At 73.9% G+C, this 55,026-nt stretch carries 56 protein-coding genes and 1 pseudogene (2 of these 57 cut by a window edge); 28 read left to right on the top strand and 29 right to left on the bottom strand.

The window, feature by feature from the left end:
- The 7 genes from ACQP6G_RS12180 to ACQP6G_RS12150 form a co-directional block, all read left to right on the top strand.
- Positions 1–499: the 3' portion of a DUF2505 domain-containing protein gene (locus ACQP6G_RS12180; RefSeq protein WP_429764580.1), read on the top strand. It extends 23 nt beyond the left edge of the window; only the last 499 of its 522 coding nucleotides appear in the window; its start codon lies beyond the left edge, outside the window; the stop codon is at positions 497–499.
- 211 nt (positions 500–710) lie between these two features.
- Positions 711–2,042 (top strand): ABC transporter substrate-binding protein, encoded by a 1,332-nt coding sequence (locus ACQP6G_RS12175; protein ID WP_429764579.1) that lies wholly within the window; start codon positions 711–713, stop codon positions 2,040–2,042.
- 110 nt (positions 2,043–2,152) lie between these two features.
- Positions 2,153–3,295 (top strand): carbohydrate ABC transporter permease, encoded by a 1,143-nt coding sequence (locus ACQP6G_RS12170; protein ID WP_429764578.1) that lies wholly within the window; start codon positions 2,153–2,155, stop codon positions 3,293–3,295.
- Positions 3,292–4,215 carry a carbohydrate ABC transporter permease gene (locus tag ACQP6G_RS12165; RefSeq protein WP_429764577.1) on the top strand — a complete coding sequence of 308 codons (924 nt, stop codon included), beginning with the start codon at positions 3,292–3,294 and terminating at the stop codon, positions 4,213–4,215. Before ACQP6G_RS12170 ends, ACQP6G_RS12165 begins: the two co-directional genes overlap by 4 nt.
- 90 nt (positions 4,216–4,305) lie before the next feature.
- Positions 4,306–5,862, top strand: a complete 1,557-nt coding sequence (locus ACQP6G_RS12160; protein WP_429764576.1) for a glycoside hydrolase family 1 protein — start codon at positions 4,306–4,308, stop codon at positions 5,860–5,862.
- Between the two features lie 9 nt (positions 5,863–5,871).
- Positions 5,872–6,882 (top strand): LacI family DNA-binding transcriptional regulator, encoded by a 1,011-nt coding sequence (locus ACQP6G_RS12155; protein WP_429764575.1) that lies wholly within the window; start codon positions 5,872–5,874, stop codon positions 6,880–6,882.
- 61 nt (positions 6,883–6,943) lie between these two features.
- Complete coding sequence (locus ACQP6G_RS12150; RefSeq protein WP_429764574.1) at positions 6,944–7,405, top strand: YdeI/OmpD-associated family protein; 462 nt, start codon at positions 6,944–6,946, stop codon at positions 7,403–7,405.
- Between the two features lie 80 nt (positions 7,406–7,485).
- On the opposite strand, the gene ACQP6G_RS12145 is transcribed toward ACQP6G_RS12150, so the two are convergent.
- The 4 genes from ACQP6G_RS12145 to ACQP6G_RS12130 all read right to left on the bottom strand — a co-directional run bounded on the left by ACQP6G_RS12145 (position 7,486) and on the right by ACQP6G_RS12130 (position 14,785).
- Complete coding sequence (locus ACQP6G_RS12145) at positions 7,486–9,102, bottom strand: APC family permease (RefSeq protein WP_429764573.1); 1,617 nt, start codon at positions 9,100–9,102, stop codon at positions 7,486–7,488.
- 130 nt (positions 9,103–9,232) lie between these two features.
- Positions 9,233–10,294: a 1-acyl-sn-glycerol-3-phosphate acyltransferase gene (locus ACQP6G_RS12140; RefSeq protein WP_429764572.1), complete on the bottom strand. Its 1,062-nt coding sequence runs from the start codon at positions 10,292–10,294 to the stop codon at positions 9,233–9,235.
- Positions 10,291–11,145, bottom strand: coding sequence for a patatin-like phospholipase family protein (locus ACQP6G_RS12135; RefSeq protein ID WP_429764571.1), 855 nt, complete (start codon positions 11,143–11,145; stop codon positions 10,291–10,293). The genes ACQP6G_RS12140 and ACQP6G_RS12135 overlap by 4 nt, the downstream gene beginning before the upstream one ends.
- 109 nt (positions 11,146–11,254) lie before the next feature.
- Positions 11,255–14,785: a proline dehydrogenase family protein gene (locus ACQP6G_RS12130; RefSeq protein ID WP_429764570.1), complete on the bottom strand. Its 3,531-nt coding sequence runs from the start codon at positions 14,783–14,785 to the stop codon at positions 11,255–11,257.
- Between the two features lie 54 nt (positions 14,786–14,839).
- Here ACQP6G_RS12130 and ACQP6G_RS12125 point away from each other — a divergent pair, with 54 nt between their 5' ends.
- Positions 14,840–15,685, top strand: a complete 846-nt coding sequence (locus ACQP6G_RS12125) for a helix-turn-helix domain-containing protein (RefSeq protein WP_429764569.1) — start codon at positions 14,840–14,842, stop codon at positions 15,683–15,685.
- 3 nt (positions 15,686–15,688) lie between these two features.
- Here ACQP6G_RS12125 and ACQP6G_RS12120 read toward each other — a convergent pair whose 3' ends face one another.
- Positions 15,689–16,990 carry an Nramp family divalent metal transporter gene (locus ACQP6G_RS12120; RefSeq protein WP_429764568.1) on the bottom strand — a complete coding sequence of 434 codons (1,302 nt, stop codon included), beginning with the start codon at positions 16,988–16,990 and terminating at the stop codon, positions 15,689–15,691.
- A gap of 205 nt (positions 16,991–17,195) precedes the next feature.
- Here ACQP6G_RS12120 and ACQP6G_RS12115 point away from each other — a divergent pair, with 205 nt between their 5' ends.
- From ACQP6G_RS12115 to ACQP6G_RS12105, 3 genes are all read left to right on the top strand, one after another.
- Positions 17,196–17,789: a biotin transporter BioY gene (locus ACQP6G_RS12115; protein WP_429764567.1), complete on the top strand. Its 594-nt coding sequence runs from the start codon at positions 17,196–17,198 to the stop codon at positions 17,787–17,789.
- Between the two features lie 254 nt (positions 17,790–18,043).
- A complete protein-coding gene (locus ACQP6G_RS12110) occupies positions 18,044–19,342 on the top strand; it encodes a Glu/Leu/Phe/Val family dehydrogenase (RefSeq protein ID WP_429764566.1) in 1,299 nt (432 codons plus the stop codon).
- Positions 19,343–19,383: 41 nt separating this feature from the next.
- Positions 19,384–20,202, top strand: coding sequence for a putative protein N(5)-glutamine methyltransferase (locus ACQP6G_RS12105; RefSeq protein WP_429764651.1), 819 nt, complete (start codon positions 19,384–19,386; stop codon positions 20,200–20,202).
- 95 nt (positions 20,203–20,297) lie between these two features.
- Here ACQP6G_RS12105 and hemQ read toward each other — a convergent pair whose 3' ends face one another.
- The 4 genes from hemQ to ACQP6G_RS12085 all read right to left on the bottom strand — a co-directional run bounded on the left by hemQ (position 20,298) and on the right by ACQP6G_RS12085 (position 23,652).
- The gene (gene hemQ, locus ACQP6G_RS12100; RefSeq protein WP_429764565.1) at positions 20,298–21,062 is read right to left on the bottom strand and encodes a hydrogen peroxide-dependent heme synthase; all 765 of its coding nucleotides are present in this window, start codon (positions 21,060–21,062) and stop codon (positions 20,298–20,300) included.
- A 19-nt stretch (positions 21,063–21,081) separates the two neighbouring features.
- Positions 21,082–22,227 (bottom strand): ferrochelatase, encoded by a 1,146-nt coding sequence (locus ACQP6G_RS12095; protein ID WP_429764564.1) that lies wholly within the window; start codon positions 22,225–22,227, stop codon positions 21,082–21,084.
- 80 nt (positions 22,228–22,307) lie between these two features.
- Positions 22,308–22,832 (bottom strand): MarR family winged helix-turn-helix transcriptional regulator, encoded by a 525-nt coding sequence (locus ACQP6G_RS12090; protein WP_429764563.1) that lies wholly within the window; start codon positions 22,830–22,832, stop codon positions 22,308–22,310.
- A gap of 58 nt (positions 22,833–22,890) precedes the next feature.
- The gene (locus ACQP6G_RS12085) at positions 22,891–23,652 is read right to left on the bottom strand and encodes an isoprenyl transferase (RefSeq protein WP_429764562.1); all 762 of its coding nucleotides are present in this window, start codon (positions 23,650–23,652) and stop codon (positions 22,891–22,893) included.
- Between the two features lie 258 nt (positions 23,653–23,910).
- Here ACQP6G_RS12085 and trhA point away from each other — a divergent pair, with 258 nt between their 5' ends.
- On the top strand, positions 23,911–24,684 hold the full coding sequence (gene trhA, locus ACQP6G_RS12080; RefSeq protein ID WP_429764561.1) for a PAQR family membrane homeostasis protein TrhA: 774 nt from the start codon (positions 23,911–23,913) through the stop codon (positions 24,682–24,684).
- 25 nt (positions 24,685–24,709) lie between these two features.
- Here trhA and ACQP6G_RS12075 read toward each other — a convergent pair whose 3' ends face one another.
- From ACQP6G_RS12075 to mca, 3 genes are read right to left on the bottom strand one after another with little or no spacing between them, the layout of a single operon-like run.
- Positions 24,710–25,696: a carbon-nitrogen hydrolase family protein gene (locus ACQP6G_RS12075; protein WP_429764560.1), complete on the bottom strand. Its 987-nt coding sequence runs from the start codon at positions 25,694–25,696 to the stop codon at positions 24,710–24,712.
- Positions 25,693–26,046: a hypothetical protein gene (locus tag ACQP6G_RS12070; protein WP_429764559.1), complete on the bottom strand. Its 354-nt coding sequence runs from the start codon at positions 26,044–26,046 to the stop codon at positions 25,693–25,695. The genes ACQP6G_RS12075 and ACQP6G_RS12070 overlap by 4 nt, the downstream gene beginning before the upstream one ends.
- Entirely contained in the window at positions 26,043–26,918 is an 876-nt protein-coding gene (gene mca, locus ACQP6G_RS12065; protein ID WP_429764650.1) for a mycothiol conjugate amidase Mca, read from the bottom strand. The genes ACQP6G_RS12070 and mca overlap by 4 nt, the downstream gene beginning before the upstream one ends.
- A 107-nt stretch (positions 26,919–27,025) precedes the next feature.
- Between mca and ACQP6G_RS12060 the strand changes: the two genes are divergently transcribed.
- From ACQP6G_RS12060 to ACQP6G_RS12040, 5 genes are all read left to right on the top strand, one after another.
- Positions 27,026–27,457, top strand: a complete 432-nt coding sequence (locus ACQP6G_RS12060) for a DUF4307 domain-containing protein (RefSeq protein WP_429764558.1) — start codon at positions 27,026–27,028, stop codon at positions 27,455–27,457.
- A 193-nt stretch (positions 27,458–27,650) separates the two neighbouring features.
- Positions 27,651–28,133, top strand: a complete 483-nt coding sequence (gene greA / locus ACQP6G_RS12055) for a transcription elongation factor GreA (protein ID WP_429764557.1) — start codon at positions 27,651–27,653, stop codon at positions 28,131–28,133.
- 285 nt (positions 28,134–28,418) lie between these two features.
- Entirely contained in the window at positions 28,419–29,045 is a 627-nt protein-coding gene (ectA, locus tag ACQP6G_RS12050) for a diaminobutyrate acetyltransferase (RefSeq protein WP_429764556.1), read from the top strand.
- Between the two features lie 120 nt (positions 29,046–29,165).
- On the top strand, positions 29,166–30,476 hold the full coding sequence (ectB, locus tag ACQP6G_RS12045; protein WP_429764555.1) for a diaminobutyrate--2-oxoglutarate transaminase: 1,311 nt from the start codon (positions 29,166–29,168) through the stop codon (positions 30,474–30,476).
- Between the two features lie 44 nt (positions 30,477–30,520).
- Positions 30,521–30,925 (top strand): ectoine synthase, encoded by a 405-nt coding sequence (locus tag ACQP6G_RS12040; protein ID WP_429764554.1) that lies wholly within the window; start codon positions 30,521–30,523, stop codon positions 30,923–30,925.
- A gap of 123 nt (positions 30,926–31,048) precedes the next feature.
- On the opposite strand, the gene ACQP6G_RS12035 is transcribed toward ACQP6G_RS12040, so the two are convergent.
- The 5 genes from ACQP6G_RS12035 to melA all read right to left on the bottom strand — a co-directional run bounded on the left by ACQP6G_RS12035 (position 31,049) and on the right by melA (position 34,804).
- On the bottom strand, positions 31,049–32,362 hold the full coding sequence (locus tag ACQP6G_RS12035) for an RNA polymerase sigma factor (protein WP_429764553.1): 1,314 nt from the start codon (positions 32,360–32,362) through the stop codon (positions 31,049–31,051).
- Entirely contained in the window at positions 32,359–32,706 is a 348-nt protein-coding gene (locus ACQP6G_RS12030; RefSeq protein ID WP_429764552.1) for a YciI family protein, read from the bottom strand. The genes ACQP6G_RS12035 and ACQP6G_RS12030 overlap by 4 nt, the downstream gene beginning before the upstream one ends.
- Entirely contained in the window at positions 32,703–33,080 is a 378-nt protein-coding gene (locus ACQP6G_RS12025; protein WP_429764551.1) for a YciI family protein, read from the bottom strand. The genes ACQP6G_RS12030 and ACQP6G_RS12025 overlap by 4 nt, the downstream gene beginning before the upstream one ends.
- A 101-nt stretch (positions 33,081–33,181) precedes the next feature.
- Entirely contained in the window at positions 33,182–33,364 is a 183-nt protein-coding gene (locus ACQP6G_RS12020; protein ID WP_429764550.1) for a hypothetical protein, read from the bottom strand.
- A 9-nt stretch (positions 33,365–33,373) separates the two neighbouring features.
- Positions 33,374–34,804, bottom strand: a complete 1,431-nt coding sequence (gene melA / locus ACQP6G_RS12015) for an alpha-galactosidase (RefSeq protein ID WP_429764549.1) — start codon at positions 34,802–34,804, stop codon at positions 33,374–33,376.
- Positions 34,805–34,893: 89 nt separating this feature from the next.
- Here melA and ACQP6G_RS12010 point away from each other — a divergent pair, with 89 nt between their 5' ends.
- Positions 34,894–35,742 (top strand): helix-turn-helix domain-containing protein, encoded by an 849-nt coding sequence (locus ACQP6G_RS12010; protein ID WP_429764548.1) that lies wholly within the window; start codon positions 34,894–34,896, stop codon positions 35,740–35,742.
- 31 nt (positions 35,743–35,773) lie between these two features.
- Here ACQP6G_RS12010 and ilvA read toward each other — a convergent pair whose 3' ends face one another.
- The 3 genes from ilvA to ACQP6G_RS11995 form a co-directional block, all read right to left on the bottom strand.
- On the bottom strand, positions 35,774–36,997 hold the full coding sequence (ilvA, locus tag ACQP6G_RS12005; protein ID WP_429764547.1) for a threonine ammonia-lyase: 1,224 nt from the start codon (positions 36,995–36,997) through the stop codon (positions 35,774–35,776).
- Positions 36,998–38,245 carry an AI-2E family transporter gene (locus tag ACQP6G_RS12000; protein ID WP_429764546.1) on the bottom strand — a complete coding sequence of 416 codons (1,248 nt, stop codon included), beginning with the start codon at positions 38,243–38,245 and terminating at the stop codon, positions 36,998–37,000.
- A gap of 136 nt (positions 38,246–38,381) precedes the next feature.
- Positions 38,382–38,999, bottom strand: coding sequence for a YdeI/OmpD-associated family protein (locus tag ACQP6G_RS11995; protein WP_429764545.1), 618 nt, complete (start codon positions 38,997–38,999; stop codon positions 38,382–38,384).
- Between the two features lie 104 nt (positions 39,000–39,103).
- Between ACQP6G_RS11995 and msrA the strand changes: the two genes are divergently transcribed.
- Both msrA and ACQP6G_RS11985 read left to right on the top strand, forming a co-directional pair.
- On the top strand, positions 39,104–39,778 hold the full coding sequence (msrA, locus tag ACQP6G_RS11990) for a peptide-methionine (S)-S-oxide reductase MsrA (protein WP_429764544.1): 675 nt from the start codon (positions 39,104–39,106) through the stop codon (positions 39,776–39,778).
- Between the two features lie 111 nt (positions 39,779–39,889).
- Positions 39,890–40,747, top strand: a complete 858-nt coding sequence (locus ACQP6G_RS11985) for an aldo/keto reductase (protein ID WP_429764543.1) — start codon at positions 39,890–39,892, stop codon at positions 40,745–40,747.
- On the opposite strand, the gene ACQP6G_RS11980 is transcribed toward ACQP6G_RS11985, so the two are convergent.
- The gene (locus ACQP6G_RS11980; protein WP_429764542.1) at positions 40,732–41,544 is read right to left on the bottom strand and encodes a metallophosphoesterase family protein; all 813 of its coding nucleotides are present in this window, start codon (positions 41,542–41,544) and stop codon (positions 40,732–40,734) included. The genes ACQP6G_RS11985 and ACQP6G_RS11980 overlap by 16 nt on opposite strands.
- Before the next feature lie 112 nt (positions 41,545–41,656).
- On the opposite strand from ACQP6G_RS11980, the gene ACQP6G_RS11975 reads away from it, so the two are divergent.
- Positions 41,657–43,231, top strand: a complete 1,575-nt coding sequence (locus ACQP6G_RS11975) for an ATP-dependent DNA ligase (protein WP_429764541.1) — start codon at positions 41,657–41,659, stop codon at positions 43,229–43,231.
- 32 nt (positions 43,232–43,263) lie between these two features.
- Here ACQP6G_RS11975 and ACQP6G_RS11970 read toward each other — a convergent pair whose 3' ends face one another.
- Positions 43,264–43,596, bottom strand: coding sequence for a hypothetical protein (locus ACQP6G_RS11970; RefSeq protein ID WP_429764540.1), 333 nt, complete (start codon positions 43,594–43,596; stop codon positions 43,264–43,266).
- Between the two features lie 323 nt (positions 43,597–43,919).
- Between ACQP6G_RS11970 and ACQP6G_RS11965 the strand changes: the two are divergent.
- A pseudogene (locus ACQP6G_RS11965) lies at positions 43,920–44,207 on the top strand (ATP dependent DNA ligase); the annotation flags it as partial.
- A 45-nt stretch (positions 44,208–44,252) separates the two neighbouring features.
- On the opposite strand, the gene ACQP6G_RS11960 reads toward ACQP6G_RS11965, so the two are convergent.
- Positions 44,253–45,188 carry a LysR substrate-binding domain-containing protein gene (locus ACQP6G_RS11960; protein WP_429764539.1) on the bottom strand — a complete coding sequence of 312 codons (936 nt, stop codon included), beginning with the start codon at positions 45,186–45,188 and terminating at the stop codon, positions 44,253–44,255.
- A 54-nt stretch (positions 45,189–45,242) separates the two neighbouring features.
- On the opposite strand from ACQP6G_RS11960, the gene ACQP6G_RS11955 reads away from it, so the two are divergent.
- Positions 45,243–45,650, top strand: coding sequence for a DUF5997 family protein (locus ACQP6G_RS11955; protein ID WP_429764538.1), 408 nt, complete (start codon positions 45,243–45,245; stop codon positions 45,648–45,650).
- Positions 45,651–45,738: 88 nt separating this feature from the next.
- On the opposite strand, the gene ACQP6G_RS11950 is transcribed toward ACQP6G_RS11955, so the two are convergent.
- Positions 45,739–46,077: an Rdx family protein gene (locus ACQP6G_RS11950; RefSeq protein WP_429764537.1), complete on the bottom strand. Its 339-nt coding sequence runs from the start codon at positions 46,075–46,077 to the stop codon at positions 45,739–45,741.
- A 130-nt stretch (positions 46,078–46,207) separates the two neighbouring features.
- Here ACQP6G_RS11950 and ACQP6G_RS11945 point away from each other — a divergent pair, with 130 nt between their 5' ends.
- On the top strand, positions 46,208–47,425 hold the full coding sequence (locus ACQP6G_RS11945; protein ID WP_429764649.1) for a class I SAM-dependent methyltransferase: 1,218 nt from the start codon (positions 46,208–46,210) through the stop codon (positions 47,423–47,425).
- A 115-nt stretch (positions 47,426–47,540) separates the two neighbouring features.
- Here the strand turns inward: ACQP6G_RS11945 and ACQP6G_RS11940 are convergent, their stop codons facing one another.
- Together ACQP6G_RS11940 and ACQP6G_RS11935 are read right to left on the bottom strand one after the other, a co-directional pair.
- On the bottom strand, positions 47,541–47,942 hold the full coding sequence (locus ACQP6G_RS11940; protein WP_429733276.1) for an FKBP-type peptidyl-prolyl cis-trans isomerase: 402 nt from the start codon (positions 47,940–47,942) through the stop codon (positions 47,541–47,543).
- A gap of 79 nt (positions 47,943–48,021) precedes the next feature.
- Complete coding sequence (locus tag ACQP6G_RS11935) at positions 48,022–48,927, bottom strand: LysR family transcriptional regulator (protein WP_429764536.1); 906 nt, start codon at positions 48,925–48,927, stop codon at positions 48,022–48,024.
- A gap of 83 nt (positions 48,928–49,010) precedes the next feature.
- On the opposite strand from ACQP6G_RS11935, the gene ACQP6G_RS11930 reads away from it, so the two are divergent.
- Positions 49,011–49,982 (top strand): DMT family transporter, encoded by a 972-nt coding sequence (locus tag ACQP6G_RS11930; RefSeq protein ID WP_429764535.1) that lies wholly within the window; start codon positions 49,011–49,013, stop codon positions 49,980–49,982.
- 84 nt (positions 49,983–50,066) lie between these two features.
- On the opposite strand, the gene ACQP6G_RS11925 is transcribed toward ACQP6G_RS11930, so the two are convergent.
- Together ACQP6G_RS11925 and ACQP6G_RS11920 are read right to left on the bottom strand one after the other, a co-directional pair.
- Positions 50,067–51,380, bottom strand: a complete 1,314-nt coding sequence (locus tag ACQP6G_RS11925) for an RNA polymerase sigma factor (RefSeq protein WP_429764534.1) — start codon at positions 51,378–51,380, stop codon at positions 50,067–50,069.
- On the bottom strand, positions 51,377–51,805 hold the full coding sequence (locus ACQP6G_RS11920; protein WP_429764533.1) for a YciI family protein: 429 nt from the start codon (positions 51,803–51,805) through the stop codon (positions 51,377–51,379). The genes ACQP6G_RS11925 and ACQP6G_RS11920 overlap by 4 nt, the downstream gene beginning before the upstream one ends.
- Before the next feature lie 142 nt (positions 51,806–51,947).
- Here ACQP6G_RS11920 and ACQP6G_RS11915 point away from each other — a divergent pair, with 142 nt between their 5' ends.
- Genes ACQP6G_RS11915 through ACQP6G_RS11905 form a run of 3 tightly spaced genes read left to right on the top strand, consistent with a single transcriptional unit; the run spans position 51,948 to position 54,218 of the window.
- On the top strand, positions 51,948–52,841 hold the full coding sequence (locus ACQP6G_RS11915; RefSeq protein ID WP_429764532.1) for an alpha/beta fold hydrolase: 894 nt from the start codon (positions 51,948–51,950) through the stop codon (positions 52,839–52,841).
- A complete protein-coding gene (locus ACQP6G_RS11910; protein ID WP_429764531.1) occupies positions 52,828–53,451 on the top strand; it encodes a TetR/AcrR family transcriptional regulator in 624 nt (207 codons plus the stop codon). The genes ACQP6G_RS11915 and ACQP6G_RS11910 overlap by 14 nt, the downstream gene beginning before the upstream one ends.
- Positions 53,448–54,218, top strand: coding sequence for a hypothetical protein (locus ACQP6G_RS11905; RefSeq protein ID WP_429764530.1), 771 nt, complete (start codon positions 53,448–53,450; stop codon positions 54,216–54,218). The genes ACQP6G_RS11910 and ACQP6G_RS11905 overlap by 4 nt, the downstream gene beginning before the upstream one ends.
- A 51-nt stretch (positions 54,219–54,269) precedes the next feature.
- Here ACQP6G_RS11905 and ACQP6G_RS11900 read toward each other — a convergent pair whose 3' ends face one another.
- A protein-coding gene (locus ACQP6G_RS11900) for a Bax inhibitor-1/YccA family protein (protein WP_429764529.1) crosses the window boundary here: on the bottom strand, positions 54,270–55,026 show its 3' portion. It continues 131 nt past the right edge of the window; the window shows 757 of its 888 coding nt (coding positions 132–888); its start codon lies beyond the right edge, outside the window — the gene reads right to left on this strand; it ends in the stop codon at positions 54,270–54,272.

The raw sequence follows: 55,026 nt of genomic DNA, 5'->3' as shown, positions 1-55,026 counted from the left end.
CTACGCGGCGGACGCGGACGCCGTCGTCGCGATGCTCGCCGACGAGGCGTTCATCCGCTGGCGGGCCCTGCGCGGCCCGGGCGGCCGCGTCGAGCAGACGGACGTGACCGGCAGCCCGGCCGAAGGCTTCACCATCGCGGTGCGACGCACCCTGCCCACGGACCTCATCCCCGCGCAGGTGCGACCGTTCGTCGGCGACCACCTGGAGGTGCGCCAGGCGGAGGTGTGGGAGGCGCCCTCCGGGGGGCTGCGCACCGGGACCATCGCCGTCGAGATCGCCGGGGCACCCGTGCGGGTGACCGGCACGGTCCGCCTCGAGCCGACGACGGACGGCGGCACGCGCCAGGTGTACGACGGCGAGGTCCGCGCGACGGTGCCCCTGTTCGGCGCCGCGGTGGCCGAGGCCGCCGCCCGGGCGGTCCGCTCGACCCTCGAGGCCGAGGGCGCGGCCGGCCAGGAGTGGCTCGCAGCGCAGGCCGCACCGGGTGAAGACCGGTAACGATCCGGACACGCGCTCGCGGCGCAGGCTTCTGACCTGCGCTGACGCGGCCGCTTCCGTCACAGAACGGCATCGACGCCCTCGACGGGCTTGACTTTCGTCACCACCGACGGCGAGCATCATGACCTGGCTGTGGGAGCGCTACCACCATGGAGGTGGGAGCGCTACCAACCCTCCAACTCGTAGGCCCGACCCAGACAAGGGAGTCACCGTGCTCAACAGCACCCGACCCACCCGCCGGACCCGCCGCGTCGTCGCGGCGTCCGCCGGCGTCGCGACCCTCGCCCTCGCCCTCACCGCGTGCGGTGGCGGCTCCGACCCCTCAGACGAGGGCTCCGCCGACAGCAACGAGAAGATCACGCTGACGGTCGCCACCTTCAACGACTTCGGCTACAGCGACGAGCTCCTCGCCAGCTACACCGAGGCGCACCCGAACGTCACGGTCAAGCAGGTCAAGGCCGCGAAGTCCGAGGACGCACGCAACAACCTCACCACGAAGCTCGCTGCCGGCGGCGAGGGCCTGGCCGACATCGAGGCCATCGAGGTCGACTGGCTGCCCGAGCTCATGCAGTACCCCGACCTCTTCGAGGACCTGGCCGACCCGGCGCTCGACGGCCGCTGGCTGGACTGGAAGGTGCAGCAGGCCACCACGACCGACGGCAAGGTCATCGGCTACGGCACCGACATCGGCCCGGAGGCCATCTGCTACCGCGCCGACCTCTTCGAGAAGGCCGGCCTGCCGACCGACCGCGAGAAGGTCGCCGAGCTGCTCGGCGGCGCCGACGCGACGTGGGACAAGTACTTCGAGGTCGGCAAGCAGTTCGTCGCCAAGTCGGACGCCGCCTGGTTCGACGGGGCCGTCCCCACCTACCAGGGCATGGTCAACCAGCTCGAGGACGCCTACGAGGACCCCTCCACGGGCGAGCCGAAGGACCTCAAGACCAACACCGCGGTCAAGGACCTGTACGACCAGGTGCTCACCGCCTCGATCGACGACAAGCTCTCGGCCGGCCTGGAGCAGTGGCAGCCCGACTGGGACGCAGGCTTCCAGAAGGACGCCTTCGCCACCATGCTCTGCCCGGCCTGGATGACCGGTCCGATCGAGGAGCGCTCCGGCGGCGTCGAGGGCTGGGACGTCGCCGACGTCTTCCCCGGCGGCGGCGGCAACTGGGGCGGCTCGTTCCTCACCGTCCCGGCGTCCGGCGACAACGCCGCGGCGGCCAAGGAGCTCGCGGCGTGGCTGACCGACCCGGCGCAGCAGACGACCGCGTTCGAGAACGCGGGAACGTTCCCCTCGCAGGTGGACGCACAGTCCTCCGAGCAGGTGCAGTCGTTCACGAACCCGTTCTTCAACGACGCCCCGGTCGGTCAGGTCTTCTCGGCCCGCGCCGAGGCGATCACGAGCGCGCCGTTCAAGGGCAAGAACTACTTCGGGATCCACCAGTCGGTGCAGAACGCTCTGAACCGTGTGGACCTCAACGGTGACGACCCGGAGAAGAGCTGGGAGGGGGCGCTCGAGGAGGCCGCCTCCGTCATCCAGTGACCCTCTGACCAGTCACTGACCCCCGCGCTGGTCGGGCCTGTCGGGACACCCGTCCCGACAGGCCCGACCAGCGACCGGCAGGCCCGCCCGGCGAGCACAGGAAGCAGCAGATGGCCGTCCTCTCCCCCACCCAGCCCGCGCACCGACGCACCGGGCCTCCGTCCCGACCCCCGCGACGCGTCGGGTTCTCTCAGCGGCTCGGCCGCTGGGACGTGAAGCTCTCGCCCTACCTGTACATCTCGCCGTTCTTCCTGCTCTTCGCGATCACGGGGCTCTTCCCGCTCGCGTACACAGCGTTCGTCTCCATGCACGAGTGGAACCTGCTGGGCGGCCAGGGGGACTTCGTCGGGCTGCAGAACTACACGGAGGTGCTCGCTCAGCCCGTCTTCTGGAAGTCGCTCGTCAACACGTTCTCGATCTTCGTGTTCTCGAGCATCCCGCAGGTGATCCTCGCGATCGTCATCGCGGCGCTGCTCGACCAGAACCTGCGCGCCGCCACCTTCTGGCGGATGGGTGTGCTGATCCCCTACGTCGTCGCGCCGGTCGCGGTCTCCATGATCTTCGGCCGACTGTTCGCCGACGACTACGGCCTCATCAACGAGCTCCTGGGCCTCGTCGGCGTCGACCCGGTCGGCTGGCACAGCGAGCGCATCCCCAGCCACATCGCGATCGCCACGATGGTGAACTTCCGCTGGACCGGCTACAACGCGCTGATCTTCCTCGCGGCGATGCAGGCCGTGCCCCGCGAGCTTTACGAGGCAGCCGTCATCGACGGCGCCGGCCGGGCCCGGCAGTTCTTCTCCATCACCGTGCCGCAGATCCGCGCCACCATCATCTTCATCGTCATCACCTCGACCATCGGCGGCCTGCAGATCTTCGACGAGGTCCGCATGTACGACGCGTACGGCCTCGGCGGCCCCGACAAGGACTGGATGACCACGGTCGTCTACCTGTACGACGTCGCCTGGGGCACCCAGAAGAACTTCGGCCGCGCGGCTGCGATCGCCTGGCTGCTGTTCCTGCTCATCGTCGTGATCGGCATGGTCAACTTCCTCGCGACCCGGCGCATCGCCACGTCCGGCCCGAGGGCGCCGAAGGTGAGCCGGCGGCACACGCAGGCGTTGCTGGCGCAGGCCCGCGCCGCCGCGGCCTCGTCGGCCGGGACGACGACGCGCCCGGCGGGGGCCCCGCCGACGTTCCCCCCGACCGGCACCACCACCGACACGACCACCGACCGGGAGGACCGCCGATGAGCTCCGTCGCCGTCACCGCCCAGACCGCCGGCCAGGGCGCGGCTCGCGCCGCCGCCAAGCGTCGCGACCGCGGTTCGCGAGCCACCCGCTCTGCCCAGCGCCGCCCCGGCACCGTCACCTACGTGCTGCTCGGGATCGCGCTGCTGATCTCGATCTTCCCGTTGTACTTCACGCTGCTGCTCGGGTCGTCCGACCCCGTGTCGATCGCGCAGAACGCCGTGCCGCAGTGGCTGCCGGACGCGAGCCTCTTCCAGCAGTTCGGGGAGGTCATCAGCTCCGACACGATCAACTTCTGGAAGGCGCTCGCGAACTCGGTGATCATCTCGGTGATCACGGCGGCGTCCGTGGTGCTGTTCTCCACTCTCGCCGGGTACTCGTTCGCCAAGCTGCGCTTCCGGGGGCGCGGGCCGCTGCTCGTGTTCGTCATCGCCACGATGGCCGTGCCGACCCAGCTCGGCGTGATCCCGATGTACATCCTCATGACGGACCTCGACTGGATCGGCAAGCTGCAGGCGGTCATCGTGCCAGCCCTGGTCACCGCGTTCGGGGTCTTCTGGATGACCCAGTATCTCTCCGAGGCCCTCCCGTACGAGCTCATCGAGGCCGCCCGCGTGGACGGCGCCTCCATGATCCGCACGTTCTGGTCGATCGCGCTGCCGGCCGCACGCCCGGCCGCCGCGATGCTGGGCCTGTTCACGTTCGTCCAGCAGTGGACCAACTACTTCTGGCCCTCGATCGTGCTCAACCAGGACAACCCGACGCTGCCCCTCGTCGTGCGGTCCCTGCAGTCCAACTACTTCGTGGACTACTCCCTCGTGATGGGCGGCATCTTCCTCGTGACGCTGCCCCTGCTCGTGATCTTCGCCTTCGTCGGCAAGCAGCTCGTCGCGGGCATCATGGCCGGCGCCGTCAAGGGCTGACCCACCGCTCGTCCGGGCTGACGTCACGCCCGCGCAGCCGCGCCGTCGCGCGGCTGCGTGGGCCCACCACCGATGGAAAGATCCGAATTCATGACCCTCCCCACCCCCGGCGCGCGCCGGGCGGCCCCCGGCACGACCGTGCCGTTCACGCCCAGCGCCCCTCTCACGAGCTCCCCGCACGCCACCGGGGCCGTCACGTTCCCCGACGGCTTCGTCTGGGGCGCGGCCACGGCCGCCTTCCAGATCGAGGGAGCGTCCACGGAGGGCGGCCGCGAGGACTCGGTCTGGGACGCGTTCTGCCGCATCCCCGGCGCCGTCGTGAACGGCGACGACGGATCGGTGGCCGACGACCACTACCACCGCTACCCCGAGGACGTGGCGCTCATGAAGCGCCTGAACCTCGACGCGTACCGGTTCTCGACGTCGTGGGCCCGGGTGGTTCCCGACGGGAAGACCGTCAACCAGGAAGGGCTGGACTTCTACTCCCGCCTGGTCGACGAGCTGCTCGCCGCCGACGTGCTGCCCTGGCTGACGCTGTACCACTGGGACCTGCCCCAGGCGCTGGAGGAGCTGGGCGGCTGGCCGAACCGGGACACCGCGGCCCGATTCGTCGACTACGCCGTGACGATGCACGACGCGCTCGGCGACCGGGTGAAGGTCTGGACGACGCTCAACGAGCCGTGGTGCTCCGCGTTCCTCGGATACACCGCCGGGGCGCACGCCCCCGGACGCAAGTCCCCCGCGGACGGCCTCGCCGCGGCCCACCACCTCATGCTCGCCCACGGCGGCGCCGTCGAGGCGCTGCGCGAGCGGGACCCGGAGGCCGTGCTCGGCCTCACGCTCAACTTCACCGTGTCCGACCCGGTCGACCCGACGGACCCGGCCGACGTCGACGTCGCGCGCCGCGACGACGGCATGTTCAACCGCTTCTTCCTCGACCCGATCCTGCGCGGCGCCTACCCGCAGGACCTGCTCGACGACGTCGCGCACCTCGGGTTCGCCGACGTCGTGCGCGAGGGCGACCTCGAGGTGATCTCCACGCCGATCGACGTGCTCGGCGTCAACTACTACAACGGCGGCGCGGTCTCGGCCCGACCGCAGGGCGCCGCCGGCGAGACCCCGGCGGGCACGGCCGACCCCGGCGGCGAGCGCGTCGACGCCGCGGCGTGGGAGACCCGCTCCCCCCACCCGGTGCCCGACGGCATCTACCACCACAGCCGCGGCCTGCCCCTCACGGACATGGGCTGGGAGGTGCAGCCGGAGGGTCTCACCCGCCTGCTGACGCGGCTGCAGCGCGACTACACCGGGCCCCGCGGCACCTCGATGTACGTCACCGAGAACGGCGCCGCGTACCCCGACGTCGTGCAGGCCGACGGGAGCGTCGACGACCCGGACCGCCTCGCGTTCGTCGACGTGCACCTGCGCGCCGTCCGCGACGCGATCGACGCCGGCGCCGACGTGCGCGGCTACTTCGCCTGGTCGCTGCTGGACAACTTCGAGTGGGCCCTCGGCTACTCCAAGCGCTTCGGCCTGGTGCACGTGGACTACGAGACGCAGGAGCGGACCGTCAAGTCCTCCGGCCGCTGGTACGCCGACGTCGCCCGCTCGGGCGTCGTGCCGGCCCGCGACGGCGCGGACGCAGAGTAGTCTCCCGACGTGGTCATCGAGCATGCCAGCCCGACGCTGGACGACGTCGCCCGGGCTGCGGGGGTCTCGCGGTCCACGGCCTCGCGCGCCATCAACGGCGGTGACCGGGTGTCGCCCGAGGCGCAGACCGCCGTCGACGACGCCGTCGCCCGGCTCGGGTACGCCCCGAACCGGGCGGCCCGCTCGCTGGTCACCCGGCGCACCGACTCGATCGCCCTCGTGGTGCCCGAGCCCGACGCCCGCATCCTCACCGACCCGTTCCTCGCGGGCGTGCTGCGCGGCGTCAGCGAGGGCCTGACCGGCACCGAGTTGCAGCTCGTGCTGCTGCTCGCCCGCGCGGGCGAGCCCCCGGGCCACATCGCGCGATACCTGCGGTCGGGGCACGTGGACGGCGTCATCGTCGCGTCGCACCACAAGGAGGACCAGCTCGAGTCCGAGCTCATGCGGTCGCACCTCCCGTCGGTCTTCGTCGGGCGGCCGTTCGACACCGAGTCCCTGCACTTCGTCGACGTGGACAACGCCTCGGGCGGGCGCACCGCCACCCAGCGCCTCGTGGACCGCGGCTGCACGCGCGTCGCCACGATCACCGGCCCGCTCGACATGACCGCGGCCGTCGACCGTCACGAGGCCTGGCGGCACACGCTCGAGGACGCCGGGCTGCCGGCCGTCGCCGTCGAGAACGGCGACTTCACGGTGGCGGGCGGGGCGGCCGCGATGGAGCGGATCCTGGCGCGGCACCCCGACGTCGACGGCGTCTTCGCCGCGTCGGACCTCATGGCCACGGGCGCGCTCCAGGTGCTGCGCGAGGCCGGCAGGAGCGTGCCCGACGACGTCGCCATCGTGGGCTTCGACGCCCTCGGGGCGGAGCGGACGACGCCGCGCCTGACGACCGTGCTGCAGCCCGTGGTCGAGATGGTCACGGCCGCGACGGCGACGCTGCTCGACGTGCTCGCGGGCCACGAGCCGCCCGTGCGGACGCAGATCTTCGTGCCCCGGCTGATCGAGGGCGAGTCCGCCTGACGGCCGCTACCGTGCCCGGGAGGGCGGCGGCACCGCGCCGCCGCGACGCGACGGAGGCGGCGTGAGCGACGCACCCACGGTCCAGACCTTCACCACGACCCTGCTCGCGACGGGCGGCAGCAACGTCGGACTGCCCGTGCCCGACGACGTCGTCGCGGCGTTCGACCGCGGCCGGCGCGTCCCCGTGGTCGTGACCGTCGACGGCGGCTTCACGTACCGCAACACCGTCTCGTCGATGGGCGGCCGGTTCCTCGTCTCGTTCAACGCCGAGACCCGCGCGGCCACCGGCCGCGGCGCCGGCGACGAGGTCGAGGTGCGGCTCGAGGTCGACGACGCGCCCCGCACCGTCGAGGTGCCGCCCGCGCTGGCGGCCACGCTCGCCGCCGACCCGGCGGCCACCGCCGCCTGGGCGAGGCTCTCGCCGAGCAGGCAGAAGGCGCACGCCCTGAGCGTGGACGGCGCCAGGACCGACGAGACGCGCGACCGCCGGGTCGCGAAGGTGCTGGAGTCGCTCGCCGGCTGACCGCGCGTCCCGCCCGGGCGCACGACGGCGGCCCGCCAGATCGCTCTGACGGGCCGCCGCCGTGTGCCGGGCGCGATCGGTCAGCCGCGCCGCGGGGTGTCGTCGTCCACGCCGACGGCCGACTGCACGGCCTCGCGGTAGTCGGCGGCGAGCTGCGACGGGTTCTTGCCCAGCTGCGAGTTGCGGTAGCCGTACAGGAAGTAGATCGCGAAGCCCAGCGCGAGCCACACGAGGAACCGCAGCCACGTCTCGACGTCCAGCTGCAGCATCAGCCACAGGCACAGCACGCCCGAGACGATCGGCAGCACCGGCGACCACGGCACGCGGAAGTGGTCGGCGTGGGCCTCGCCGCCGCCGGCCTTGAGCTGGCGCCGGCGGAGGATCGGGATGCCGAAGCTCACCAGGACGAACGCCGACAGGGTGCCGATGTTCACCATGTTGCCGAGCACGTCGACCGAGAAGAAGCAGGTGACGATCACCAGGAGCGCGGCGGTACCGACCTGGATCATCACCGGGGTGCCGCGCTCCGACGTCTTCGACATGCCGCGGGGCAGCAGGCCGTCGCGGCTCATCGCGAACACGATCCGGGTGAGGCCGAGCATGAGCACCATGACCACGGTCGTGAGGCCCACGAGGATGCCGACCGTGATGACCTGCGTGGCCCACGCCGGTGCGTTCGGCTGCAACTGGAACGCGGTGATGATCGTCGCGGACGCTCCGCCGTCGGGCGTGGCGTCGCGCAGCTGCTGCGGGGTGGCCATGCCGGAGAGCGCGATCGAGACGGCGATGTAGAGGCCGGTGCAGATCGCGAGGCCGCCGAGGATGCCGCGCGGGACGTTCCGGCGAGGGTTCTTGGTCTCCTCCGCCGCGGTGGCGACGACGTCGAACCCGATGAACGCGAAGAACACGGTGCCGGCACCCGCGAGGATGCCCATCACGCCGCCCACGGACAGCTCGGCGCCGGCCATCCAGGAGAAGAGGGTCTGCGTCATCGTGGTGCTGTGCGTCGTGGACTCGCCGAACGACTCGGGGCTGGGCACGAACGGGCTGAGGTTCGACGCGCTGAAGAACGCGAAGCCCACCACGATGATGAGCAGCACGATGGCGACCTTGATGGCCGTGAGCACGCCGGTGACGCGCGTCGAGAGCTTCGTGCCGACGACGAGCAGCGTGGCGAGCACGACGATGAGGATGGCGGTGCCCCAGTCGAAGGACACGCCGCCGAGGTGGATCGTGTTGTGGACCCCGGACGCGACGCCGTCCGCGTCGACCCCGCCGAGGCCGAACACGTTGAGGAAGTTGTCGAAGTACAGGCCCCAGGCCTTGGCGACGACGGAGGCGGCGAAGAACATCTCGAGGATGAGGTCCCAGCCGATGATCCAGGCGAGCAGCTCACCCATCGACGCGTAGGAGAACGTGTACGCGGAGCCGGCCACCGGCATGTACGACGCGAACTCGGCGTAGCACAGCGCCGCGAGGGCGCACACGACGCCGGCGATGACGAACGAGATCACGACCGACGGGCCGGTCTGCGTGGCCGACACCTGCGCGGCCTTCGAGAAGATCCCGGCGCCGATCACCACGGAGATGCCGAGGACCATGAGGTCCCAGGCACCGAGGGTGCGCTTGAGCTGGCGCTGGGGCTCGTCGGACGCCGCGATCGTCGCTTCGATCGAGCGCCTCCGCATGAGCTGCATCGTTGAGACTCCTTACGGGAGTGGTCTGTACCACCGGGTCTCGGCGGCCGGGAGACCTTACACCGCCCGGCCGCCGCGGTGAACGGGGTGTTCAGCGCAGCTCGACGCTACGCCCGGTCGCGCGCCGCGGTCACTCGTGCGGGGCGGCGGGACGCGCCGGGGCGTCGAGGTCCGCGGAGCGTGCGGTGATCCAGGCGTCCACGCGCTCCCACTGGTCGAAGAGCCAGAGCTCCCGCCCCTCGACGTCGGCGGGGAGGTCGTCGACGCGCGTCAGGGTGCCGCCCAGCACGATGGTCTTGTCCATCGGCAGCTCGCGCCAGATGTCCTTGACCGTGACGAGGCGGTCGAGGCCGGTGTGCGCGACGACCAGCACGGCGGCGTCGGGGGCGACGGCGTCGAGCGCGGACAGGAACCCGCCCGCGTGCGGCACCATGACGTGCGGCATGCGCTCGGCCCGGTCGGCGAGGGCGTCCTTGCCGCGGGCCCGGAGCGCCTCGATCCGCTGCGCGCGGCGCCGGGGCGTCACGTTCCCGCCCTCGGGGAACAGGACGAGGGCGTCGTCGGCGCCCAGGTCGGCCGAGATGCGCGTGATGGTCTCCGCGGCGCCGGGCTGCCCCGGCCTGCGGCGTGCCAGGGGCGTGACGAAGGCCGCGGGCAGCCGGCCCAGGAGGACGTCGATCGCCGGGTCCCACTGCAGCGTGTCCTTGAGGACGACGGCGGGTGCACGGCGGGCGCGACCGAGGAGGACGTCGACCAGGATGAACGAGTCCCCCGGCCCGGCGTGCCGGCTGAGCACGAGGACGGGGACGTCGGGCAGCCTCGCGCCCTCCTCGACCTCGACGACGATGGTCAGCCGCAGCGTCCACCGCACCTGCCAGAAGAGGACGGCCAGCGCGGCCCGCGCCACGGCGACGTGCGCCCGCTGCACCCAGGGCCGGTGCATCGCCAGCCCGAAGCCGGACGCCACCCACAGCGCGAACAGCACCACCAGCGCGGCGGCGTCCCACAGCACGTAGAACGACAGCATCCACAGCAGCCGCAGCACCCGCAGGCGCCCCGGCAGCAGCCAGGTCAGCGCGGCGCCGACCACCAGGGCCAGCATGATCGACGTCGGCACCAGCAGCACGGCCAGCAGCACCACGAGCGGCGCCAGCACGACCCGGCGGACCCACCGGGGCGGGGGCGCGATCACGGCTGCCCCGCGTCCGGCGGCGGCGACCCGGGCGGCGGCGCCGCGAGGTACTCCCGCGCGGCGGCGTAGGACTGGGCGATGCGTGACGCGGTGGAGTCCATGCGCCGGAACGCGCCGAGCTTCTCGTCCCCCGGCAGCGCGCCGCCGGTCGGCAGCACGTGCACGGTCGCGACCCGGCGGGCCTCCTCCAGCTCCCGGAAGTACCGGTGCCGCCGGGCGATCTCGAAGCTCACGCGCGCGACGTCGGACGGCTTGGACGGCACCGTGAGCGGCTCCTCGACCCGCCCCACCTGCAGCACGTAGACCGTGGTCGCGCCGCGGCGCACGGCCTCGCCGAGCGGGATCGAGTTCACCATGCCGCCGTCGACGTAGTGCTCGCCGCCGATCTCGGTGGGCGGCAGCGCGCCCGGCACCGACGCCGACGCGAGCACCGCCTCGACCAGCGGCCCGGAGTCGAACCAGTGCTCCGACGCCCGCTCGATGCTCGCGGCGGCGACGACGAGCGGCACGGCGAGGTCGTCGAAGGTCGTCTTCTCGCCCAGGGTGCCGGCGATGAGCCGGCGCAGCGCGGCCGGGTCGTACAGGTGCGTGCGGGACTTGGCGAGGCGGCCGAGCTGCCGGTACCAGGCCTCGCCGTAGACCTCGTTCGCCGTCGGGGACGCCCACGCGGCACCGAGGCGGTCGACGACGGCGACGCTCGGGTCGGCCGCCACGGCGGCGCCGTTGATCGCGCCGATCGACGTGCCGACCACGAGGTCGGGGGCGACCCCCGCCTCGAACAGCGCCTGCAGCATGCCCACCTGGACGGCGCCGCGCACACCGCCGCCGCCGAGCACGAACGCCACCGTCATGGCCGCGATCGTGCCACGCCGAGATCGAGAGGGCACCCGCGCGAGACGGAGAAACCCCTCCCGCGAGACAGAGATTCTCTGTCCCGCGGGAGGGGTTCCCCTCTCGCGGTCAGGCGTGCACGTGCCCGTACCGGTGGCGGGTGCGGCTGACGGCCTGCTCGCGCACGACGGCGAGCAGCTCGCGCCGGCCGCTGGCGACCACGGGAGCGTCGAGCACGGTCACGGTGCCGAGGCGCGTCGCGGCGGCCTCGCGCAGGCCCGGCGCGCGGCCGACCACGCGGACGCGGCCGGTGACGCGGCCCGCGGCGACGGCGGCGGCGAAGTCCTCGTGGGACGTCGGCGCCTCGTGCGGCACGCCCCAGCCGGAGTCCGTGTCGGGGACGACGACGGCCGGCACGCCGGCGCGCTTCGCCGCGGCGAGCACGCGCCGCACCTCGATCGGCAGGGCGCCGTCGCCGACGCGCACGGTGAGGCGGTCGATCGGCCGGTAGCGGAAGGTGTTCTCCTCCACCGTCAGGCCCGACTTGTCGTGCCCGACGCCGATCTCCGTGGCCCAGGCGGCGTCGTCCGACGCCTGCGCCGCGGCGAGCCAGCCCTCGGGGTCGTTCGTGCGCGACGGGACGTCGGCGTCCGCCCACGCGCCGAGCTCGGCGACGTAGTTGGGGCCGCCGGCCTTGGCGCCCGGGCCGACCGCCGAGGCCTTCCAGCCGCCGAACGACTGCCGCTGCACGATGGCGCCGGTGATGTGCCGGTTGACGTACACGTTGCCGGCCTCGACGCGGTCGAGCCACGTCGCGATCTCGTCGTCGTCGAGGGAGTGGATGCCCGCGGTGAGGCCGAAGTCCACCTGGTTCTGCAGCCGGATCGCCTCGTCCAGGTCCTTGGCGGTCATGATGCCGAGCACGGGGCCGAACACCTCGGTGAGGTGGAAGAACGACCCCGGCGCGACGCCGTCGCGCAGGCCCGGCGACCAGAGCCGGTCCGCCTCGATGCCGGCCGCGGCGGCCGCGTCGTCCAGGCGGCGCGGGCGCACGAGCCACGACTCCCCTGGCTCGAGGGTCGTGAGCGCGCGCAGCAGCTTGCCCTGCGCGGGCTCGGTCAGGGGTCCCATGACGGTGGACAGCTCGGTGGGCGAGCCCACCGCGAGCGACTGCACGGCGTCGACGAGCTGGCGCCGGAACCTCTTGCCGGTCTCGGTGGCCGGGTCGCCCACGGAGCCGACCAGGATGACCAGCGACGCGGCCGAGCACTTCTGCCCGGCGTGGCCGAAGGCGCTCTTGACCAGGTCGGACACGGCGAGGTCGAGGTCCGCCGACGGCGTCACGACCAGCGCGTTCTTGCCCGACGTCTCCGCGAGCACCGGGCGCTCCGGCCGCCAGGAGGCGAACAGCTCGGCCGTCTCGATGGAGCCGGTGAGGATCACGCGGGCGACGTCGGGGTGCGTCACGAGGTGCTGGCCGAGGTCGCCGTCCGGCACCCGCAGGAACTGCACGACGTCGCGCGCGACCCGCGGGTCGAGGCCGATCTCCGGCGCGACCTGGTCGAGCGCGGCGTGCACGGCCTCGATCGCGAGCTCGTAGCAGCGCGGCGTGGTCGGCGCCGGCTTGGCGAGCACGGTCGACCCGGCCGCCAGCGCCGCGAGGGCGCCGCCCGTCGGGATGGCGACGGGGAAGTTCCACGGCGGGGTGACCAGCGTGACGCCGTCGGGCGTGAACGTGGCGCCGTCCACCTGCTCCAGGGCCTCGGCCATCGCGGCGTAGTAGCGGGCGAAGTCGATCGCCTCGCTGACCTCGGGGTCGGCCTCGGCGACGGTCTTGCCCGGCTCGTGCACCATGGCGGCGACGAGGTCCGTGCGGCGGCCCTCGAGCTCGCGGGCGGCGGCGCGCAGCACGCGCGCGCGGTCGGCGGGCGCGACGGCGCCCCAGGCGCGCTGGGCGGCGACGGCGCGGGCGACGGCGTCGTCGATCGCCTCGGTCGAGGCGACCTCGGGAGCCTGCACCGGGACGAACCCGGATTCCGGCCCGACGACGCTCCGGGCCCACGCGCGGTGCGCGGCCACGGCGGGGTCGGTGTCGACGGCGTTGCGGAACGGCTCCGCGGTCGGGCAGCCGGCGGCGGTGGGCGCGGTGGCCCCACCGGCGAACCGGTCGCGGCGGCGCGGCGCGACGTCCACGGGACGGAAGTGCACGCCGTGCGTCACGGACGCGCGGAAGGCGAGCTCCTGGCGCTCCATCGGGGTGGACGCGACGCCGGTCGCACCGGTGGCGGGCGCGAAGGCGGCGTGCAGGAAGTTCTGCTCGGCGGCGTTCTCCTCGAGGCGGCGCACCAGGTAGGAGATCGCGACGTCGAAGTCCTCGTCGCGCACCACCGGCGTGTACAGCACGACGTGGCCGCCGTCCTTGGCCACCTCGTCGCGCACGAGGCGCGCCTCGATGGGGGCCATGCCCTGCAGCATCTCGATGTCGAGGCCCTCGGTGACGCCGCGGCCGCGGGCGAGCAGCACGGCGAGCGCGACGTGGAAGAGGTTGTGCGACGCCACCCCCAGCCGGACCGCGGAGGTGCGGTCGGCGCGCAGGTGGTGGTCGAGGATGCGCACGTAGTTGGCGTCCACGTCCGGCTTGGTGGGGTACGGCGCCTGAGCCCAGTCGTGCAGCTCGGCCTCGACGCGCTCCATCGCCAGGTTGGCGCCCTTGACGAGGCGCACCTTGATGCGCGCGCCGCCGTCGGCCACGCGCTTCTGCGCGAACTCGGTGAGCTCGTCGAGCGCGCCCATCGCGTCGGGCAGGTAGGCCTGCAGCACGATGCCGGCCTCGAGGTCCTTGAACTCCTCGCGGTCGAGCACCTGCGTGAAGACCGCGGTGGTCAGCGCGAGGTCCTTGTACTCCTCCATGTCGAGGTTGAGGAAGACGCCGTGGTCGCGCGCGGCCCGGTACAGGGGCAGCAGGTGCTCGACGACGCGCTCGCGCGAGCCGTCCAGGTCCCAGGTGACGAGCTGCGCCGCGACGGAGGACACCTTGACGGAGACGTAGTCGACGTCGGGCCGGCGCACCAGGTCGATGGTGCGCTGCAGGCGGGCGGCGGCCTCGTCGTCGCCGAGCACCGCCTCGCCGAGCAGGTTGACGTTGAGCGTGTAGCCCTCGGCGCGGGTGCGGGCGAGGTGCGCGGTGAGGCCCTTGCCGGCGTCGGCGACGAGGTGGCCGACGAGCTGGCGCAGGCGCACGCGCGCGGCGGGGACGACGACGGACGGCAGCACGGGGGCGACGACGGCGCCGACCTTGAACAGGGTGCGGTCGACGGGTCCGAGGAAGGTGGCCGAGCCGGCGTCCCGCCCGAGGCGGGCGAGCGCGGTGGCGGCGACGCCGACGTCCTGCGGGCGCGCGACGTCGTCGACGAACCCGACGGCGAGCTCGAGCCCGGCCGGGTCGGAGACGAGCGAGCCGAGCCGCTCGGCGGTGGCGCGCGTCTTCCGGTCGGCGCGGGTGGTCGACCCGGCAGCGCCGGAGGAGCCGGAGGCGACGGCGATCCAGTGGTGGGCGAGGGCGACGGCGTCCTCGACCAGGGCTTCGGCGCCCGCGTCGGTGGGGGCGCTCTGCACGGCGGATGGGGTGGCGCCGCCGCGCGCCGGAACGGAGGTACTCATGCCCCCCAGGGTGCGCCCTCCGGCCGGGGCCCGTCTTGTACGATCGGGCGCGCGATGGGAGCAGATTCCGACAACACCACCGGCACCGCGGGCGACGCCCCGGGAGGGCCCGTCGGCGACCCCGCGCCGGTCCGCGCCGAGGCCGCGGCGGACGTCCCCGGCACCGCGGCTCTCATGGCCGCCCTGTCCCCCGTGATGGTGGACCTCATGGACGAGCTGTCGGACGTGATGTTCTGCGCCAAGGACGCCGACGGCCGCTACCTCGCCGTGAACCAGGTGTTCGTGCGCCGCACCAACGAGCGCTCCCGCCGCCAGGTGCTGGGCCGCCGCGCCGTCGACCTCTTCGTGCCCGAGCTGGCCGAGCGCTACGAGGCGCAGGACGCCGAGGTGCTGCGCACGGGCCGCCCGCTGCGCAACGAGCTGGAGCTCATCCGCCGGGTGGGCGGCACGCCCGGCTGGTTCCTCACCGCGAAGCTGCCCGTGCGCGACGCCGCGGGCCGCGTCGTCGGCCTCGTCTCCGTGTCGCAGGACCTGCGCTCGGGCGACGCCGACGACGCGACGATGGACGCGATGGCGCGCCTGGTGGCCGCCGTCGAGCGGCACCTCGACGCCTCCCCCGGCGACCCGCTGTCCGTGGCCGACCTGGCGCGGCTGTCGGGCAGCACGCCCGCCGTCCTGGACCGCCGGGTGCGCAAGGTCTTCGGGCTCTCGCCGCGCCAGCTCGTGCTGCGCACGCGGGTGGACCGCGCCGCGCACCTGCTGACGTCCACGACCACCCCGCTCGCGGAGGTCGCCGCCGCGGCGGGCTTCTACGACCAGCCGTCGTTCACCCGCACGTTCGCCCGGCTCACGGGCGAGACGCCGTCGTCGTTCCGGCGCCGCGCCCGCGCCGCGGGCTGAGGCTCACCCGCCGAGCACGGGCGCGAGCGCCTCGACCAGCTGCTGCACGCCGAGCACCACGAACATCAGCGTCACCAGCCCGAGGATCACGTTCGTCAGCGGCCGGTTGCGCCACCGCTCCGGCACCCGCGACGAGTTCATGAGGATGAGCAGCGTGATCGCGAGGAACGGCATGAACAGCGAGCCGAGCGCGCCGTAGGCGACGACGAGCGCGATGGGCTTGTCGAGCAGGAGCAGCAGCATCGGCGGGAACGTGAGCCACAGGATGTACGCCCTGTAGTAGCTGCCGCCGGCCTTGCGCCGCGGGTCGTCCTCCGCCAGCCCGCGGACCGTGGCGACGAAGTCCGCGAACATCAGCGAGACGCCGTTCCACACGCCCAGCACCGACGAGAACGACGACGCCCAGAAGCCGACGAGGAACAGCGGCGCCATGAACGTCCCGTACCGCTCGGCGAGCACGTCGGAGAGGTCGACCAGGCCGCCCTCGCCGTCGGCGACCGTGATGCCGGAGGAGTACAGCAGCTCGGCGCCCACGATGAGCATGGAGATGACGAAGACGCCCGATATGACGTACGCCATCGCGTTGTCGATGCGCATGACCTTCATCCAGCGCGGCGCGTACCAGCCCTTCTCCTTCAGCCAGTACCCGTAGGCCGCCAGCGTGATCGTGCCGCCGACGCCACCCGCCAGGCTGAGCGTGTAGAGGATCGAGCCCTCCGGGATGCGGGGCACCAGGCCACCGAGGATCTGGCCGAGGTTCGGCACCGTGAGGACCGCGGAGCCGACGATCGTCACGAACATGACGCCCACGAGCACGGCGATGACGACCTCGAACATCTTGTACTTCCCGAGCCAGACGATGGCCGCGCCGATCAGCCCCATGCCGATCGCGAACCAGATCAGGTCGACCTGCGGGAACAGCGCGACGAGCGGCAGCGCCGAGCTCGACATCGCCGCGGCGCCGTAGCTGAAGCCCCACACCACGATGTAGACGCCGAAGTAGACGCTCGCCCACGCGCCCAGCGACTTCCAGCCGTCGAAGATCGTGCGGTTCGTGGCGAGCGACCAGCGGCCCGCGCCCTCCACCAGCACGATCTTGATGATCACGCCGAGGACGGCCGCCCAGAGCAGGGTGTACCCGAACTTGCTGCCGGCGACGAGCGTGGCGACCAGGTCCCCGGCGCCGATGCCCGTGGCCGCGACGACCAGGCCGGGGCCCACCAGGCGCCAGCGGGGGCGTTCCACGTCGGAGCCGTGGTCGAGGTCTCGGTCGAGGGCGGGGGGTGTGACGTCCTTGTCAGCCATGTCGCCGGAGGCTACCGCACGGATGTTCCGGTCCTGTGACATACCGGGTGCGTCGGCGGGCCCCGCTGCACGATTCCCACAAGAGAGCCGCCCCAGCACGCCCGCCGCCTCGCCGCGTGTGTACGACCTGCACAAACGGACTCCCCCGAGCGTTGGTCCACCTCGGTCATGACCGCGACCGCCTGCCGCCCCTAGCGTCGTCGTCATGACCGCAGCCGTGCTTCCTCTCTCCCCCGCCCGCCCGCGCCGCGTCCTCGCGGACCTGCTGCCCGGGGCGCTCGCCCGCGACGCCGTCCTCGTCGTCGCGGTGGCCGCCCTCACCGCGCTGGCCGCCCAGGTCGTCGTCCCGGTGCCCGGCCTGCCGGTGCCGCTCACCGGCCAGACGTTCGCCGTCCTGCTGGGCGCCGCCGTCCTCGGCCCCTGGCGCGGGGCCGCCGCCCAGGCGGTCTACCTCACCGCCGGCGTCGCGGGCCTGCCCGTGTTCGCCGGCGCGACGGCGGGCTGGGAGTCCGTCGCCGGCGCGTCCGGCGGCTACCTCGTCGGCTTCCTCCTGGCGGGCGTGGTCGTCGGGGCGCTCGCGCGCCGCGGCGCCGACCGCCGCGTGCTGTCCACCGTCGGCACCTACGCGCTCGGTACCCTCGCCGTCTACGCCGTGGGCGTGCCGTGGCTCGCGGTGAGCACCGGGATGCCCGTGGGCGCCGCGCTGCTCTCCGGCGCCGTCGTCTTCCTGCCCGGTGACGCGCTCAAGGCCGCGCTCGCCGCCGCGCTGCTGCCGACCGCCTGGCGGTTCGTGCGCTGAGGCGCGCCCCGAGCCGCGGGTCGAGCTTGTCGAATCGCCGCCCCTCGGTCTCGACAAGCTCAACCGGCGGCATCGTCGGGTCAACGCCCGGACACGGCTCCGTAAGGTGGCGGGTTTCGCCCGCTGGAGGGCCTGCAGGAGCGGCTACGGTGGGCGCCGAGGCCCACCATCCCGGGCCGCGCCACCCCTGCCGGGGCCCCTGACCGGGGTCCTCGGCACCGTGTCCTGGAGGACCCGTGACGACGACGACGTCGATGACCTCGACACCCCTGCCCGACACCCCGGCCGCGCCGGCCGCCCCCGCCCCGCGGACGAGCTCCCCGCTCGACACGGCGCACAGCCAGCTCGACAGCGCCGTCGCCGTGCTCGGCTACGACGCGGGCCAGCGCCAGATGCTGGCCACACCCCGCCGCGAGATCCACGTGGCCGTGCCCCTGCGGCGCGACGACGGCGAGACCGTCCTCTTCCACGGCTTCCGCGTGCAGCACAACATCACCCGCGGCCCCGGCAAGGGCGGCCTGCGCTACGCGCCCGGCGTCGACATCGACGAGGTCCGCGCCCTCGCCATGTGGATGACCTGGAAGTGCGCCATCGTCGACCTGCCGTACGGCGGCGCCAAGGGCGGCGTCGCCATCGACCCGCGCGACTACTCGACGGCCGAGCTGGAGCGCGTCACCCGCCGGTACACCTCCGAGATCATGCCGATGATCGGCCCGGACACCGACATCATGGCGCCCGACATGGGCACCGACGAGCACACCATGGCCTGGGTCATGGACACCTACTCGGTGAACCGCGGGTACACGATCCCGGCCGTCGTGACCGGCAAGCCGCTGGCGCTGGGCGGATCCCGCGGCCGCGGCACCGCCACCAGCGCCGGCATCGTGCACGTCACCGCCGCGGCGCTCGGCGAGTCCGGCGTGCCGCTGACCGACGTCACGGTCGCCGTGCAGGGCTTCGGCAAGGTGGGCTCGCACGCCGCCGCCATCTTCGCCGCCCGCGGCGCCACCGTCGTCGCGGTGAGCGACCAGTACGGCGGCGTCCGCAACGACGCGGGCCTCGCGATGGACCGCCTGTTCTCGCACGTCGCCGCGACCGGCTCCGTCGTCGGCTTCGACGGCGGCGACCCGCTGTCCAACGAGGAGCTGCTCGGCCTCGACGTCGACGTCCTCGTGCCCGCCGCGGTCGAGGGCGTGCTCGACGGCGTCACCGCCGCCACCGTGCGGGCGCGCTGGGTGGTCGAGGGCGCCAACGGACCGACCACCACCGACGGCGACAGCGTGCTCGCCGCGAACGGCGTCACGGTCGTGCCGGACGTGCTCGCCAACGCGGGCGGCGTCGTCGTCTCCTACTTCGAGTGGGTGCAGGCCAACCAGACCTACTGGTGGTCGGAGGAAGAGATCGCCGACCGCCTCGAGCACCGCATGACCTCCGCGTACGGCGACGTATCCGCGCTCGCCAAGCGCGAGGGCCTGTCACTGCGCGACGCCGCGCTGGTCATCGGCGTGCAGCGCACCGCCGAGGCGCACCGCATCCGGGGGCTGTACCCCTGAGCACCGACCGGACGGACCCCGCGTCGCCCGCGGCCGACGACCTGGGACCCGACCTGGAGCCCCTCGTCGCACGGCTGCGGGCGGCGGGCTGCGTGTTCGCGGAGGACGAGGCGGCGCTGCTGCTGGAGGCCGCGCCCGACGACGCGGCCGAGCTCGAGGGCCTGGTCGCGCGGCGCGCGGGCGGCGAGCCGCTGGAGCACGTGCTCGGGTGGGTGGAGTTCGCCGGCCGCCGCTGGTCGGTGGGGCCCGGCGTGTTCGTGCCCCGGCGCCGCACGGAGCTGATGGTCGCCGCAGCGCTCGCGCTCCCCGCCCCGGCCACCGTGCTCGACCTGTGCTGCGGCTGCGGCGCGGTGGGCGGTGCCGTGCTGCTGGGGCTGCGCGCCGCCGGGACCGATCCCGTGCTGCACGCGAGCGACGTCGAGCCCGCCGCGGTCGTGCACGCCCGGCGCAACCTGGCGCCGCTCGGCGCCGCCGTGCACGAGGGGGACCTCCTCTCCGTCGTCCCCTCCGTGCTGCGCGGCCGCGTCGACCTGCTGCTGTGCAACGCGCCCTACGTCCCCACCGACGCCATCGCGACGATGCCCCCCGAGGCGCGCGACCACGAGCCCGCGGTCGCGCTCGACGGCGGCGCCGACGGCCTGGACGTGCTGCGCCGCGTCGTCGCGGCGGCGCCCGGCTGGCTCGCGCCGGGCGGGTCGTTGCTCTTCGAGGTCGGCACGGATCAGGTGCCCGGTGCGACGACGCTCGTCGAGGCGCACGGGCTGCGCGCCGCCGTCGTCACCGACGAGGACCCGGACGCCGAGGACGCCACCGGCGGCACCGGCGGCACCGCCGTCGTCGCCACCCTGGACGCGAGGTAGCAAGGACTCTGCCGAGGGAGGACGAGACCGGCCGAGGTCATCGACTACCTCACCGCGATTCGTCCTCCCTCGGCAGAATCCTCCCTACCTCACGGTCAGGCGCGGGGCTGCTTCTCCGCCCAGTCGGCGAGGGTGACGCGCGGGCCGGTGAAGAACGGCACCTCCTCGCGCACGTGGCGCCGGGCCTCGGTCGCGCGCAGGTCGCGCATGAGGTCGACGATGCGGTGCAGCTCGTCCGCCTCGAACGCCAGCAGCCACTCGTAGTCGCTCAGCGCGAACGTGCTCATCGTGTTGGCGCGCACGTCCGTGTACCCGGCCGCGGCCATGCCGTGGTCGCGCAGCATCGTGCGGCGCTCGTCGTCGGGCAGCAGGTACCAGTCGTAGGAGCGCACGAACGGGTAGACGGAGAGGTAGTCGCGGGGGCGCTCGCCGGCGAGGAACGCGGGCACGTGGCCCTTGTTGAACTCGGCGGCGCGGTGCAGCGCCACGACCGACCACTCCGGCGCCAGGGACGCACCCAGACGCGAGGCGCGCAGCCGCTGGTAGGCGCCCTGCACGGACTCGACCGACGGGCCGTGCACCCACACCATGAGGTCGGCGTCGGCGCGCAGGCCGGCGACGTCGTACACGCCGCGCACGACGACGTCGCCCTCGGCGCGGGCCGGGTCGCGGGCGTCGTCGGGCTGGCCGTCCCAGAGGGCGGCGTCCGCCTCCGCGGCGAGCTCCGCGCGCTCGGCGTCGCCCGCCGGCAGCGGCTCGGCGGTGGAGAAGACCGCGATCATGGCGTACCGGATGGACTCGTTGATCGAGGCGGCGTCGACGGTCTCGCCGGTGTCGCCGTGGATGTGGCTGTCGGTCATGACGTCCTCTCGGGGCGGGTCAGGAGTGCAGGTCGACGCTGCACAGGGCGGGGATGCCGCTCGGCTCGCCGTCACGCCGCAGGCAGCAGCCGGGCGCGCACACCGAGCGGAAGGCGGGGAGGTTGCCGACCGTCTCCTCCACGACGTCCTCGCCGCGGGCGATGGCCGCGCGCTCGAGCAGCAGGTCCACCAGGCCGGACACGAACGCCGGCCGGGTGCCGACGGTGCCCGCCCGGACCGCGGTCATGCCGAGCTCGGTGGCCGTGGCCATCGCCTCGGTGTCGAGGTCGTAGGCCACCTCCATGTGGTCGGAGACGAACCCGATCGGGGACAGGACGACGTCCTTGAGGCCCTGGCCGGCGCGCTCGGTGAGCAGGTCGTTGACGTCCGGCTCGAGCCACGGCTGCGACGGCGGGCCGGAGCGCGAGCAGTACGCCAGCTCCCACTCGACGGCGTGCCCGCGCACCTCGGAGACGACGGCGGCGATGACGGCGGCGACGTCGAGGTGCTGCGCGGAGTACGTGGCGTGCGAGACCTGGGACGCCGCCTCCATCGTGTCGGGGATGGAGTGCGTGACGAAGACGAGCTTCGCCGCCGCCGGGACGCCGCCCTTCGCCTCGAGCGCCTCGTAGCCCTCGAGGACGGCCTCGGCGTTGGCCGCCACGAAGCCCGGGTGGTTGAAGTAGGAGCGGATCTTGTCGAACTGGACGCTCGTGGAGCCCTCGGCGCCGAGCTGCCCGCGCTTCTCCAGCGTCACGGCGAGGTCCTCGCGGTACTGCCGGCAGCCGGAGTAGGACGAGTAGGCGGACGTGACGAGCGCGACGGCGCGCTTCGCGCCCAGGCGCTCGAGCTCGTCGATCGCGTCGGTGGTGTAGGGCTCCCAGTTGCGGTTGCCCCACACGACGGGCAGGTCGAGGCCGCGCTCGGCGAGCTCGGCCTCCAGCGCCGCCTTCAGCGCGAGGTTCTGCTCGTTGATGGGGCTCTTGCCGCCGAAGCCGTAGTAGTGCTCGCCGACCTCCTCGAGCCGCGAGTCGGGGATCCCCTTGCCGGCGGTCACGTTGCGGAGGAACGGGACGACGTCCTCCGGCTTGTTCGGACCACCGAAGGAGTACAGGAGCAGGGCGTCGTAAGGGCCGGCATCGGCCGACTGGGGGGTCAGCGACATGACTGCCATCATGGCACCGGCCCGGGAGCCGACCCGTCGAGAACGGCCCCCGGCCGACGTGACGTTGATGGCACGCGTTGTCATCTCCGGTCAGGGATGGCCGCCTGCGCGAGGCGGAGCCGGTCCAGCACGTCGCGCAGCCGCTCGAGCTCCTCGGTCGGGAGCGCCTGCCCCACGTACTCGGCGATGGTGCGCACGTGCGCGAGCCCGGTCTCGCGCTGCCGCCGCGCCCCCTCCGCCGTGAGCCGCACCAGGGTGCCGCGGGCGTCGTCGGCGGGGACCGAGCGGGCGACCAGCCCGCGCCCCTCGAGCCGTTCGACCATGCGCGACAGCGACGACTGCGCGATGAGCATCCCCTCGTTGAGGTCGCGCAGCCGCAGCTCGCCCCGGGGCGCGCGCGACAGGGTGAACAGCACGTCGTACTCCCGCATCGACAGGTCGCGCCAGATGTCGTCGGCCTGGAAGCGGCGCATCAGCGTGACCTGCGCCCGGAACAGCGACTCCCAGGCCTCGGCGGCGAGGCGGACGTCGGGGGCCGGCGGCCGGGTCCCGACGTGGCGCTCGGGCGGGGTGGGGGACGTCGGCGTCGGCTCGGGCGGGGTCACCGTCGCAGTGTGCCGCAGGCCTCCGACGGACGCCCGACGACGTCCCCGTCAGGCCGACTCAGCGGCCGAGCCGTCGCTCCCGCCGGGAGAAGTCGCGCAGCGCGCGCAGGAAGTCCACGCGGCGGAAGTCGGGCCAGTACGCCTCGCAGAAGTACAGCTCCGAGTGCGCGCTCTGCCACATGAGGAATCCGCCCACGCGCAGCTCGCCCGACGTGCGGATGACGAGCTCCGGGTCGGGCTGGCCCTTGGTGTACAGGTGGGCGGCGATGTCGTCGACGTCGATCCGCTCGGCCAGCTCCTCGAGCGACGCCCCGGTGGCGGACTCCTGCTTGAGGTACGACCGGACGGCGTCGGCGATCTCGTGCCGGCCGCCGTAGCCGACGGCGACGTTCACCTGCAGGCCCCGGACGTCCTTCGTCGCCTCGGCCGCGGAGCGCACGGCGTCCGCGAGCTCGCCCGGCAGCAGGTCCAGCCGGCCCACGACGCGCAGCCGCCAGCGCCCCGACTCCGCGAGGTCCTGGACGGCGTCGCGGATGATGTCGAGCAGGTCGGCGAGCTCGGACGCGGGGCGCGCGAGGTTGTCGGTGGACAGCATCCAGAGGGTGACGACCTCGACGCCGAGCTCCTCGGCCCAGCCCAGGAACTCCGCGATCTTGTCCGCCCCGCGCCGGTGCCCCGTGGCCGCGGTCTCGCCGAACGACCGGGCCCACCGCCGGTTCCCGTCGAGGATGACGCCGACGTGCCGGGGCGTCTGCGCCGTCGGCAGCGAGGCGGCCAGGCGCCGCTCGTACAGGCCGTAGAGCAGGTGGGGCATGCGCACGCGGGACCTCGAGGGTTCGGGCCGGGCCGCGGGCGCGCGACGGCGCGGGCACCCGGCGGGGGCGGGACGGACGGAGAGCGGGACAACGGTACCGCTCCCGTGGACCCGCAGGTCCCGGGCCTGGCGGACGCCCGGCGACGCCCCGCAACCCCTGCGCACGATCTTCACGGCGCGGGGTCGCTGCACCCGCGCCGCGTCCCCTACGCTGGCGTAACCTACGGATGCGTAGGTTTGTCGTCCGATCGAGAAGGAGCACCCGTGGCAGCAGCCGCCCAGCCGAACGGCCACCGGGCCGACCGCCTCGACGTCGACGACGTCAAGGAGGTCGCCCGCGAGGCGAAGGGCGTCATGGGCGACGCCGTGCAGACCGTGTCGGCGGCGGCCGCCGGGAAGGCAGCCCTCCTCAAGCCGCACCTGCGGGGCTGGATCCACGCCGTGACGACGCCGCTGGCGCTGGCCGCCGCGATCGTGCTCGTCGTCCTCGCCGACACCACCGCCGACAAGGTCGCGTGCGCGGTCTTCGGCGTCACCGCCGTCATGCTGTTCGGCACCAGCGCGGTCTACCACCTCGGCACCGGCACCTGGTCGCCCCGCACCGCCGCCGTCCTGCGACGCCTGGACCACGCCAACATCTTCCTCATCATCGCCGGCACCTACACGCCCCTGGCCGTGATGCTGCTGCCGCGCGGCACCGCCACCGTGCTCCTCGCCGTCGTCTGGAGCGGCGCGATCCTCGGCCTCGTCGGGCGCGTGCTGTGGATGAGTGCGCCGCGCTGGCTCTACGTCCCGGTCTACGTGGCGCTGGGCTGCGTCGCCGTCGGCTACATCCCGCAGTTCGCCGCCGCGGGCGGCGCCGCCGTCGCCTGGTTGGTCGCCTCGGGCGGCATCGCGTACATCCTCGGCGCCGTCGTGTACGGCACCAAGTTCCCGGACCCGTCGCCCCGCTGGTTCGGGTTCCACGAGATCTTCCACGCGCTCACCGTGGTCGGCTTCACCTGCCACACCGTGGCGATCTACCTGGCGGCCCTGTAGCCGCGCGCGGCCGGGCCCGGCGGGCTCAGCCCGCGGGCACCACGAGGTAGCGCCGGTTCGCCAGCGACGGGTTCTGCCGGCGCACCTGGGCCAGCGGCTCCGGGTCCAGGTCCACGGTGCGCACCTGCGGGGTCTCGTCGAGCTCGAGGCCGACGACGCCGTCCGGCCCGGCCAGGAGCGACCGGCCCACCAGCCCGGGGCCGGACATCCCGACGCCGATCACCACCGCCGTGTTCTCGATGGCCCGCGCGCGGATCAGGGTGCGCCAGTGGTCCGCCTTGAGCGGGCCGTCCACCCACGCCGCCGGGACGACGATGACGTCGGCCCCGGCGTCCACGAGCCGGCGCGCCGACTCCGGGAAGCGCAGGTCGTAGCAGGTGACGACGCCGAACGTGAGGTCCCCCAGCCGCAGCACGAGGGGCGGCACACCGGCCGGGCCGGGCTCGAGACGGTCGGACTCGCGCGTGCCGAACGCGTCGTAGAGGTGCACCTTGCGGTACGCGCCGACGACCGTGCCCGTCGCGTCGACCGCGACGACGGTGTTGAACGCGCGCGTGGGGGGCTCGGGCGCCGAGCCTGCCGCCGGCGTCGTCCCCGTGATGGCGGGCAGCGAGCCCGTCACCGCGGGGAACGAGCCCGTCACGGCGGGGAACGCGCCCGTCACGGCGGGGAACGCGCCGCTGACGGCGGGGAACGCGCCGGTCACGGCCGGGTGCTGGCCGGTGCTCGCGGCCGGGGCGCCGTAGGCGGGCAGGGTGGTGCCGGCCACCACCGCGATGCGGTACCGCGCTGCGTGCTGGCGCAGGGCGGTGACGAACGGGCCGTCGAGCGGCTCGGCGTGCTCGACGCCGACGCCGTGCGGGTCGTAGCCGGAGGAGTACTCGGGCAGCACGAGCAGGTCCGCGCCCACGCGGCCGGCGGCGAGGAAGGCCTCGGCGACCGCCTCGCGGTTGGCGTCGTGGTCGGCCGTGATCGCGAGCTGGCCGACCGTGACCCGCACGCTCGCGCTCATCGGCCGGGCTCGCCGTCCGCGTCGTCACCCGTCCCGCCGTCGCCGGCACCGCCGTCGCCGCGCGGCCCGTCACCGTCGGACGCGTCGCCGGGCGCACCGGGGCCCCGCCCCGGGCCGTGGAGCCCGAAGTGCTTGGGCTCCTCGAGCGGGATGCCCTGGTCCTCGGCGTTGCGCTGCGCGCGGCGCAGGTGCCGCGTGAGCGACAGGAAGAGCAGCACGCAGGCGACGGCCACGGCGAACGTCGCGACGAACCCGGCGAGGCCCGGCGTCACCTGGAGCTCGTCCGGCCCCTGGCCCGGGCTGGGGCTCGGGCTGGGCGCGGCGGCGAGCAGGGTCCAGACGGCGCTCATCGGACCTCCTCGCGGAGGCCGGCGAACAGGTCGTCCTCGGGCAGCGACGTCGGCACACGCGAGTCGGCGAGCTCGTACTCCTCCGTGGGCCACACGTCGGCCTCGAGGTCGCGCGGGACGGCGAAGAAGAACCCGTCCGGGTCGATCTGCGACGCGTGCGCCACGAGGGCCGCGTCCCGCTGGGCGAAGAAGTCCGCGACGGCGACGTGCGTCGTCGCCTCCCGCTCGGGGATCTCACGCGCCGCCCGCGACTCGATCCAGTCGCCGAACGGCGACTCCAGGCCGGCGCCCTGCATCGCCTCGTGCACGGCGCGCATGCGCGCCATCGAGAAGCCGTGGTTGTAGTAGAGCTTCAGCGGCTCCCAGGGCTCCGCGCCGCCCTCGACGACGTACCGGGAGGCGTCGCCCGCCGCGTGGTAGGCCTCGAACGACACCTCGTGGCACTTGATGTGGTCGGGGTGCGGGTACCCGCCGGACGGGTCGTACGTCGTCATGACGTGCGGGCGGAACTCGCGCACGAGCTCGACGAGGGGCGCGGCCGCCTCGTCGAGCGGCACCAGGCCGAACGAGCCCTCGGGCAGGGGCGGCAGCGGGTCGCCCTCCGGCAGCCCGGAGTCCACGAAGCCGAGCCAGGCCTGCCGCACGCCGAGCGCCTCGGCCGCGGCCGCCATCTCCAGGCGGCGGACCGCCAGGCGACCCTCGATGCTGTCGAACTCGTGCCCCTCGGGCACCTGGAAGCTCGGGTTGAGCACGTCGCCCCGCTCGCCGCCCGTGCAGGTCACGACGAGCACCTCGACCCCCTCGGCGGCGTACCGCGCGGTGGTCGCGGCGCCCTTGCTGGACTCGTCGTCCGGGTGCGCGTGCACCGCCATCAGACGCAGGGGCTCGGGCCGCGGGGTGGGCGGCACGGAGGAGGCGGAGGACAAGGTCCCTCCCGGGGTGACGGGTCGGCGTTGAGGTTCAGGGACAATGGTGCACCATGAGCGAGCCCGGCAGCCCCACTCCCCCCGCCGACCGGTACGGCACGTCGCCCGGTCGGCAGGACGGCCGCCGCCCGCTCGGTACGGGGGCCAAGGTGGCGATCGGCGCCGCCCTCGCGGCGGCGGTCGGCGTGGCCGCCTGGTTCTCGGTCGAGCAGACCCGCCGGGACCCGGTGACGGTGGAGATGGTGGGCTTCGACGTCCGCGACGCCGAGCAGGTCGACGTCACCTTCCAGGTGCACATGCCGCCCGGCACGACGGCGGTCTGCGACGTGGAGGCGCTCGCGCAGAGCTACGCCCAGGTCGGCACCCTCGAGGTGCCCGTCGGCCCGGTCGAGCAGCAGACCTCCACGTACTCGGTCACCGTGCGCACGTCCGAGGAGGCCACGACCGCGGTCGTCGAGTCCTGCGACGTCCCCGACGCCTCCTGACGCCGCCCCGGGCCCGACGTCCGACCGGGGTCACCCTGTTCGCCCAGGGCAGAGGCCTGGGTTCTGTCGCCTGCCCGGGCTATCCTGAGGGATTCACACGCAGTCCTGCCCCAGCCGACGCGCGTGCCGACGCCCGTCGGTCGCCCGCGCACGGCCGAAACAGGCCATCGAGCACCACGAAAGGAGAGCCCTCGTGACCGAGAGCACTGTCACCTGGCTCACCCAGGAGGCTCACGACCGGCTGCAGGCCGAGCTGGAGCACCTCTCCGGCCCCGCCCGCACCGAGATCGCCGAGCGCATCGCCGCCGCCCGCGACGAGGGCGACCTCAAGGAGAACGGCGGCTACCACGCCGCCCGCGAGGAGCAGGCGAAGAACGAGGCCCGCATCCGCGAGCTCACCGAGAAGCTGCGGCACGTCCAGATCGGCACGCCCGCGGACGACGGCGTGGTGGAGGCCGGCATGGTCGTCACCGCGGTCGTGGCCGGGGACGAGATGACGTTCCTGCTCGGCTCCCGCGAGATCGCCGGCACCACCGACCTCGACGTGTACTCGCCGACGTCGCCGCTCGGCGCCGCGATCGACGGGCACCGCATCGGCGAGAAGGTGGCCTACACCGCGCCGAACGGTCGCGAGATCCCCGTCGAGATCCTCAAGGCCACGCCCTTCGCGGGCTGACCTCCCCCGGGCCCTGCCCGGCACCGACGCATGCCCTGGGCGTGCCCGTCCCGACGGGCACGCCCATCGTCGTCCCGGCGACACACCCCGGCGACTTCACCCCCGCCGGTCTCATCATCCGAGACAGATGGCGATCCACAGAACCGTCGATGATCCGTCGATGGTCGACACGACCTTTCGTTGCGCTGCCAACGATCAGAGCCCCGCCGCCACGCCCGGCCGGTCGAGGAATGGTCATGGCCAAGGTGAACTTTCCCCCGCGATGCGTCTATGGTCGATGGCGGTATGGACACGACGGACACCGCAACGACCAACCATTCGACCGACGACAGCTCGACCGACAGCGTGATCGACGACGCCGACGACACCGCGTCGTCCCGCGCCGCGGAGCCCCTCCCGGGCCTCACGGTGCGCCCGCCGACGACGCAGGACGGCGCCGCGATGTGGCGCCTGGCGCGCGACTCGGGCTCGCTCGACCTCAACTCCTCCTACGCCTACCTGCTGCTCGCGGACCACTTCGCCGCGACCTGCCGCCTGGCGTTCCTCCCCGACGACACCTGCACGGAGGGCGAGCCCGTGGGCTTCGTCTCCGCGTACCGGCTGCCCGCCGACCCCGCCACGCTGTTCGTGTGGCAGGTCGCCGTCGACCCACGGGCCCGCGGCCGGCGCGTCGCGGGGCGGCTGCTGGACGCCGTCGTCGACGCGACGGCGGAGGGCGACGGCCCTGCCGTCACCCGGCTGCACACCACCGTGACCACGGACAACGCGTCCTCGCGGCGCGTGTTCGCGCGGTGGGCCGCCGAGCGCGGCGCGACCCTGCAGGAGACGACGGGCTACGAGGCAGCGCACTTCCCCGACGGCCACGAGGCCGAGCCGCTGCTGGTGATCGAGGGCATCCGCCCTCCCCGTTGACGTCCGTACCTCTCAGGTTCCCAGACCTCGGGCTGCGCCGGTTCGGCGCGCAGGTGACGACGCAGCCCTCTCCACCACAAGACACCGCACCGGCGCGCACCACCTCAAGGAGTGTCCTTCGTGACAACCCCGACCGTCCCCACCACCGAAGCGTCCGCCGCCGACGACCCGCTGGGCTTCACCGCCCTGGAGTCCGAGGTCCGCAGCTACTCGCGTTCCTGGCCCGTCGTGTTCGACCGGGCCTCGGGCGCGACGGTGTACGCGGAGGACGGCACCGAGTACCTCGACTTCTTCGCCGGCGCCGGCACCCTCAACTACGGGCACAACAACCCGCTGCTCAAGCAGGTGCTGCTGGACTACCTCGCCGACGACCGCATGGTGCACACGCTGGACATGTTCACCTCGGCGCGGCGCGAGTTCCTCGAGACGTTCAACGAGGTGATCCTGGAGCCGCGCGGGCTGGACCACAAGGTCGTGTTCCCCGGCCCGGGCGGCGCCAACGCGGTGGAGGCGGCCCTCAAGCTGGCGCGCAAGGTGACGGGCCGCGAGTCGGTCATCAACTTCACCAACGCGTTCCACGGCATGACGCTGGGCGCGCTGTCCGTGACGGGCAACTCCATGAAGCGCGGCGGCGCCGGCGTCCCCCTGGTGCACGCCACCCCGATGCCGTACGACGACTACTTCGACGGCGACGTGCCCGACTTCGTGTACCTGGAGCGCCTGCTCGAGGACAGCGGCTCGGGCCTCAACGCGCCCGCCGCCGTCATCGTCGAGACGGTGCAGGGCGAGGGCGGCATCAACGCCGCGCGCGCCGAGTGGCTGCGCGGCCTGGCCGACCTGTGCAAGCGCCACGACATCCTGCTGATCCTGGACGACATCCAGATGGGCTGCGGCCGCACCGGCAAGTTCTTCTCGTTCGAGGAGGCCGGCATCGTGCCCGACATCATCTGCCTGTCGAAGTCGATCTCCGGCTACGGCCTGCCGATGGCGCTCACCCTCGTGCGCCCTGAGCTGGACATCTGGGAGCCGGGCGAGCACAACGGCACCTTCCGCGGCTTCGCCCCCGCCTTCGCGACGGCCGCCGAGGCGATCCGGACCTACTGGACGGACGACACGCTCGAGACCGCCACGACCGACAAGGGCGCGCTCGTCGAGGCGCACTTCAACTCCCTCGTCGCCCGCTACGGCGACGACGTGCTGGTCGCCAAGGGCCGCGGCCTCGCGCGCGGTCTGCAGACGCCCGACGGCGAGACCGCGGGCCGCATCTGCGACGAGGCGTTCTCCCGCGGGCTGCTCATGGAGACCTCGGGCCCCGACGGCGAGGTCGTCAAGCTGCTGCCGCCGCTGACGATCACCTACGACGAGCTGCAGCGCGGCCTGCGGATCATCAGCGACTCCGTGGCCGCCGTCCTGCCCGCACCGACGGCCTGACCCGCCCCCGACCCACCACACCCGAACCACCGGAGGTACCACCCATGCTCGTGCGCACGCTCGACGAGATCACCGACACCGACGCCGACGTCAAGAGCGAGAACTGGCGCTCGAAGCGGATCGTCCTGGCGAAGGAGGGTGTCGGCTTCTCCGTGCACGAGACCACCCTGTACGCCGGCACCGAGAGCTTCTTCTGGTACGCCAACCACATCGAGGCCGTCTTCATCACGTCCGGCGAGGGCGAGATCGAGGACCTCGGCACCGGCGAGGTGCACCAGCTGAAGCCCGGCTCGCTGTACCTGCTCAACGACCACGACAAGCACAAGGTGCGCCCGCGCACCGACATCACGTGCGTGTGCGTGTTCAACCCGCCGGTCACCGGCCGCGAGGTGCACGACGAGAACGGCGTCTACCCGCTCGTCACCGAGCCGGAGGCCGCCGCGGTCTGACCCGCCCGACGCCGAGGTAGTACCGAATCTGCCGAGGTAGTACGGGCCTTCGCGAGGTAGTCACTACCTCGGCAGGTCTCGTACTACCTCGGCAGGTCTCGTACTACCTCGGCAGGTCTCGTACTACCTCGGCGCGAGGGCGGCGAGGCGGGCGCTCAGGAGGCGTCGGTCGCCCTCGCGGTCGACCTGGTCGAGGGCGAGGCGCAGCTCGACGACGGCATCGGCGGGGCGCCCGGCGCGCGTCAGCAGGTCCGCCCGCAGGGCCGGCAGCAGGTGGTAGCCCGTCAGCGCCGGGTCCTGCCCGACGGCGTCGACGGCGGCCAGGGCGGCGTCGACGCCGCGCACCTCGGCCACGGCCACGGCCCGGTTGAGCGCGACGACGGGCGACGGCGCCAGATCGAGCAGCACGTCGTAGAGGGCGAGCACCTCCGCCCAGTCCGTCTCCGCCGCGGTCGCCGCGCGGCAGTGCAGCGCCGCGATCGCGGCCTGCACCTGGTACGGCCCCGGTCGACGCGCCGCGAGCGCCGTGTCGAGCACCGCCAGCCCCTCGTCGATCTCCTCGCGGCGCCACCGCGTGCGGTCCTGCTCCGCCAGGGTCAGCGCGACGCCGTCGTCCCCGGTGCGCGCGTCGCGGCGCGCATGCTGCAGCAGCAGGAGGGCGAGCAGGCCGCGAGCCTCGGGCTCGTCGGGCAGCAGCCGGGCGGCGAGCCGGGCCAGCCGCACCGCGTCCCCGGCCAGCGCGCGACGCTCGGCGCATCCCTCGACCTCGTCGGCGGGCTCCGCCCAGGCGTCGTAGCCCTCCGTGAACAGCACGTAGAGGACCGCGAGCACCGCGTCCGTGCGCCCGGCGAGCAGCGCCGGCGGCGGCACCCGGAACGCGATGCCGGTGGCACGGATGCGCCGCTTGGTGCGCACCAGCCGCTGCGACATGGTCGCCTCGGGCACGAGGAAGGCGCGTGCGACATGCCCCGTCGTCATGCCGGTGAGGGAGCGCAGCGTCAGCGCCACCCGGCCGTCGAGCGGCAGGGCCGGGTGGCAGCACGTGAACAGCAACCGCACCAGGTCGCCGTCCGGGTCGTCGAGCGACCAGCCCCCGTCGTCGAGGCCGCGCTCGACCTCGTCGTGCACGCTGTCGCCGGCCCGTCCCGGCCCGTCGACCCGCTCGCCCCGCCGCACCGCGGTCTCGCTCTTCTCCGCCTCGACGCGGCGGCGACGCAGCACGTCGAGGGCGTGCCGCCGCGCCGTCGTCGTGAGCCACGCGCCCGGCCGGTCGGGGACGCCGTCGCGCGACCAGGTGCGCAGCGCCGCCACGAACGCCTCCTGCGCGGACTCCTCCGCGAGGTCGAGGTCGCCGGTGGCGCGGGCCACCGCGCCGAGGACGCGCCCCCACTCGCCGCGGAAGGCGTCCTCGACGGCGACGGCCGCCGGCGCCGTCACGCCGGTGCGCTCCCGTCGGTCGGCCAGAACGGGTGCACCTCGATCGTGCCGCCGCCCCGGCTGCCCGGGTGCTCGGCGGCGATCGCGAGCGCGGCCTCGAGGTCGGGCGCCTCGACGATGTCGAACCCGCCGATGACGTCCTTCGTCTCGGTGAACGGCCCGTCGGTCACCAGGGTGCGGCCGTCGGCCACCCGCACGCGCCGCACGTCGGCGGCCGGCCGGAGCCGCTCCCCCAGCACGCGCGACCCGTCGGCGTCGTGCCGGCGCACCCAGTCCTCGATGTCGGCGTCCGGCTCGCGGTCGGGCACGTCGGGCTCGATCACCAGCATCAGGTACCGCATCATGCGCCCCCGTCCGTCGCGCCGGAGCCGTCGAGGCCCAGCGGCCAGAACGGCCGCAGCTCGATGGCGCCCCCGTGGGCCATGGGGTGCTCGGACGCGATGGTGATCGCCGTGTCGAGGTCGGGCGCGTCGATCACGTCGAACCCGCCGATCGCCTCCTTGGTCTCCGAGAACGGCCCGTCGGTGACGAGCGCGCGCCCGCCGCGCACCCGCACCCCGACCGCGTCGGCGGGCGGGCGGAGCCGGTCGCCGAGCACGGCGGCGCCGCTGCCGTAGTACTTCTCCACCCACCCCTCGATGGGAGGCGCGCCCGCGGCGTCCTCCGGCCGCAGCTCCGGGTCCTCGGGGGTGGACAGCACCAGCATCAGGTAGCGCACGACGATCTCCTTCGGGTCGGTTCCTCATCCTGCACGGCCCTCGTGGCCGTGTACATGAGCACGACGAACGGGAGACCTCCCGACAGACACCTCGCCGACGACTACTTGATCCCCGTGCTCGCGATCCCCTGCACGAAGGTCTTCTGGAAGACCAGGAACACCACGAGGAGCGGCACGACGGCGACGGTCGCCACGGCCATCACGGCGCCCCACGGCGAGGCGAACGCCGGGTTGCTGGTCACGGTGGACAGCCCGACCGGCACGGTGAGGCGTCGCCGGGGCACCACGAGGGCTCAGTGCGCCAGGACGGGGTCGCGCTCGACGGTGGACGCCGACGACGACGCGGACGACGCCGGCCGCAGCGCGGCGGGCAGCAGCGCGGCATGGGCCTCGAGGAGCTCGTCCGTCATCGCCCGGACCTGCTCGAGCGTGCAGTGCGCGGACGTCAGCGGGTCGAGGGCGACGGCGTGGTGCACGTGCTCGACGTCGCCGGTGAGGGCGGCCCGGACGGCGAGCGTCTGGACGTTGACGTTGGTGCGGTTGATCGCCGCGAGCTGCGGCGGGAGCTCCCCGAACGACGTCGGCTGCACGCCGTCGGCGTCCACCAGGCAGGCGACCTCGACGCAGGCGTCGTCGGGCAGGTTCGTGATGACCCGGCCCGCGTTGGGCACGTTGCCGTAGACGACGGCGGGCACCCCCGTGACGACGGCGTTGACGATCGACGCCCCGTACTCGACGGACGGGCTGAGGTCGGCCTTGAGCCGCTCGAGCTGCTCGTCCACGTCGCCCTGCTCGTCGTGGGAGGAGCAGATCTCGTAGTAGTCCCAGCGCTCCGGGAGGTACTCGAGCGTCGTGGCGGGATCCTTGCGGAACCACGGCACGTACTCCGACGCGTGGTGGCTGGACTCCGTCTCGAAGTACCCGAAGTGGTTCATCAGCGTGGTGCGCACCTGCTCGTTGCCGCCCTCGTAGGTGCTGGCGGCGAGCGCGGCGTCCGAGTGGTCGCCGTCGTCGGCGAGCAGGTCGGCGGCCGCCCGGCCGCGGACGTGACGCTCGGCCATGACCCGGCGCAGGCGCGGGTACAGGTCCTCGGCGCCGCGGCGGAGCTCGAGGATCCAGGCCTGGTGGTTGATACCCGCGCACCGGTAGGAGACCTCGTCGTAGGGGACGTCGAGGGTGCGGGCGAGCATGCGCGTCGTGCCCTGCACGCTGTGGCACAGGCCCACCGTGCGCAGCCCGAGGGCGTTGAGGTAGGCGGTGGCCATCGCCATCGGGTTGGCGTAGTTGATGAACTGCGCGTCGGGGCAGACCTCCAGCGCGTCGTCCGCGATGTCCTGGTACGCGCGGACCGAGCGCAGGAAGCGGAACACCCCGCCGGGGCCGACCGTGTCGCCCACGGTCTGGTCGACGCCGTAGCGGCGCGGGATCTCGACATCGTGCCGGTAGGACTCCACGCCGCCCACCTGGAACGTGATGATGACGAAGTCGGCACCGTCGAGGGCCGCCCGCCGGTCCGTGGTCTGCTCGACGACGGTGGGCAGCCCGTGGTGGTCCACGAGCTCGCGGGCCGCGCCCGCCACCCGGTCCAGGCGGTCGGCGTCGAGGTCCATGAGGCAGAGCGTGGCGTCGCGCAGGGCAGGGAAGCTGAGCAGGTCACCGATGAGCCGGAACGGGAACACGAAGCCGCCGGCGCCGATGATGGTGATCTTCGGGGAATGAGCCATGCAGCGACGCTAGGCCCGAGGATGGCGGTCGATCCTCCGGATCGATCGCCCCGCTTTCCGGGATCCTTCGATCGCCCTAGGCTCCCGGCATGACGCTGACGGTCGACGACGTCCGCCTGGAGGAGGCCGCCCTGTGGGTGCGCCGCGGCGCACCCCCGGTGATGGAGCACCCGCACCGGCACGACGACCTCGAGCTCAACCTCGTGCACACGGGTCGCCTGGAGTACCTGTTCGGCGGGTCGACGCTGCGGGTCGAGGCGGGCGAGGTGGCGCTCTTCTGGGGCGGCACGCCGCACCAGCTGGTCGAGCCCGACGCGGTGGAGTCCGCCGTGTCGTGGGTGCACGTGCCGCTCACCGAGGTGCTCGGCTGGGCCCTGCCGGCCGAGCAGATCGCGGTGCTGCTGCGGGCGCGCCCCGTCGTCGTGCCCGCCGCCGCGCTCGCCCGCGACGTCGACGCGCTCTTGGCGACATGGCACCGCGACGTCCTGGCGGGCGGCGACCACGTCGTCGTCATGCTGGAGGTGCAGGCATTCGTGCGCCGGACGCTCGCGGCCGCGGAGGCCGCGGGGACACCGGGCCCGGCGGGCGACGCGGCGGGCGCGGCCGGGCCGTCCGGCGCGGCCGCGCGTGCCACCGCGATGGCGCAGTTCGTGGCGGAGCACTACCGCTCCCCCATCTCGCCGTCGGACGTCGCGCGCGCCGTGCACCTCAGCCCCAGCCACGCGATGACGCTGTTCAAGCGGGTGGTGGGCACCACCCTCGGCACCTACATCGCCAGGTGCCGGGTGGCGGAGGCGCAGCGCCTGCTCATCACGACGGGCGCCACCACGGTGGAGGTCGGGCACGCGGCCGGGTTCACGTCGCAGAGCAGCTTCTACGACACCTTCCGCCAGATCTGCGGGTACGCGCCCGGCGACTACCGGCGCGCGCTCCGCTGACCCGGGCGCGGCCGGGGCGGCGCAGGTCGGGTCACGCGACCGCGAACCCCGCGGCGCGCAGGCGCTCGACGACGGCCTCGCAGTGCTCCTGCCCCTTGGTCTCGAGCTGGAGGTTCACGAGCACCTGCGCCACGGTGAGCGAGGTGTCGGTGCGGGTGTGCTCCACCTGCACGATGCTCGCGCCGGCGTGCGCGACGACGTCGAGCAGCTCGGCGAGCGAGCCCGGCTTGTCGTCGATGCACACGCGCAGCTGCAGGTACCGGCCGGCGGCGACGAGGCCGTGCTGCACCACCCGCAGCAGCAGCAAGGGGTCGATGTTGCCGCCCGTGAGGACGGGGACGATCGTGCCCGGCAGCGAGCCGGGCTCGGCGGCCAGCACCGCCGCGACCCCGGCGGCGCCCGACGGCTCCACGATGAGCTTGCCCCGCTCCGCCACGAGCAGCAGGGCGCGCGACATCTCCTCCTCGGAGACGGTGCGCACCTCCACACCGAGGCGCGCCAGCACCTCGAACGGCACGTCGCCGGGGGTGCCGATGGCGATGCCGTCGGCCATCGTCGCGCCGAGCGCGCGCGGAACCGGTCGCCCGGCCACGAGCGACTGCGGGTACGCGGCGGCCGTCTCGGCCTGCACCCCCACGACCTTGACGTGCGGTGCGGCCTCGGCGAGGACGGTCGCGATGCCCGCGACCAGCCCGCCGCCGCCGAGCGGCACGACGACCGTGCCGACGTCGGGCACCTGCTCGAGGATCTCGAGCGCGACCGTGCCCTGACCGGTGACGACGTCGAGGTGGTCGAACGGGTGGATGAGCGTGCGCCCGGAGCGCGCTGCCTCCGCGCGGGCGGCGACGAGCGCCTCGTCCACGCTCTCGCCGACCTGCCGCACCTCGGCCCCGTAGCCGCGGGTGGCCCGCAGCTTCGGCACCGAGGCGTCCACGGGCATGTAGACGATGGCGTGGATGCCGAGCATCTGGGCCGCGAGGGCCACGCCCTGCGCGTGGTTGCCCGCGCTGGCGGCGACGACGCCGCGCGCCTTCTCCTCGTCGGACATCCGGCTCAGGCGCGTGTAGGCGCCGCGGATCTTGAACGACCCGGCGCGCTGCAGGTTCTCGCACTTGAGGACGACGGGCGCGCCCGCCACCTCGGACATCGCGCGGAAGGCCTGCACCGGGGTGCGGGTGATGACGCCGTCCAGGAGGGCCGCGGCGGTGCGGACGTCCTCGAGGGTGACGCGGTCGATCGGGGGGTGTGCTGCCACTTACCTGTTCTCTCCTGCCGGGCCCGCGTCGGGCGGGGCAGGGGCGTCGGTCGTGCTGCCGTCCGAGGTACCGCCCGCCGTCGCCGTGTCCTGCGACGCCCGTCCCGACCAGAGCAGGGTACCGGGCAGCTGGGATCGCCGGCGCAGCAGCGGCACGTGGTCCTCGGTGCCGAGCTCGGGGAACTTGTCGTGCCCGTGCAGGTACAGCAGGATCGTGTTCAGCACGGCCGCGAGCGGCACCGCGAACAGGGCCCCCACGATCCCCGCGGCGAGGCTGCCCGCCGCGACCACGAGCACCACCGCCACCGGGTGCAGGGACACCGCGTGGCCCATGAGGAACGGCTGCAGGATGTGGCTCTCGGCCTGCTGCACCAGCAGCACGATGCCGAGCATGATGAGGGCCGCGACCCAGCCGTTCGCCACCAGCACGACGGCGGTGGCGATCGCACCGGTGACGATCGCACCGATGATCGGCACGAACGAGCCGACGAAGACGAGGATGCCGATCGGCAGCGCGAGCGCGGGGACGAAGAACGCCGACCCGATCCCGATGCCGACGGCGTCGACGAACGCGACCAGGATCTGGGTGCGCACGTAGGCCGACAGCGTGACGAGTCCCCGACGGCCCGCCTGGTGCACGTTCTCCCGGGCCCGCACGGGCAGCAGGTTGACGAGCCACGTCCAGATGGTGCGGCCGTCGAGCAGGAAGAAGATCGTGCAGAACAGGGCGATGAGCGCGCCGACGAAGACGTGCCCCACGGTGGTCGCGGCGCCCAGCGCGCCCGAGACGAGGCCGGAGCTCTCCACCAGCGAGCTCTGGAGCTGCTGGCCGTACTGGGACAGCTGGTCGGAGTCGAGCTTCAGCGGGCCCTCGGCGAGCCAGGTCGTGAACTGGCGGAAGCCCTCGACGGCCTGGTCGGCGAGATCCTGGAAGCCGCTGACGATGGACGTGCCGGCGAGCGTCACCAGGCCGCCCACCAGCACGATCAGCCCGACGATCGACACGGCCGTCGCCAGGCCCTTGCTGAGGTGCCACCGCTGCAGCGTCCGGCGCACGGGCGCCAGCAGGATCGTCAGCAGCAGGGCGATGGCGACCGGCACGACGATGGTCTTGAGCGCCGCCAGCAGCCACAGGAAGGCGGCGACGGCGGCGGCGATCAGCAGGACGCGCCACGACCAGGAGGCCGCCGCGCGCACGCTCAGCGGGACGCTGTCCGCGCCGGAGGGGGAGGTACGTTCCGAGCTCACGCGGAAACCCTAGGCGGCCCGGGGTCTCGACGCGCGGGGGCCACGCCCGCGCGCCGGCGCGGCGGCCGGCCGTCGACCGGGATCTTCACGGCGCGTCCACAGGTCGGACGCCGACGGGGACCTCCTGGCGGCCCCGTCACCCTGCGGCGGGACGCCGCCGCTGCGGGTGGACGGTCTCGCCGCGCTCCAGCATCGCGACGTACTTCGCCACGTTGCGCTCGCGCGCCTCCGCCGTCTTGAGGGCCCCCAGGCGGTGCAGGATCGCGTACCGGTTCTGCGCCGTGAGGACCTCGAACATCGCCGACGCCGCGGGGCTGGCCGCGATCGCCGCGGCGAGGTCGTCCGGCACCTCGGCGCGCGCGGAGCCGTGGTACGCGGCCTCCCAGCGCCCGTCCGCCTTCGCCGCGTCGATCTCCGCCTGCCCGCGGGGCCGCATCCGGCCCTCGTCGGTCAGGCGGGCCACGATCTCCTGGTTGCGCACCGACCAGCGGCTGCGCGTCCGGCGCGGGCAGAACCGCTGCAGCATCGTGTCGGCGCCCAGGCTCCGCATCTGCGCGTCGATCCACCCGCTGCACAACGCCTCCTCCAGCGCCGACGCGTGCGTGAGCGTCGTCGGCGACGGGCGCCCCTTCTTCGCGAGCACCAGCCACGCGCCGTCGGGAGTGGTGTCCTCGTGCTCGTCGAGCCAGGCCCGCCACGCCGCCGGGTCGGGCAGGAGGAGCTGGTCGGGCAGGTCGGGGCGGTCGTCGGCCATGACGGGACCGTAGCGCCCGGCTCGCACTCGAGCATGGAACACCCCGGCGGGCGATGTCGTTGCGCACTACGGGACCACCGCGTCCCTCTCAAGGAGGTAACCCGATGAACTCGATCTTCGACCAGCTGCTCGGCCGCTCCGGCAAGACCACCATGGTGGCGCCGGAGGACGCGCTTCCCGGGCGCGAGTCTCCCGTCCTGCCCGCCGCCCGCCCGCACACGGTGCTCGGCACGTCGCTCACGGGCCCGTGGCCCGAGGGCACGCGGGTGCTGTACCTGGCGATGGGCTGTTTCTGGGGCGCCGAGGAGATCTACTGGCAGGTGCCCGGCGTGGTGAGCACGGCCGTCGGGTACATGGGCGGCACGACGCCGAACCCGACGTACGAGGAGGTGTGCACGGCGCGCACCGGGCACACCGAGACCACCCTGGTGGCCTACGACCCGGCGAAGGTCTCCGAGGCCGAGCTGCTCAAGATCTTCTGGGAGCGGCACGACCCGACCCAGGGCTTCCGGCAGGGCAACGACGTCGGCACGCAGTATCGCTCGGCGGTCTACTGGACCACGCCGGAGCAGGAGCAGGCGGTGCGCGAGACGGCGGAGCGGTACTCCGAGGTGCTCGCGGCGAAGGGCTACGACCCGATCACCACCGAGCTGCGACCGGCCGTCGAGGCCGGCCCGTTCTACTACGCCGAGGACTACCACCAGGAGTACCTCGACAAGAACCCGCACGGCTACCGCTGCCACGCGACGACGGGCGTCCCCTACCCCGACGCCGCCTGACGCACGCACCGCGCACGGCCCGTCCCCGCTCCGGGGGCGGGCCGTGCGCGTGCCAGGCGAAGTCGTCGAGCCGCTGGACGGCCGATGTGGCCGCGGGTGTGGAATGGGGGCATGAGCGAGCAGAGCACCACGCCCGACGTCCCCACCCGTAACGCCGCCGACGGCACCGCGATCCCCGCCGTCGGCTTCGGCACGTACAAGCTCAAGGGCCACGGCGGCGCCGACGCGATCGCCCGCGCCATCGACGCCGGCTACCGGCTGATCGACTCGGCGTTCAGCTACGAGAACGAGGGCACCGTCGGCCGCGCCGTACGGGCCTCCTCGGTGCCGCGCGAGCAGCTGCTGATCACGTCGAAGCTGCCCGGCCGCCGCCAGGCCTACGACGACGCCGTCGCCACCGTCGAGGAGTCGGTGTACCGCAGCGGGCTCGACCACCTCGACCTGTACCTCGTCCACTGGCCCAACCCGCGCATCGGGAAGTACGTCGAGGCGTACCAGGCGCTGGTCGACTGCCGCGAGCGCGGCCTGATCCGGCACGTCGGGGTCTCGAACTTCCTGCCCGAGCACCTCGACGCCGTCATCGAGGCCACCGGCGTGACCCCGGTCGTGAACCAGGTCGAGCTGCACCCGTACTTCCCGCAGGCCGCCCAGCGTGCCGCCGACGCCGAGCGCGGCATCGTCACCGAGGCGTGGAGCCCCCTGGGCCGGGCGAGCGACATGCTCGGGGACCCGGTGATCGCGGAGGTCGCGGCGGCCCACGGCGTCTCGCCCGTGCGCGCCATCCTGCGCTGGCACGTGCAGCTCGGCGTCGTGCCCATCCCCAAGGCGTCCAGCCCGGAGCGGCAGGCCGACAACCTCGACCTGTTCTCGTTCGAGCTCACCGACGACGAGATGGCCCGCATCACCGGTCTCGGCCGCCCCGACGGGCGCACCGCCGACCAGGACCCGGCGGTCTACGAGGAGCTCTGACCCACCTCGTCGCCACCCGCGGGGCGGGCGTCGCGCCCGTCCCGCGGGCCGAAGACGCGCAGCGCGTCCGCGTCGCTCGCCGCCGACCGCAGGTACTCGTCGGCCCACTCCTGGACGTTCGGGTATGACGATCCCGCCACCAGCGCCGCCACGGCGGCGTCCACGTCGACGGCCGTGTGTCGCAGCTCGACCTGGCCGCCGCGCAGCAGCGCCCATGACCCGCCGGCGCGGCCGTACGGCATCCCGACGCTGCCCGGGTTCACGACGAGGCGCCGGTCCACCAGCCGCACGAACGGCATGTGCGTGTGCCCGCACAGCACCGTCGTGACGTCGTCGTCCAGCCCGCCCAGCACCTCGGCCCATCGCTCGAGCGAGGAGTCGACGAGCACGACCTCCTCGTCGTCGCGCGGCGTCCCGTGGCAGGCCACCACCCGCCCGAACCCGCGCACGCGCAGCTCCACGGGGTGCGGCAGCCCGGCCAGCAGCGCGACGTCGGCGGGGCGCAGCTGCGCCGCCGCCCAGGGGGCGACGGGGTCGGGCACGGGGCCCGAGCCGTCCCGGGCGTGCGCGACGAGCTCGCGGTCCGCGTTGCCGCGCACGAGCACCGCCCGGCGGCCGAGCGCCCGCAGCCGGTCGAGCACCGCCAGCGGCTGCGGTCCCGCGGCGTGGTCGCCGGTGACGACGACGGCGTCGGCCGCGCGCACGTCCGGCTCGTCGAGGACCGCCTCCAGGACGGGCAGCACGCCGTGCACGTCCGAGAGCACCGCGACGGTGCCCAGCCCACTCGTCGCTCCCATGCCGCCACGCTCCCAGGGCGACCGTCCGGACGCACGCGGTTCTGCCCACCGCAGCAGGCCGGGGGTCCGACGGCGCCGCGACAGCGTCGGAGGCGGGTGCGACGATCGTCGGGTGCTGCTCTCCGAGCTGGTCACCACGCACGCCGCCGTCGCCGCGACGCGCTCGCGGCTGCGCAAGCGGGAGCTGCTCGCGGAGTCGCTGCGCGCCGCGGAGCCGGGCGACGAGGTGGAGGTCGTCGCGGCGTTCCTGTCGGGCAGGCCGCGGCAGCGCCGCACCGGCCTGGGGTGGCGCACGCTGGGCAGCCTCCCCGACCCCGCGGCCGAGCCGTCCCTCACGCCCGCCGACGTCGACGGCGCGCTCGGCCGCCTCGAGCAGCTCGCGGGCGCCGGCTCGCAGGCCGCCCGCCGGTCCGCCGTCGACGAGCTGTTCGGGCGCGCCACGGCCGACGAGCAGGACTTCGTGCGCCGCCTCGTGCTGGGCGAGCTGCGCCAGGGAGCGCTCGACTCGCTGCTGCTCGACGCGATCGCCGCCGCGGCCGACGTCCCGCTGCCGGTGGTGCGCCGGGCGGCGATGTTCAGCGCCCTCACCGGGCCCATCGCCCGGGCCGCGCTCGACGGCGGCGCGCCCGCCCTGGAGGCGTTCCGGCTCGAGCCCGGCCGGCCCGTGCGGCCCATGCTCGCGGCGTCGGCCCCCGACGTCGCCGCCGCCCTGGAGCGGTTCGAGGGCGGCGCCGTCGCCGCCGACACCAAGCTCGACGGCATCCGCGTGCAGGTGCACCGCCGCGGCGACGACGTCGTCGTCTTCACGCGCTCGCTCGACGACGTCACGGAGCGGCTGCCCGAGGTGGTCGCCGTCGCACGCTCCCTCGACCTGCGCACGGTGGTGCTCGACGGCGAGGCGATCGCCCTCGACGACGCCGGCCGCCCGCGCCCCTTCCAGGAGACCGCCGCCCGCACGGGCAGCCACGACGCCGAGGCGGGCAGCGCCACCGTGCCGCTCAGCGTGCGGTTCTTCGACGTGCTGCACCACGACGGCACCGACCTCATCGACGCGCCCGCGGCCGAGCGCCTCGAGGTCCTGGACCGCGTGCTCCCGCCCGAGGTCGTGGTGCCGCGACTGGTCTCCGCCGACGTCGGGGAGGTCGAAAGGTTCTTCGCCGACACCGTCGCCGCCGGTCAGGAGGGGCTGGTGCTCAAGGCCCTGGACGCGCCCTACGCCGCCGGCCGCCGCGGCGCCGGCTGGGTCAAGGTCAAGCCCCGGCACACGCTCGACCTCGTGGTGCTCGCCGTGGAGTGGGGCTCCGGCCGCCGCCAGGGCTGGCTGTCCAACATCCACCTCGGCGCGCGCGACCCCGGCGCCGGCGGCTTCGTCATGCTCGGCAAGACCTCGAAGGATGTTGACCGAAGCGGCTGGGCGATGGTCGGAAAAACCTTCAAGGGGATGACCGACGAGATGCTCGTCTGGCAGACGGAACGCTTCCTCGAACTTGAGACGCATCGCGAGGGCCACGTGGTCCACGTTCGCCCGGAGCAGGTGGTCGAGGTCGCCTTCGACGGCGTGCAGCGGTCGAGCAGGTATGCCGGAGGTGTCGCCCTCCGGTTCGCGCGGGTGGTCCGCTACCGCGACGACAAGCCCGCGACCGAGGCCGACACCATCGACACGCTGCGCTCCTATCTCCCGTCCTGAGACGGGACCGCCACGCGAGACCAAGCCGACCGTCAGTCAGACTCGTCGAGCAGCGTAAGCGTCCACCTGCCTCCAGGCCCGGACCTCTTTGCGATGAATCCTGGGGGCATCGTCGCGAGTGTGGCGATCGAACTGTTCCGCTCGATCGCATGAGCGATATGAGTCGCGATTGACGCGCCTGGCACGTTCGGGTCGTTGCGCCCGTCACCGATCGCCCACGCCCCGTCCGAGAAATGAACCACCTCGCGCGCGGGTTCGACGCCGTCCAAGACCGTCGTCTGCACCACAGCGCCGAGCGATGGAGGAAACCTGTCGTCCCTGAACGGGAACGGGAGGATGCGAAACATCTCGCGACTGGAGTCCACGGGCAGAGCCTGGCACAGATGGTCGCGTTGGTGACTGGGGACCTTGGATGACGTCACAAGATCCTGAACGAAGCGGCTGGCTGATGGCCGGGAAGACTTTCAAGGGGATGACCGGCGAGATGCTCGCCTGGCAGACGGAACGCTTGCTCGAACTTGAGACGCACTGCGAGGGCCACGCGGTCTACGTGCGTCCTGAGCAGGTTGTCGAGGTCGCCATCGGCGCCCGTCCAGCGATCGAGTCGCTACACGGGAGGCGTGGTCCTGCGCTCCGCACGAGTCGTGCGCTACCGCACCGACACGTCGTTCCTGCACTTGTAACCCGGAAGACCTTCAAGGGCATGACCGACCAGATGCTCGCCTGGCAGACCGAGCGGTTCACCGAGCTGGCGACGTCGCCCGCCGACGGGTCGTCGTACGTCGTGCAGGTGCGTCCCGAGCAGGTGGTCGAGATCGCCTTCGACGGCGTGCAGCGCTCCACCCGCTACCCCGGCGGCATGGCGCTGCGGTTCGCGCGGGTGGTGCGCTACCGCGACGACAAGTCCGCCGCCGAGGCGGACACGGTGGACACCGTGCGCGCCCTGGCGGCGGCCTCCGGAAGCACAGCCGGCTGAGCCGGGCGCTGAGCGACCGCCCACCGGGCGCGGTGGCCGGCTCGCTCAGCGGCTGCCGCGCCGCCGGCCCTTGCGCGGCGGCGACGGCCGCGCGCCCCCGCCGCGCCGTGCCGCGCCGCGCTGGCCGGAGCCACGCCCCTGGGCAGCGCCCCCGCCGCGCTGGCCCTGCGCCCTCGCCGGCTTCGTGACCTCCGCGGTCTTCGCGTCCGACCGCCCGGCCGCGGCACGGCCCCGGGAGCTGTTGGCGGTGCGGCCGCGCACGATGCCGATCATCTCCTCCACCAGCTCGCGCACGTCGTCGGGCAGCCCGTCCACGAGCCACCCCAGGCCGACGGGCGCGCCGGGCCCGCCGTCGAGCACCCGGTAGGTGACGTCCTTGCGGTGGTGCAGCCGCGCCAGCGACATGGGCACGACCGTGACCCCGACCCCGGTCGCGACCAGGGCGATCGCGTCGGCCGCCGTCGCGGGCCGCTCGGGCTCCACGAGGCCGCCCGCGCCGTCGTCGTACGCCTCCGGCGCCCGGCCGGGAACGGGCTCTCCCGCCGGGTAGAGGACGTCGTCCGCGGGCAGCCACACGACGTCGTCCGCGACGTCGTCGGCGGCGACGACCTCGTCCTCCGTCGTCGCCGCGAGCAGGTGGTCGCGCGAGACGGCGACCACGGGCAGCTCCGTGTACAGCGGGATGGCGTGCAGGACGTCGCCGTCGACCGGGAGGCGCAGGAGCGCCGCGTCCACCTGCCGCTCGACCAGCGCGGCGGGCGCGTCGGCGGCGTCGACCTGGACCAGGGCGAGCCGGACGCCCGGGAGCCGGTCGCGCCACGTGCGCGCCCAGCGGCCCGGCGTCGCGCCGGGCACGTACCCGAGCCGGAAGGTGGGACGTCCGTCGTCGGCCGCCTCGACGAGGGCGTCCTCGCTCTCGACGGCGTCGTCCGGCTCGTCGTCCACCGTGTCGTCGAGGGCCTCGCCCGGCTGGTCGGTCACGGCACCAGGCTACGTGGGCGTGCCGCGCCGCCCGCCGCGACTACCCTGGTGCCCATGGCCGGAACCCCCTTCTCCCAGCAGGTCCTCAAGCCGACGAACGCGGCGAAGAAGCTCGGGGTGTACCTGCCCGCGACCCCGCCCGAGTTCCAGGAGCACGGCATCACGCGCGCCGAGCTCGAGCAGCTCGAGACGAATCCGCCGCAGTGGCTCGAGGAGCTGCGCCGCCTCGGGCCCCACCCGCGTCCCGTCGTCGCCGGCCGGCTCGGCATCTCCATCGCCGGCCTCGCGCGCGGCGGCGTCACCGAGCCGCTGACCACCGAGCAGATCGACGAGCTGCGCCAGGACCCGCCCCAGTGGCTGGTCGACGAGCGCGCGACGGCGGCCAAGGTGCGCGAGGAGGAGGACCGCGTCGCGGCCGAGGCCGCGCGCAAGGCGGAGAAGTCCGCCCGCCGGTCCCGCTGAGCGCCACTCCCGATCAGTTCGGCAGCGGATCGATCTCTTCGGCAGCCGAACGTGCCGAGGAGATCGACGAGCTGCCGAACAGATCGGCTCAACCCCGCGGCTGCACCCGGTCCGTGTGCCCGAGCGAGAGGTCCGGCGCGACGGCGTCGCGGATCGCCGTCTTGAGCGGCGGGATCTCCGGGAACCCGCCCTCGGCGGCGCGGTCCCACAGCAGCACGGCGTCCCGGCCGTCGCCCGGGTCGAGCTCCACCCGGAAGACGCCGCCCGTCCCCGGGACCAGCGCGACCTCGGAGAGCCGCGTGCGGAACGTCTGCAGCAGCTCCTGCGCCACCCACGCCGCGCGCATCAGCCACCGGCACTGCGTGCAGTAGGTGATCGACACGCGCGCGGTCGACGTCGGCTCCGGCGCGGCGGGGGCTTCACTCATGGCGCCAGGGTAGGGCGCCCGGTCGGGCACCGGCGTCCCCGTCAGGGAGACTGGTCGGGTGCACCACGCCTCCGAGCCCGACTCCCCCGCCCCCACCGAGCCCTTCGAGAGCCTCGACCCCGCCGCGCGGCTGGCCGCCGTCCTCGGCGCGCTCGCCCCGTGGCCCGAGGACGGCTCACGCGCCGACGGGCCCGTCGCCGTCGATGCCACCGACCGGCTGCTGCTCGACGAGGCCGCTCCCCTCCTGGCCGACGCCGGTCCGGACGACGTCGTCGTCATCGGCGACCGGTTCGGCGCGCTCACGCTGGGCGCACTGACGCTCGGACCGTCCCGGGTGCGGTCCTTCACCGACGCGGTGACCGCCGAGGCAGCGCTCGACCACCACCTCTCCGCAGACCTCGCTGACCTCGTTCGGGGTGGGCGACGCGAGGTGCACCTCGTCCGCGCGGACCTGTACACCGAGACGTCGCACCTGCTCGCCGGCGCTCGGCTCGTGCTGCTCCAGCTCCCGCCGTCCCTCGGCGAGCTCACGGAGATCGCCGAGGCGGTCGCCAGGTACGCCGCGGACGACGTCGTCGTGCTGGCCGGCGGGCGGGTCAAGCACATGACGCGCTCGATGAACGAGGTGCTGGCCGCGTCGTTCACCGACGTGCGCGCCACCCTCGCTCGTCAGAAGTCGCGCGCGCTGGTCGCGACCGGGGTCCGGCCGGAGGCGCGCGACGCCGCCCCCACCTTCCCTGCGCGCGCCGTGCTGCGCGACCGGGAGCTGCTGGCGGCCGCGGCACCGTCGGGCGGGACGTCGCCGGCGGACGTCACCGTCGCCGCGCACGGCGGGGTGTTCGCGGGCACGACGCTCGACCTCGGCACCCGCTTCCTGCTCACGACGGCGGAGAAGTGGCCGGGAGCAGACCGCGTGCACGACGCCGTCGACCTGGGCAGCGGCAGCGGCCTGCTCGCCACGGTCCTCGCGCTCCGGTACCCGGACGCCCGCGTGGTGGGGACGGACCGCTCCGCCGCGGCCGTGGCGTCCACGCAGGCGACGGCGGAGGCGAACGGCGTCGGCGGGCGCGTCGTCGCGCTGCGCGGGGACGCGGGCGAGGACCTGGAGCCCGCGAGCGCCGACCTGATCCTGCTCAACCCGCCGTTCCACGACCGCACGGCCGTGCGCACCGACGCCGCCCACCGCATGTTCCGCGCGGCCGGGCGGGCGCTGCGCCAGGGCGGCGAGCTGTGGTGCGTCTTCAACACGGCGCTGCACTACCGGGAGGCGCTGACCCGCGCCGCCGGGCCCACCGTGCACGTCGCGCAGAACCCGAAGTTCACGGTCACGCGGTCCCGCCGCCGCTGACCCGCACGCGAGGTCGTCCGGAAGTTGCCGAGGCAGTGCAGAAGCTGCCGAGGTCGTACGAGACGCGGCTCGTACGACCTCGGCAGCTTCCGCACTACCTCGCGATCGAAAGAGGTCAGCGCACGCCGACGACGTCGACGACGAAGACGAGCGTCGCGCCGCCGGGGATGCCGGCCTGCGGCACGCCGCGCTGGCCGTAGCCGTGCTCGGACGGGATGGACAGCAGCACGCGGTCGCCCACGTTGCGGCCGACCAGGCCCTTGTCCCAGCCGCCGATGACGGCGCCGACGCCGATCGGGAAGTCGATGGTCTGGCCCCGGTCGTAGGAGTTGTCGAACACCCCGCCGCCCCAGGTCTGGCCCAGGTAGTTCACGACGATGGTGCGGCCGGCGTCGACCACCGGGCCGGTGCCCTCCTCGAGCACCTGCACCTGCAGGCCGGCGGGGGCGTCGCCCTCGGGGAACGTGATCTGGGGCTTGTCGCCGAAGCCGCCGGTGGCGGTGGGGAGCGTGGTCACAGGGGTACCTCGTCTTCGTCGTCGTGCAGAGTCGGGGTGCAGAGGCCAGGCGATGCCCGGCGGGGCTGCGCCGTCCAGCCTACGCGGCGGACGGCACCGGGCACCCGGCGACGTCGCGCAGCGCCGCGAGCGCGGCCAGCACCGGCGGGGTGTCGGCGACGGCGTCCTGCACCAGGGCGTAGATGGACCGCACCGGCACGGGCCGCACCACGGGCACGGCCACCGTCCCGGCCGCGGGGCGCGCGGAGCCGAGCGCGGGCAGCACGGTGATGCCGATGCCGGCGGCGACGAACGCGAGGGCGGTCGGGTAGTCGTGGGCCTCCACCGCGAACGCCGGGCTGAACCCGGCGGCGCGGCACGCCTCGAGCAGGTTGCGGCGGCACCAGCCGCGCGCGAAGTCGTTGTCGATCCACCGGTCGCCGACCAGCTCCGCGAGCTCGATCTCGTCCCGCCCGGCCAGCGGGTGGTCCTGGCGGACGACGGCGACGTACGGGTCGTCGAGCAGGTGGTGGGCGGTCGTGCCGGCGGCAGGCCGGAAATCGGGCTGCGCGACGGCGAGCTGCAGGTCGGCGCGCTTCGACGGGTCGGTGGGGATCTCCTCGGTGAGCTCGAGGTCGAGCCGCACGCCGGGGAACCCGGTGCTGAGCGCGCTGACGACGGCCGGCAGCCACGCCGCCCCGACGGAGGCGAAGTAGGCGACGGACAGGCTGCCCGAGCGCCCGGAGCGCAGGTCGGCGACGAACGTCTCCACCTCCCCGAGGCGGGCGAGCAGCCCGTCGGCCTGCGCGGCGAGCGCCTGGCCCGCCGCGGTGGGGCGCACGCCGCGGCCGTGCCGGGCGAGCAGCTGCAGCCCGGTCTCGCGCTGGAGCGCGGCGACGTGCTGGCTCACGGCGGACGGCGTGTACCCGAGGTTGGCGGCCGCCGCCGCGACCGAGCCGCTGGCGACGACGGAGCGGAAGACGCGGAGCCGGTGGACGTCGAGCATGCTCGCGACGATACAGCGACACTGAAGCATTCGGTAGATATATGAACTGGTGCTCACGGGATACGTCGGCGACGATCGTTCCCATGGCCGAGACCACCGCGCGCACCGCGCCGCCCGCACCGAGCGCCACGCCGGGGAACACCGCCGGCCGCGCCGGCGCCCTCACCGCGGCCGCCATGGCCGTCACCGTCGTGCTGTGGGCCTCGGCGTTCGTCGGCGTGCGCGCCGTCGGGCACGACCTCGACGCCGGGGCGCTCACCCTCGGCCGCGTCGCCGTCGGCTCCGTGGCGCTGACCGTGATCCTGCTCGTCGCCCGCGTCCGCCGCCGCACCCCCGTGCGCCTCCCGCGCGGCCGGGTGCTGCTGCTCGTGCTCGCCTGGGGCGTGGCCTGGTTCGGCGCGTACAACCTCACCCTCAACGCCGCGGAGCAGCACCTCGACGCCGGCACCACCGCGCTGCTGGTCAACATCGCGCCGATGCTCGTCGCCGTCCTCGCCGGCGTCCTGCTGCGCGAGGGCTTCCCACGCCGCCTGCTCGCGGGCATCGCCGTGGCGTTCACGGGCGTCGTCGTCATCGCCGTCGCGACGACGACGGGCCGGTTCGACGTCGCCGGCGTGGCGCTCGGCCTCGCCTCCGCCGTGCTGTACGCCGGTGCCGCCACGCTGCAGAAGCGCCTGCTCCCCCACGCCGACGCGCTCACCATGACCTGGCTCGGCTGCCTCGCCGGCACCGTCGCGGCGCTGCCGTTCCTGCCCGCGCTGATCTCGCAGGCGTCCGTCGCGCCGTCGTCGTCCCTGCTCGGCGTCGTCTACCTGGGGGTGTTCCCGACCGCGATCGCGTTCACCACCTGGGGGTACGCCCTGGCCCGTGTCAGCGCCGGTCGTGCGGCGGCGTCGACGTACGCCGTCCCGCCGCTCGTCGTGCTGATGTCCTGGGCCCTGCTCGACGAGGTGCCTGCTGCCGTCGTCCTGCTCGGCGGCGTGCTGGCCCTGGCCGGCGTCGCCGTCGCGACCCTCCCCCGCCGACCTGCCAGGACCAGGATCACGAATCCATGAGCGTGGCCCTGACAACTCGGCGGACCAGAGACTTGTCAGGGCCACGACCATCAGACCCTGCGCGTGGCTCTGACAGGTCGCGGGTCAGAGGGCGGCGGCCTTCGCCTCCAGCACGCCGCGCTCGCGGGCGTTGCCGCACAGCCGGGCGGCGAGCTCCAGCTCGCCCCGTGCCTCCTCGGTCCGCCCCAGCCGGGCCAGCAGCTCGCCGCGCACGGACGGCAGCAGGTACGACCCGGACAGCACCTCGCGCGCGACGAGGTCGTCCACGACGGCGAGCCCGGCGGCCGGGCCCGCCGCCATCGCGACCGCGACGGCGCGGTTGAGCTCGACGACGGGCGACGGCGCCACGCGGTGCAGCGCCTCGTAGAGCACGACGATGCGGTCCCAGTCGGTCTCGGGGACGGAGGGCGCGACGTCGTGCTGCTCCGCGATGGCGGCCTGCAGCCCGTACGGCCCCAGCCCGCGCCCGACGGCGACCGCCCGGGCGAGCGCGTCGCGTCCCCGCCGGACTGCGGACCGGTCCCAGCGGCGCCGGTCCTGGTCCTCCAGCAGCACCGGCTCGCCGTCCGGCCCGGTGCGCGCGGGGAACCGCGCCGCGGTGAGCTCCAGCAGCGCGAGCAGCCCGAACGTCTCCGGCTCGGGCGCGAGGCGCGTCAGGACACGGGCGAGGCGGACGGCCTCGTACGCCAGGTCGGGCCGCATCCAGTCGTCGCCGCCCGACGCCGTCGACCCCTCCGAGAAGATGAGGTAGACGACGTTCAGCACCGAGCCGAGCCGTTCCGCGCGGTCCTCGGCGGCCGGCACCTCGAACGGCACCCGCGCCGCCGTCAGCGTCTTCTTCGCGCGGGTGATGCGCGCCTGCACCGTGGGCACGGGCACGAGGAACGCCCGCGCGATCTCCTCGCTGCTCAGCCCGGCCACCACGCGCAGGGTCAGCGCGACCCGCGCCTCCTTGGACAGCACGGGGTGGCAGGCCACGAACAGCAGCGCGAGGCGGTCGTCCTCGATCTTGTCCGGGTCCCACAGCAGGTCGTCGGCCGGTTCGACGACGACGCCCGGCCCGCCCGTGACGGCGCCGCCCTCGCCGAGGTCGCGGGCCAGCGCCGCGTACCGCTCGTCGCGCCCGGAGCGACGCCGGAACGCGTCGATCGCGCGACGCCGCCCGGTCGCGAGCAGCCACGCGACCGGGTCGCGCGGGACGCCGTCGCGCGGCCAGGCGACCAGCGCCTCCGCGAGCGCCTCGGACGCGACGTCCTCCGCGAGCGCGAAGTCGTTCGTGTACCGGGCGAGCGCGCCGACGATGCGGCTGGACTCGATGCGCCAGACCGCCTCGACGACGCGACGAGGGGCCGCACCGTCGTCGGCGCGGCCCTCGTCGTGCGGTTCGACGGCGCTCACTGGGCCCGCTGGGCCTGCTCCTCGCGCCACCCCTGCTCCTTCTGCACCCACTCGTTGTCCTGCGGGAAGTCCTCGGGACCGTTGACGCGACGCACCTCGAGCTTCGTGCCCGCACCGCTCAGCGGCGCCCGCTTGGCCCACTCGATCGCCTCCTCCTTGGAGGCGACATCGACGATCCAGAAGCCGTTGAACAGCTCCTTGGTCTCGCCGTAGGGGCCGTCGGTGACGACGGGCGTGTCGGTGGAGAAGTCGACGACGGCGCCCTCGGACGCGTCGGACAGCCCCTCGCCCGCGGCGAGCACGCCGGCGTTCATCATCGACTCGTTGTAGCGGCCCATCGCCGCCATGACCTCGGTGAAGTCCATCTCCTCGTACGCGGCCTGGCCCTCGTCGGTCCCCCGCATGATCAGCATGTACTTGGCCATCGTCCCGCTCCTTGTCGTGGTCACGGTCACCCTCGTGGCGACCTTCTCATCCTCAGGTCGAACGGGGAACCGCCGGATCGACATCGCCCCGGAAGTTTCTTCGAGAAGCCTCTTGCCAAGCGTGGCTAATAGCATTAGCTTGATGGCTATGGACATGACCGCGAAGCTCGAGCTCCGATACCTCGCCCGCCCCGAGGGGCGGATCGCGTACACCGACGCGGGCAGCGGCCCGCTCGTCGTCGCCGTCCCCGGCATGGGCGACCTCCGCTCCACCTACGACGACGTCGTCCCCGCGCTCGTCGCTGCCGGCCACCGCGTGGTCGTCGCGGACCTGCGTGGCCACGGCGACTCCGACACCACCTTCACCGCCCACGGCGACGTGGCCACCGGCACCGACCTCGTCGCCCTCGTCGAGCACCTCGACGCCGGCCCCGCCGTGCTGCTGGGCAGCTCCATGGGCGGGTCGGCCGCCGTGTGGGCCGCCGCCGAGCGCCCCGACCTCGTGCGCGGGCTGGTGCTGCTCGCCCCGCACCTGCGCGAGACCGCGTCGCCCGCCCAGGCCCGGACCTACCGCCTGCTGTACCGCGCGCTGTTCGTCCGCCCGTGGGGCGCGGCGGCGTGGGCGTCGCTCTACACCTCCATGTTCGCCAAGGGCCGCAAGGGCCCCCGGCACGCGGAGCACGTCGCGCAGATCCGGCGCAGCATGGCCGACGCGGCGCACCTGCGCTCGTTCCGCGACCTCGCCGTCGCGCTCGACCACTCCGTGATCGAGCCCCTCGTGGCGAAGGTGCAGGCGCCGTCGCTCGTCGTCGTCGGCGAGCTGGACCCCGACTACAAGGACGCGGGCGCGGAGCTCGCCCGGATGCGGGACGCGCTCGGCGGCCAGGAGCTCCTGGTCCCCGGCGTCGGTCACTACCCCCAGCACCAGGCGCCGGAGGTCGTGACCCCGGCCGTGCTCGACTTCCTCGCCTGCCTGCCCGCCGCCCACCCTGCCCCTCAGGAGAACGGCGCCGACGAGCGGGGTGCCCGTGCCTAGGGCCGGGCTGTCGCGGGACGCCGTGGTGCGCCTCGCCCTGGAGCAGGTGGACGCGGGCGGGCCGACCGGGCTCGCCGACCTCACCCTCGCGAAGGTCGCCGCGTCCGCCGGTGTCGCCACCCCCAGCCTGTACAAGCACGTGGGCTCCCTGGCGGCGCTGCGCCGCGAGGTCGCGCTGGTCGCCCTCGACGAGCTGACGACGGCGAGCGCCGCGGCGACCGTCGGCCGCGCGGGTCCCGACGCCCTGCGCGCCCTCGCCCGCGCGTGGCGGGACTACGCCCGCGCGCACCCCGGCCGGTACGCCGCCGTCCAGCTCGCCCCCGACCCCGACGCCCCCGAGGACGCCGAGCACCGCGCCGCCGGGGCCCGCGTGGTCGCGCTCGTCGGGGCGGTGCTGCACGGCTTCGGCCTCCCCGACGACCGCACGATCGACGCCGTCCGCGTGGTGCGCGCCGGCGTGCACGGCTTCGTCGCCCTCGAGCTCTCCGGCGGCTTCCGCCTGCCCGAGGACCTGGACCGCAGCTTCGACGCCCTGGTCGACATGCTCGTCGCCGGGGTCACCACCCTCGCGGACGCGTCGTCGCCGCCCGCACCGAAAGAGCAGCCATGACCCGCACGACCCACGCCGCCCGCACGACGATGCCCGCCCCGACGGCAGGCCCTATATCAGGCCCGACGGCAACCCCGGAGCCCATCCCCCGGACCGCCGCCTGGACCGCGGGCGGCGCCGTCGCGGCAGGCGTGCTCCTGCTGCTCTTCCCCGCGCTCCGTCCGTGGCCCGACGAGTCCGTGCCGACCCTCGCGCTCGCGGAGTCGTTCGCCTCCGGCCGGTGGGTGCTGGCGCACCTGTGCGGTATCGCGGGGCTCGGCCTGCTCGCGCCGACGTTCCTCGGCCTGCGGGCGCTGCTGCGCGGGAGCAGGGCCCCGGGCACCGTCGCCCCGGGTGCGCGCGCCGCCACCGCCGCCGTCGTCACCGCCTGGGCCGGGGCCGCGCTCTGCTCCCTCTACTTCGGCGCCGAGATCTTCGGCATCCGCACGATCGCGCAGGCCGCGCTGCGCACGCAGGACTCGGCGCTGCTCGCCGACGTCGACGTGCTCCGCGAGCAGCCTGCCGCGATGACCCTCTTCGGCCTGGGCCTCGCGCTGGTCGCCGCGGCGGGCGTGCTCGCGGCCGTCGCGCTGTGGCGGGCCGGCGGTCGGCCGCGCTGGGTCGGCGTCCCGCTGGCCGCCGGGCTGCTGCTCTACCTGCCGCAGTTCTTCGGCACCCCGGCGATCAGGGTCGGGCACGGCGTCCTTGTCGCCGTCGGCCTCCTGCTCGTCGCGTGGGCGGTCCGGCGCGCCCCGGGCACGACGACGGCCGGCCACCCCGAGGGGTGACCGGCCGTCGGCCTCTGCCGAGCAGAGGCGTACCGGAGGGGAGCCGGAGCGTCAGTCGCCGCTCTGGAAGATCGCCAGCAGGCGCAGGAACTCCAGGTACAGCCACACCAGGGTGACGATCAGCCCGAAGGCCGCCGTCCAGGCGAACTGCGCCGGGACGCCCTGCTCGACGCCGCGCTTGATCGAGTCGAAGTCGACGATGAGCGACGCGGCGGCCAGGCCGACCGCGACGAGCCCGACGATGATCCCGATCACGCCGCCGCGCATGCCCCAGCCGTCGAGGACGCCGGTCCAGGTCAGGACGACGTTGACGAGCGAGAAGACGAGGTAGCCCACCATGGCGATGAGCAGCCAACGGGTGAACTTCGGCGTGACGCGCACCTTGCCGGACTTGAACAGGAACAGCGCGGCGGCGAACGTCGCGAGCGTCGCCACGACGGCCTGCAGCACGATCCCGGAGAGCGGGGCGCCCGAGCTGCCGACGGCGATCGACGCGAACGCGATCGAGATGCCACCGAGGAACACGCCCTCGGCCACCGTGTAGGCGATGATCAGCGCAGGGCTGGGCTTCTTCTTGAAGGCGTTCACCAGCCCCAGCACCAGGCCCGCGATCATGCCGATCGGCCAGAGGTTCGGGGCGAAGTTCCACGTCGCGGCCGCCACCACGATCAGCAGCGCGAGCAGGCCGCCGGTCTTGATGATGACGTCGTCGTAGGTGAGGCGCTTGGTGTCGGCCGTGGTGGCGGACGGCGCCTGGTACATGGCGTCGAGGCTCGCGGCGTCGGTGGCCTGCGCGCCCGTGGTGCCG

The sequence above is a fragment of the Isoptericola nanjingensis genome (genome assembly GCF_050311635.1).
Classification (GTDB): Bacteria; Actinomycetota; Actinomycetes; order Actinomycetales; family Cellulomonadaceae; genus Isoptericola; species Isoptericola nanjingensis.
The sequence above is the reverse complement of the archived record's forward strand: the minus strand, read 5'-3'. Positions and strand labels throughout refer to the sequence as shown.

Coding starts and splice junctions, on each gene's coding strand:
- ACQP6G_RS12170 (WP_429764578.1), top strand. CDS start 2,153: ATGGCCGTCCTCTCCCCCACCCAGCCCGCGCACCGACGCACCGGGCCT.
- ACQP6G_RS12165 (WP_429764577.1), top strand. CDS start 3,292: ATGAGCTCCGTCGCCGTCACCGCCCAGACCGCCGGCCAGGGCGCGGCT.
- ACQP6G_RS12160 (WP_429764576.1), top strand. CDS start 4,306: ATGACCCTCCCCACCCCCGGCGCGCGCCGGGCGGCCCCCGGCACGACC.
- ACQP6G_RS12145 (WP_429764573.1), bottom strand. CDS start 9,102: ATGCAGCTCATGCGGAGGCGCTCGATCGAAGCGACGATCGCGGCGTCC.
- ACQP6G_RS12135 (WP_429764571.1), bottom strand. CDS start 11,145: ATGACGGTGGCGTTCGTGCTCGGCGGCGGCGGTGTGCGCGGCGCCGTC.
- ACQP6G_RS12130 (WP_429764570.1), bottom strand. CDS start 14,785: ATGAGTACCTCCGTTCCGGCGCGCGGCGGCGCCACCCCATCCGCCGTG.
- ACQP6G_RS12125 (WP_429764569.1), top strand. CDS start 14,840: ATGGGAGCAGATTCCGACAACACCACCGGCACCGCGGGCGACGCCCCG.
- ACQP6G_RS12120 (WP_429764568.1), bottom strand. CDS start 16,990: ATGGCTGACAAGGACGTCACACCCCCCGCCCTCGACCGAGACCTCGAC.
- ACQP6G_RS12115 (WP_429764567.1), top strand. CDS start 17,196: ATGACCGCAGCCGTGCTTCCTCTCTCCCCCGCCCGCCCGCGCCGCGTC.
- ACQP6G_RS12110 (WP_429764566.1), top strand. CDS start 18,044: ATGACCTCGACACCCCTGCCCGACACCCCGGCCGCGCCGGCCGCCCCC.
- hemQ (WP_429764565.1), bottom strand. CDS start 21,062: ATGACCGACAGCCACATCCACGGCGACACCGGCGAGACCGTCGACGCC.
- ACQP6G_RS12095 (WP_429764564.1), bottom strand. CDS start 22,227: ATGTCGCTGACCCCCCAGTCGGCCGATGCCGGCCCTTACGACGCCCTG.
- ACQP6G_RS12075 (WP_429764560.1), bottom strand. CDS start 25,696: ATGAGCGCGAGCGTGCGGGTCACGGTCGGCCAGCTCGCGATCACGGCC.
- ACQP6G_RS12070 (WP_429764559.1), bottom strand. CDS start 26,046: ATGAGCGCCGTCTGGACCCTGCTCGCCGCCGCGCCCAGCCCGAGCCCC.
- mca (WP_429764650.1), bottom strand. CDS start 26,918: ATGGCGGTGCACGCGCACCCGGACGACGAGTCCAGCAAGGGCGCCGCG.
- ACQP6G_RS12060 (WP_429764558.1), top strand. CDS start 27,026: ATGAGCGAGCCCGGCAGCCCCACTCCCCCCGCCGACCGGTACGGCACG.
- ectA (WP_429764556.1), top strand. CDS start 28,419: ATGGACACGACGGACACCGCAACGACCAACCATTCGACCGACGACAGC.
- ACQP6G_RS12040 (WP_429764554.1), top strand. CDS start 30,521: ATGCTCGTGCGCACGCTCGACGAGATCACCGACACCGACGCCGACGTC.
- ACQP6G_RS12030 (WP_429764552.1), bottom strand. CDS start 32,706: ATGATGCGGTACCTGATGCTGGTGATCGAGCCCGACGTGCCCGACCGC.
- melA (WP_429764549.1), bottom strand. CDS start 34,804: ATGGCTCATTCCCCGAAGATCACCATCATCGGCGCCGGCGGCTTCGTG.
- ACQP6G_RS12010 (WP_429764548.1), top strand. CDS start 34,894: ATGACGCTGACGGTCGACGACGTCCGCCTGGAGGAGGCCGCCCTGTGG.
- ACQP6G_RS11995 (WP_429764545.1), bottom strand. CDS start 38,999: ATGGCCGACGACCGCCCCGACCTGCCCGACCAGCTCCTCCTGCCCGAC.
- msrA (WP_429764544.1), top strand. CDS start 39,104: ATGAACTCGATCTTCGACCAGCTGCTCGGCCGCTCCGGCAAGACCACC.
- ACQP6G_RS11985 (WP_429764543.1), top strand. CDS start 39,890: ATGAGCGAGCAGAGCACCACGCCCGACGTCCCCACCCGTAACGCCGCC.
- ACQP6G_RS11980 (WP_429764542.1), bottom strand. CDS start 41,544: ATGGGAGCGACGAGTGGGCTGGGCACCGTCGCGGTGCTCTCGGACGTG.
- ACQP6G_RS11955 (WP_429764538.1), top strand. CDS start 45,243: ATGGCCGGAACCCCCTTCTCCCAGCAGGTCCTCAAGCCGACGAACGCG.
- ACQP6G_RS11950 (WP_429764537.1), bottom strand. CDS start 46,077: ATGAGTGAAGCCCCCGCCGCGCCGGAGCCGACGTCGACCGCGCGCGTG.
- ACQP6G_RS11935 (WP_429764536.1), bottom strand. CDS start 48,927: ATGCTCGACGTCCACCGGCTCCGCGTCTTCCGCTCCGTCGTCGCCAGC.
- ACQP6G_RS11930 (WP_429764535.1), top strand. CDS start 49,011: ATGGCCGAGACCACCGCGCGCACCGCGCCGCCCGCACCGAGCGCCACG.
- ACQP6G_RS11920 (WP_429764533.1), bottom strand. CDS start 51,805: ATGGCCAAGTACATGCTGATCATGCGGGGGACCGACGAGGGCCAGGCC.
- ACQP6G_RS11915 (WP_429764532.1), top strand. CDS start 51,948: ATGGCTATGGACATGACCGCGAAGCTCGAGCTCCGATACCTCGCCCGC.
- ACQP6G_RS11905 (WP_429764530.1), top strand. CDS start 53,448: ATGACCCGCACGACCCACGCCGCCCGCACGACGATGCCCGCCCCGACG.